The sequence below is a fragment of the Verrucomicrobiota bacterium genome, assembly GCA_016871495.1.
Classification (GTDB): domain Bacteria; phylum Verrucomicrobiota; class Verrucomicrobiia; order Limisphaerales; family VHDF01; genus VHDF01.
The window spans coordinates 1-57671 of sequence record VHDF01000019.1; the positions used below are offsets into that span (position 1 = coordinate 1).

The window sequence follows — 57671 nt, forward strand, 5'->3', positions numbered from 1 at the left end:
CCTCGAGCACCTCAGCCAGGCTGGAATGTCCGGCCTGAAACCGCTCGAGCAAGATTCGCAGTTCTTCGCGCGTCACGAGCGCCATCGTGTCAGGCGTCCCCCCTCGCGGTCACGCCGGAAAGTGCCGGGCGGGGTTTCCGGCAAGGATGCGGCATGGGTCGCACCGAGCAGTCGAGCCCCGATCAACAACACCCCTAGGCCTGGCAATTTCTTCATGGTGGCGGACCGAACTATGCCCCGCAAATTTCCGTGCGTCAAAAGCTGCCCGCGCCTAGTCTGCGCCCGTGCCTAAGGAATCCTTCGCCGGGCCCGGGGACCGTCCGCCCGCGCTGACGGTGGTCATTCCCGTCTTCAACGAGGAAGACAACATCGTGCCTTTGGCCCGGGAAGTTCTCCATGCTTTGGAGCCTACGGGTGTTTCATTCGAGATTCTGTTCGTGGACGACGCGAGCCGGGACGGCACGCCCAACGCCCTTCGCCAGGCGGGCGCGCTCGACGCGCGCGTGCGCTGGGTCCGCCATGCGGCGAATGCCGGTCAGAGCGCCGCGCTTTGGACAGGCCTCCGCGCCTCCTCGTCGCTTTGGGTGGCAACCTTGGATGGCGACGGCCAGAATGATCCGGCGGATTTGCCCGTCATGATGAAGCGGCTCGAGCCAGTGGACATGGTCTGCGGGCATCGGGTCACACGCCAGGATTCCTGGCTGCGCCGCTGCTCCAGCCGCATCGCCTTTGGCGCGCGCGCCTGGATCCTGGGTTCAAGTTTTCGCGATACAGGGTGTGCCTTGCGCGTTTTCAGGAGGTCATGCGTGGAGTCGCTGTTCCCCTTCAACGGCATTCATCGCTTCCTGCCCATCCTGGTCGCTCGAAGCGGCGGGCGGGTGGAAGAAGTGCCGGTCGGACATCGCCCGCGCGCCTTTGGAGTTTCGAAGTACGGAGTTTGGAATCGCCTCTGGCGCGGGCTTTTCGATTTGGCGGGCGTTGCATGGTATCTGAAACGACGCCTGCCGGAACAACCCCTCGACCCGGGTTAGTCTCGCCGCAAGGATTGAAGCTGCAGCGAAGCAAACGGGCCGCTCCGGTCCGGACGCCGCGCTCCTCCGCCGGACCGCGCCGTTCACGGCGCTTCCGCGTCGCCCAATCCCAACCCGCAGAATCCCACCCACCGTGCTGCCTGCCAACGGTGCCATCCTTCGCTCTCGCGCCAAAACAAACGCAACGAACGCGCCACCCGCGATTGCATACACACCCTGATGCGGCGTGAACGCCGCGCTCCGCAAAGCAAATTGTCCATGAACCGGATCACCATCGATCGAACCTTCGATCTATGAACCACGAGGTCATGCTCCGTTTCGTTGGCTTTGTCCTTCGCGCAAGAGGGACACGTTCGGAGCGCGGCTGTGCTGAAAGCCAGCCGCAGCGGGTGGTGGTTTCGACGCGGGAGGAACAATCGACGAGCCTATGCCAGCCAACGTTGCTGCGGCTGATCCTTCGGACACAGCCGCGCTCCTCCCGGACCGCGCCGTTCACGGCGCTTCCGCGTCGCCCAATCCCGACCCGCAGAATCCCACCCACCGCGCCGCCCGCCAAGGGAGCCATCGTTCTCCCTCGCACGAAACCAACCGCATCGAACGCGCCATGCCCGCTTGCACACACACCCTGATACGGCGTGAACGCCGCGCTCCGCCCCGGACCAACCTCAAAAGCGGTCTTCAACTCAAGACCGGTCCCTATTTCAGCGGACGCCGGCGGCCCGCGCTTTGATCCCAGGCCGGATCCAAGGCGGCGCGTTCCCATCCCTTGGGCAACGGACGTCCCAGGAATTCCCTGGGACCGGGGCGGACGCGGCTCATGAAGAAACTTCCGGGAAACTGCCGCAATCCGGAGCTGATTTCGACATCCGTAGGCAAGGGCTCCATCTCCACGCGAACCTCCTCGGCGTTGCGTCCGGCCCAAAGCTGGAACATGGGAAAGCCTTCCACGACCAAGCCACCTTCAAGCTTTCTCCATTTCGAGCGGCTCAAACTGTGCGCTCCATTTTCGATTGTCAGGACGAGCGCTCCGCCTTGAGGTTCCAGCGAGAGCATGATCGAAGTCACCGCTGATGTCACATGCCAGACCCATCAAACCGGCTGCAGGATCGGTTTGGGCGCGGAGTCTAAGCTTGGTTGAAGCCAGCGACATGGACACCGCGGCCAGGGTGGCAAGAGCGCATCGACGTTGCATAGGGCCGCCACTTTCCAGAACTGGTGGGAAATGTCGAGCCAGGCCCCGCGACATCAAAACCTCGTCGCACGCTGTCGTGGACCAAGATGATCGAGGATCACATCCGAATCAAAACTCTGGGCCTCCCCTTGCGGATCGAACGCGCCCATAGGATGGGGGTGTCGGGTGTGTGCAACTCGAGCATCAGGAGGGATCCCATACCAACCACCCGGGCAAGCCGCTCGAAAACGTGAGGATCAGTTTCGCGGAGTTGCTGCAGGGGGCTCGAAGCGAAAGACCGTTTCTCCGGTTCGCGCGTAGCCCAAGCGCTCCCTGGCCATCCGTTCGATGGTTCTCGGGTCTTTGCTGGCGGCCTCGATGGAAGACCTCAATCTCCGAGTCAACTCCTCTTCCTTCCGCAGTTCCCGGTCAATTTCCATGACCTTGGCGCGCAAACTTTGCTGCCGTTCGAACAACGGATAATACCACACCCCGACCCCAATGGCGCCCGCAATCACGAGGAGAAGGATGATCGCATGGGTCATCCTGTTCCAAATGCCAGGCTCAAAATTCATGCTGCGCAGGAAGGTCTCCGGCGTGGGGAACTAGGGCTGTGCATTCGCCGTGGCGTGTCTGGTCGCCGCTCGCTGCTTCCGGATTTCCTTCCGAATCTGATGCAATCCCCTGTAGCCCACGAGCTTCCGGTGCTTCTCGTCCCAGAGCCGAAAGGTCAGCGACTTCAAGCTCGAAAGCAAGGTGATGGGTTTGACCTGCTGGAACAAGGGGACGGATTCGTGACATCGCTCCAAATTGTAGTTCGGAATGCGGGGGCTCAGATGGTGAATGTGGTGGAAGCCGATATTCCCCGAGAACCACTGCAAGATCTTCGGAAGTTTGTAAAACGAGCTGCCCTGAAGGGCCGCCGCGGTGTAATCCCAATTCTCGGCCCTCTCCCAATACACATCCTCAAACTGATGCTGGACGTAGAACATCCAGATGCCGATGGCTCCCGCGGTCAAGGTCACGGTGATCTGGATCATCAGGTAATTGGCCCAACCGTAAATCAAGCCCAAAGCCAAAGCCAGGGCGGCTACCGCCAGATTGGTCAGCCACACGGAATGCCGCTCCCGATCCGGGGCATTGCGATTCGAGAATCGTTGATGAACGAGGAACAAAAACAGAGGCGCCAGCCCAAACAAAACGAGCGGATTTCGCGTAAAACGATACGCCATCTTCCGCCAGCGCGAAGATTCCATGTATTCCTGCACCGTCATCGTCCAGATGTCCCCGGTGCCTCTCCGATCCAAATCACCTGAAGTGGAATGATGGATGTTGTGCTCCCAACGCCAGTGAAAATAGGGCGTGAAGGTCAAGATTCCCAAGCATGACCCCAAGGCATCGTTTGCCTTGCGCGACTGAAAGAAGGAACCGTGGCCACAGTCATGGAAGAAGATGAAAATCCTCACCACTAACGCCCCCGCCAGCACCGCCAAAGGCAGTGCCAGCCAAGGAGATACCTGCACCGCAAAATACATCAACAACCACAGAAGGCCGTAAGGAACCGTCGTGTTCAGGACCTGCCACACGGCGCGGGGAATCGAGGACTTCTGAAACTTCACGACATCCTCTTTCCACCGGGTGGGAACCTGGCAAATGGTATTATTCATGATCAACAGTGCAAACCCGCATTCGGGCAACAAATCACACCCTCCCGCCCGCTCCACAAGCCTCAAAAGCCCTCGCAGAACAGTCGGTGCAGGCCGGACATCCAACCGCCGTAAACTCGCAGTTCGCTTCCGGCGGTGAATGGCATTTCGGAGAGCTTGGAGGAATTCCAGGCAGGATGCCAGCCCGAACGTTGAGGATGCTTGAAAATTTTCGGGCTCAATTCCGGGGCGTCGGCGGCAAGAAACGGCCGCTCTCAGGCCACGGAAACGAGATCGCGATCGCTTTGGGCAGCGCCCCACTCAAGGCGCACGGCCGTCGTCTCAAGCTCGACCGGGACTCTCTGGGCTACGCGATCAACCTCTGCCACTGATTGTCCCTCGCCTGACGCGCCGCTTTCAGAGCGCCACGGGCGACAAACTCCTTGTAATTGGCACCCGCAAGTTTGACTCCAGGCTCAGCATAACCTTCCTCGGCCAGCCGACGTTGAATTTCCTTGTCGAGAGATCGAATCCTGCTTCCGCCTCCCGTCAGCACAATGTTTTGCAACAGTTCCGCCACGCTGTCGGACGAAGCACGGCCAATCAAAACCTGCATCGATTCCAGAATTCGCTCCAGGAGCACCCCGCAAGCAAACTCAATTTGTTCGGTCACATCCAGTTTCCGCTTTTTTCCTCCCATCATGACCGTGGCCAGAGCCGGCGCCTCCGGCTTGCCCGCGAAAGAATGCTTCTCCTTCAACTCGCGCACCGCCATCGCCGAAAGCGAAAGATCCGGATAGGTTCTCTTGAGCGCTTCATACAACAGCGAGTCCACTTTGTCCCCTGCAAACGGAAAGCTGATCTGATCCTCACTCGTCGGGAAATAGCCCTGCACAAGGCAAATATCCGTCGTCCCCGCGCCGATATCCACAAACAGCGAATTCCGTACTGGATCCGCGTAGGTCGGATCCACCAATCGCCCTTCCTCCCGCCATCCCAGCGCCGCCAGGAAGGGTTCCGGCACCAGGATCACCCGATGGAAGAGCCCCTGCATGGCCTGGCGCACCCGTTCCCGGGCTTCTTCCCCGGCATTGGCCGGAATCCCGATCACCGCCCGAATCTCCACATTCCCTTCCACCCGGATCAACCCTCGCAAATGCCGCGCGAAATCCCGGGAAGCCTCCACGTCATGAATAATGCCATCCACCATCGGCTGCACCAACCGCAGATGCAGGCGGTGTTTCAACGCATCCTCCCCAAACAACACCTTCGCGTTCGCCGGCAGCAAGTCGTCCAGTAAACCCTCCCTCGCGTAACCCACCATGGTCGGAACCACGTGGTTCAACACCGGCTCGGTCATGCCGGCTGGACATCCAAACAGACAGGACTTGTTGGTGCCCCAATCCAGTCCCACCCAGAACGTGCAGGTCCTCGCCTCTTCCGGCATTTCAAGAATGGATACGGAGGATCCGCGGCGGATTTTCAAGTCGTCTTCCACGCTGTGGTGGCGTCCATTTTTGGCAGGAGGGGTCAGTGTCATCATAGGAATTGGGGGGTTGAGGTTGAAAGAAGGTTAAGCGGCGATAAGCCTGCGTTCGCCGCGCATCTCATCGCGTTCCGCGGAATTCAAGAAATCAATCATGCCTTCCACGTCGTCGAAGGGAATTCGCACAGGATCGTTCGGCTCGAAACTCGGTTCGGACTCGGCCGCCGCGATCGCAAAGGGAGTCAAGACCCCATTCGCCAGCGAACCTCGAATTTCTGCCACCAGCCGGTTGGAAAGTTCGGGGAGAATGTGCCGGGAGAACTGGCGCACCACGAGCGATTGTACCATCCATGCGTCGTCCACCCGCCTTTGCTCCTCCTTGAACATTTGTTCCAGTTTCGACCGCTTGACGCCCGGTTCCTGCCCGCTGAACTTCGTCCAGGTGGCAATACTTTGCCGCAAGTCTTGCTCCACGATGTGACGCGATTCCTGATGCTTGCCTTCGCGGTGCAAGACACACGCCTGCCGAAAGAGACTGACGACCCGCGACCAAGATTGATTCTCCAAAGTGGCTTCCATGAGTAAATCCGGAGTTGGCTGGTTCAGTGTCCGGACCTCAAGCACAGGCTGTGCCGGAAAATCAATCGTTGATGTTCAACGAGTTAGACGTGGTTACTTTCGGATCGTGGAGACCTATTTGCCGAGTCTCGGCAAATCATGCCCAGACCCCGGAGATCCTCCTGACGAAAGTGATCGTGTTCAAAGCCACGGTCCGGTAGTCTCCTCCACAAGCACTGATTGGTTATGACACAAACCCCTGTCAAAACACCCTTCTCCTTGCTCAGGACCCGCCGTCGATTCCTGCAAACGGCCTCCGTCGCCGCCTTCTCCGCGGCCTCTTGGAGCCGTGTTCGCGGAGCCAATGACCGAATCCGCGTCGGTTGTATTGGCGTCGGCCTGGTGGGACGCATCCACCTCCGGAATTTCCACGCCTCGCCAGGAGCCCAGGTTGCCGCCGTGTCCGAAGTGCACCAACCGCGTCTTGAAGCCGCCGCAGCGCTCGCGCCGGGATGCGCGCGTTATCCGGATTTCCGCCGATTACTCGACGATCGTTCGTTGGACGCCGTGATCATCAGCACCCCCGATCATTGGCATGCGCTCATGACCATGATGGCTTGCGCCGCGGGCAAAGACGTCTACGTGGAAAAGCCTTTGACGCTGTTCGTCCGCGAAGGCGAATGGATGAATCAAGTCGCCGGTCGCTTCAAGCGCGTCGTCCAAGTGGGCACACAACAACGTTCCGGGCCCCATTACCAGAAAGCCCGCGAGCTCGTTCGCTCCGGCCATCTCGGAAAGCTGGTCTCCGTTCAAATCAACTATTTTCGCAATGTCGCCCCCGGATTCGGCACCCCGGCGGACTCTTCCCCGCCCCCGGATCTTGATTGGGAACTGTTCCTCGGCCCGGCCCCCAAGCGCCCGTACAATCCCAACCGCGGCCTCTATCATTTTCGGTGGTTCTGGGATACCTCCGGCGGGCAAATGACCAACCTCGGCCAGCATTCCCTGGATGTGGTGCACTGGTTGGCCGGGGTCGACGGAGCCCGTGCAGTCACGAGTTCCGGCGGCCGCTTCTATCTCAAGGACAACTGTGAAGTGCCAGACACTCAGGACGCTTTGATCGAGTATCCGGACTTTCGCGCAGTCGTGCAATTCCGCGAATGCGCTGCTGGCGCTGGAGCCACCGGCATGGGCGGGGTCGAATTCCACGGCACCCGCGGCACCATGGTCCTGGGTCGGGACGGTTTTGAAATCACCGGTGATAAGAGGGAGAATCCCGTCAACATCGTCGCCCGCATCATTGGCGGACATCCCGTGGGAGGACCTCAGCCCGTTCCTGAGCCGGAGGGCGCGGCGACCCGCTGGACCGACCCTGTCCAAGACACCTCGGGCGATTGGAAAGATCAATACGTGCGGCACGCGCGTCATTTTCTCGATTGCATCCGTTCCCGCCAAACCCCCAACTCCGATTTGAAGAGCGGACACGAGATCGCGACCGTCTGTCACCTCGCCAACATTTCCCTCCGCACCGGACGAAAGATTCATTGGAACGCGAGCAAGCAGGACACCGTCGGCGATCGTGAAGCCTCCCGCATGCTTTTCCGGACGTACCGATCCCCGTGGGATCGCGAACTGCGCGCTCTTGGCATTCGGTTTTGACACCCCCACCGGACCCGCATCCATGCCGGCCCCCGTCATTCCCCATGCGCCGCGATCCGTGCGCCTTGGTCTTGGCATGCATTCCTTTGGCGAGCATTGGCGCGCCGCGAAAGACCGCCATCCCGCCGCTTCCTTTCACGACGCCCTCTCCTTCCTTCAGTATGCCCGGCGCGAAGGTGCGGACGGTGTTCAGGTAGCCTTGGGCTCACCCGATGCCAGTCTCGCCCGCGCCCTGCGCGCCGAACAGGACGAGCACGGCCTCTATCTTGAAGCGCAGACCCCGCTGCCCTTTTCAGAATCCGAGCTGCCCCGCTTTCGCCGCGATCTCGATTTCGCCGTGACGTGTGGAGCCCGAGTGGTTCGCACGGCCGCACTGAGTGGACGTCGCTACGAAACCTTTGCTTCGCTCGCGGACTACGAGCAATTCAAGGAGAGTTCCTGGCTGGCGCTTCAGCGGGCGGAACGGGAAGCGAAGAAAGCGGGGATTCTTCTCGCCATCGAGAACCACAAGGACTGGCTCGCGGACGAACTGGTTTCCTGGATATCCCAACTGGCCAGTGACCACGCCGGAGTTTGTGTGGATACCGGCAACAACATTGCCCTGCTGGAAGATCCCTACGAAGTCATCGATAAACTGGCGCCTTTTGCCACCTCCGTTCACCTCAAGGACATGGGGGTCAAAAAGAGCGGGGACGGATTCCTACTCTCCGAAGTTCCTCTGGGCGAGGGGACGCTGGATCTGGGCCGCGTGGCCGCGACTTTGTTGAAAGCCAATCCAAGACTGCGTTTGAATATCGAGATGATAACGCGGAATCCGCTTTCCGTGCCTTGCCTCCTCCCTCGCTACTGGGAGACCTTTCCCCGGCGTCCAGCCCGGGACTTGGCCCGTGCCCTCGGCGGGGTTGAACGTTGGCAGTCGAAGGAATCCCTGCCCTCGGTGGAAGGGCTTTCTTTCGAGGATCGGCTTCAATTTGAGGCTCGAAACGTTTCGCTTTGCCTCTCAAAAGGCCGCACCCTTTGGCGCGGCTAACTCGAATATCTCTGCCTTATGCTGCCTGGAATCAATCAATTCAAGTTGGACGGACGCGTCGCCCTCGTCACGGGGGGGTCCAAAGGTCTGGGTTTCGCCATGGCCTCAGGATTGGCTTCCGCGGGTGCCGATGTGATGATCGTGAGCCGCAATCTCTCCGAAGCCATGGCGGCCGCCAGCGAAATTCAACGCAACTATTCCCGGCGCGCTCTCGCGTTCGCCGCCGATGTCACTGACCCCGAGGAGGTCCGGGCCATGACGGACCGGACCCTCGAGGAAATGGGACGCCTGGATATCCTCATCAACAGCGCCGGCATCAATATTCGAGGCCCCATCGAGGACCTCACCCCCGAGCAATTCAACCAGGTCATGGCGGTCAATGTCACCGGCACCTGGCTCACCTGCCGGGAGGCGGTCCCTTATCTCAAACAATCACCGGCCGGCCGGATTATCAACATTTCCAGTGCTGTCGGACTGGTCGGACTGTCCGGAAGAACCCCCTACACCGCCAGCAAGGGCGCGGTCATTCAAATGACCCGGACGCTAGCTCTTGAACTCGCCGCCTCCGGTGTGACCGCCAACTCGATTTGTCCCGGACCCTTCTTGACGGACATGAACACCGCCATCGCCAATACCGAGGACGGCAAGCGTTTCGTGGTGGGCGCCACCGCGCTCAAGCGTTGGGCGCGTTTAGAAGAAATCCAGGGCGCCGCCATCTTCCTCGCCAGCGATGCCGCCAGCTACGTCACCGGCAGCGTTCTGACTGTGGACGGGGGGTGGACTGCGCAATAGGTGTTCTTAGATCCACCGGTCCATCCAATCTGCAAAGGACTCGCGTCGGCGCACGCGACGCAGCCCCGTCTCGTCGTGCCACCAAACGGGGGCCAGGCCGTGGGAAAATCGAGTTTCCCACGGCAAGTGATAAGCTCCCGCGTCCATCCAAACGAGCACGTCCCCCGGCCGCAAAGTTGCCGGGAGCGATTCTTGCCCCAATTTATCGAACGCCATGCAGGTGGGCCCGGAAACGATGGTTGGGAGAGTTCGCCCCGTCCGCCGTGGAAGACTCCACAAATCGTGCCTTTCCCAATTGGCCACCAGTGCGTGCAAGGTCTTGCCTCCATCGCAAAGGAGATGCCGCATGCCCCGGCGCTGCTTCCCATCCCGAATCGTCACGACCAGGACACCTGACCGCGCGGACGGAAACCGGCCGTGTTCCATCCACAATTCCTGCACCTGGGGAAACGCCCTCAACTCCTGATTCACCATCGAGGACCAGGATCGAAAATTGAACTTTCGGTCGAAGCGCCCGCCCTCGCGGGTATTGACGAAGGGCGGGGGAAATCCGCCCCCCAGGTCCACATAAACAGGACGCCATCCCAGTTCATCACAGAGCGCCGCCCCGCTTCGCAAGGCGTCCCGATACGCTTCGGGATTCGCGATGCTCGTTCGCAAATGAAAATGGATGCCTCCAAGCTCCAGGCCGTGCCGGCGCAGGAGCCGCGCCGCCCGACGCGCCTCGTCCAATCCCATCCCGAACTGGGTCGGCCAATCGGGCTGCTCCGGATCGTACTCCGGACCCAACAAGAGCCGCACCCCGACTCGCCAGCTCTGGCGCTTCGCTTGCGCTCCAAGCGCCTCAATTTCCCGAAGAGAATCGAAGTGAACCCGCTGCCCTTCCTCCGCCAGCGGACCCAGCCACCGGTGCTTCAAGGGACCGTTGACGAGGGTATGTTCCGTCTCGAATCCCGTCGCCCTCGCGAGGCGCAGTTCGAGTTCGCTGACAACTTCCGCGCCACCTCCCCAGGACTTCCACGCCTGCATGGCCTGCGGCAAGGGCTGGGTCTTACACGAGTACCAATGCCGCGCGGGAACGCTGAGGCGGCAGGAAAGGTTCTGCAACTCCGCCCATCCCTCGGCCAATGGCGCGCTCGAGAAGAGATAAAAAGGTGTGATCTCGGACTCCAGGACCTGGCGGATCAGAGGCCTCCAAAAGATCCGCCGTTGCTGGATATCGATGGAATCGCGTGACAAATTCATTCGGGTGCTGCGCGGACCAAGAGAACCTTCCGTTCGCACCTCAAATCAAGGTTCTTCGAAAAGAATGGCCACGCTCGGACACGCCCCGTACAATTCCGTTGCGATCGCTGCGGGGAGCGCGGAACGCCATGGGCTTTCACACCCGTTCCCGGGCGGGACCAGAACGTCGAGTGAAAACGCTTCAACTTTATCTGGTGCGGCAGGTGCTGGCGACACTCCTGCTCACCGTCGGCGTGTTCACCGGGGCCCTCCTCCTCGGCAACGTGCTCAAGGAAGTGCTGGCCATGCTCGTCAACGGCCAAGCCTCTCTGGCCGTTGTGGCCAAGGCCGTCGCTTTGCTGATTCCCTACGTGCTGGCCTACGCCCTGCCCATGGGCTTGTTGACGTCCATGCTCCTGGTCTTCGGGCGGCTCAGCGCGGATCAGGAACTCACCGCGGTCAAGGCCGGCGGCATCAGCCTGCTTAGCCTTGCCTCGCCTCTCATCCTCGGCGGTGCCGCGTTGAGCGTGCTGAGCGCGTGGGTAAACCTCGAACTCGCCCCAAAGTGCCGGGGCGCCTACAAGGACCTTTTCGAACAATTCGCGACCCGCAATCCAGGAGCCCTGATTCCGGAAGGACGCTTTGTTCGGGACATTCCCGGGCACCTCGTTTACGCCGGCAAGGTCCATGGCACCAATCTTTCCGACGTCCTTTTCTGCAAGTTCAAAGACGGTGAGAAGATACTCGATATCCGGGCGGAATCCGCCGTGATCCTTTACAATCCGGCGGCGCGCGAAGTTCGCTTCGAGTTCTCCAATGCCCAAGTCTTTCAGCGCATCGCCGACCTTCCCCAGCCGGATTCGGAAAATCCCGCCGACACCCACTCGACCCCGTCCACCGAGCCTCCGGCAGAAGGCGCGTTCACCGGCCCGCGCTGGCAGCCGGTCATGATCCCCGGCGTGTATGCCTCGGAGGAACCGATCCTGCTTCCCGAGAAATCAGGCCGAGGGCGGGAGCCCAAGATCAGCGAGCTTTCCTTCCAGGAGCTGATCCTCAAGCGGCGGGAACTCAGGCGGCTCGGCATTTCCGGGCTGACTCCGGTGGAAAAGAAGCTTCACTCTCAGATCGAAGTGCAAATGCACCGGCAAGCCGCTTACTCGTTCGCCTGTGTGGGCTTTACCCTCGTTGGGATCCCGCTGGGCATTCGCGTCCACCGGCGCGAAACGAGCGTCGGCGCCGCGCTCGCCGTCCTGCTCGTGCTGCTGTATTACGGACTCACCATCATCGGCCAATCGGTCCAGGATAAGAACGAACTGCTGGCCAAGGTGCTGCTCTGGACTCCCGACCTGCTTTTCCACTCCGCCGGAACTTTCATGCTCTGGCGTGCCAATCGCACGTCCTGAGCTCCCCCCTCTTTCCCAACGTATGCGATCAACACGGAAAACCTGGAACGAGAAGCTTCACCACAGCAAGGCGCACAAGGTGTGCCGCCTGGACCAAGCCTTTGCGGACCTTCCCGCCGGGTGCCAGATGCTGATTGCATCACCGCTGCTGGTGGATGCCTTTCTGCGCACCATCCCGCGCGGCAAATCGGTCAGCGTGCGCGAAATGCGAGCCTCCCTGGCGCGTGATCACAAGGCGGAGCACACGTGCCCGCTCACCACGGGCATTTTCCTCCGCATCGCGGCCGAAGCGGCCTGGGAACGCTTCCAAGCCGGAGAATCCCTCACCAAAGTCGCTCCCTTCTGGCGGGTCGTCGAACCCGGTTCCCCTCTCGCCAAGAAGCTCACCTGCGGCATGGAATTCATCAAACAGCAGCGGCGACTCGAAGGCATCGCCTGAATTCGAGCTTGTCCAATGGGCGCATGGGCAAATCGGCCACGGAATGGGCGATGCCCACGACGACGGAAGCCCGCTTTCAATCCCAAAGGGATGGTGTCCTCCAGCCCAAGGTTGCGAGGAACGAGCTATCCGGTGTATCCGCAAGTTGTCGGGGCGCGCCGTTCACGGCGCTTCCGCTCGGGCTAATCGGCCGCGGCGATCTCCTCCCGCTCCATGGCCCACCCTGGGTGGTGCCTTCGCCCTGGCAGCACCCTTGCCCGTTGAACTTGCCATACCCCTTTGAAGACACGCCTTGAAGCGGCGTGAACGCCGCGCCCCGGCGCTGCCGCGCGCATTACCGACAACCTGTGGATGCACGGCGAGCTACCTTGGTTCGCCGTTTAGAAATGAATTCAACAGCAACGCGTTTGTGGCTTTACGCCGCCAAACGGAAATAGGTTTTCGTCACAACCCCGTTGGGGTTGGTTTCCATTGGCGAACCGTGACCCAAGGTAGCTCGTTCCTCGCAACCTTGGGCTTCGGGACGGAATCCCGTTGGGATTCTTGAGGTGCTCGATATGTCTGTCCCTTAGTATTTTGTTACGTCACGCCTCAAGACCGCCTCGATGGCCGGCACCTGGACATCTTTAAAGCCCGCGATGAAAAACTTGATGCAGCACGACAACAACGCAAAATGAAACAACAACAATAAACCGCTCAGACTCCGTAACTCTCATACCCACATTTTCCAATTCACGCTGAACCAGGCCCAAGGCCCACTTTCCCCGCGAGGAACGAGTGGAGAGAGGAATGAGAAGAGAGGCAGCCCATCAAATCAGACCTCCTCTCCCCACCCCTCTCCTCCATCCGATGGAAGAGAGGGAGCTTGATGCAGCCTGGGCACGAAAAACTGAGGCGCCTTCGGGACTGGACAACACCCGGAGCCTGCGGCAAGTCTTTTGGGAACGATGCGGTCAGGAGCAGGCCGCCCAAGTTTCCCTTGGGAGCGCTCTTCGAGCTCGCCTTTCCGGGGCCGCCATTTCGGTTTGCGCCCGTAGCTCAGTTGGATAGAGCAACTGCCTTCTAAGCAGTAGGTCGCGCGTTCGATTCGCGCCGGGCGCGCCACGATCTCCATGCTCACCCTCGAACACCTCGCCAAACTCCTCCGCCGCCATCCTAACGCGCTCCACGCACCGGTCCGCAGTTTCTCAATCGGCCCGCGCTCCTTCGACTTCGACCGGCGCCCCGCGCTCATGGGAGTCATCAACCTCTCCCCCGACTCCTGGTACCGCGAAAGCGTTTGCCTTTCCGCCGAGGCGGCCATCCGCCGCGGACGCATTCTGTCCGCCCAGGGCGCCGATCTTATCGATCTCGGCGCCGAATCCACCCTGGCCCACGCCGCCCGCACGGACGAAGTCACGCAGATGGCCCGTTTGAGGAGCGTGATCGAAACGCTGGCCGCGGAGAAGATCCTGGTTTCGGTGGAAACTTACTCCATCGAAGTTGCCCGCCTGGCGCTTCAGGCCGGTGCGGCGGTGCTCAACTGGACCGGGAATGAAAGGGACGAAGACCTGTTCTCCCTCGCCGCCGGGTCGGGCGCCGCCGTCATCCTCTGCTTTGTCCAAGGCGCCAACCCGCGGGCGGTTGGAAATCTGAACCTCGTGTCCGATCCGGTGGGAGGGTTGCTTCGGCATTTTGAGCCGCGTGTCGACAAGGCCCGGTCCGCGGGGTTGCACCGGCTGTTCCTCGATCCCGGGCTCGGTTTTTACTACCGCAACTTGCAGGATAGCGTGGTGCGCATTCGCCACCAAATGCGGGTTTTCCTGGAGGCGTTTCGTCTCCGCGAATTGGGGTGCCCCCTTTGTCAGGCGCTGCCCCATGCGTTCGAGGTTTTTCAGGATGAAGTCCGCAGCGCGGAACCCTTTTTCGCCGTGCTGGCCGCGCTCGGTTCCACCCACTTGTTCCGCACCCACGAGATTCCCCGCACCCGTGCCGTGCTCGAAACCATGGGGCTCTATCTTCCGTCACAGGACGGACGAATCAAGGGCGCGGCTGCGGGAAAATCTGGTAGAGCAGGAAGTAAATCACGACGCCCGTGACCGAGACATACATCCAAATCGGCCAGGTGATGCGGGCGATCTTGCGGTGCTGGTCGAATCGCTCCTTCCATGCCTTCACCACGGTCACCAACACCAAAGGAACAATGACAATGGCGCCCACCAGATGGGTCAGAAGAATCGCCAGGTAGTAAGGTCGAAACCACGCGGGGTCGACGAACTTGGTGTGGGCCGCCCCGTGGACCCTCTGCATGCCGACGTGGTAGGTCACGTAACTCACGAGGAAGAGAGCGGACATCGTGAGCGCCCCGAGCATGCACCATCGATGCCGGACCCGGTCGCCTTTCTTGATGAACACGAATCCCGCGAGGAGGAAGACGCTCGCGAGCCCGTTCAGCAGGGCGTTGAGCGCGGGCATGTCCGTGAGTTGCATGGCATCCTATTCAAGGCGAGACCCGGACTCCTGGCGCAACCCCTCGATCAGGCGCATCAGACTCGATTCCGCCCCAGGCTCGAGTGTCTCCACGGTTCCTCGCACGTGTCCCTCACGATCCACCACGACCGAAATCGTGCTATGAATGAACAGATCCTCGGGACTCGACCGCTCGGATTCTTCCTTGTCCAGCGCGGTTAACCCCAGTCCTGCGATGGCGAGCTGGGACAGTTCCCGCTTCGTGCCCGTCAAAAACTCCCAGATGGAAGCGTGGGCGAAGGCTTTCTCGGCATAGCGGGAAAGGATCTCGGGCGTGTCGTATTCCGGATCGCTGGTCAGGCTGACGAGGCGCACGGATCCATCCTTCGGCAGACGGGATTGCAACTGCGTGAAGAACTGCGTCATGCGGGCACAGGGTCCTGGACACCGGGTGAAAATGATCTGCGCCACCCAGACACGTCCCTTCCAATGATCCAAATCCACCGCCGCGCCCAAGTGATTTGTGAGGGAAAACGAGGGGACCTGCTTGTAGACCGGCGGCGCCGCAGCCCGAGTTTCAAGCCCGTCCGCCGGCTTTCGTCGAGACATGACCGTCAAAAGAAAAATCACGACCGCCGCCAAGACCCCTCCGGTGGCCAGGATGACGAATGGAGACCTTCCTGACACGCTCACGGGGAGTAAGAGGTGATCATGACCAGCCTTCCAGGCCCGGAAGGGCGGAGGACTCACGGCCGAAGCCTATTCGAATCCGCCGGCGGCACCCGCCGAAGTCTTCGAATGTTCAGCCAGCCAGGCGTCAAACTTTTCCACGCTTACCACATCGAGAAATCCTTTCATCGAGTAGTGAGAGTTGCCGCACAATTGCGCGCAATTGATAAGATAACGCCCTTCTTTGGTGGGAACGAAATGGGTCGGAATGCTCATGCCGGGAATGGCGTCCTGCGTCACCCTCAACGGCAACACTTTGAAGGAGTGGATCACATCCATGGAGGTGATGTGTGCGATGACCGGCTTGTTCACGGGCACCGTGATCAGATTGATCGGAGGCACGACGTCGTCTTTGCCGTCAGGATCGTCCTTGACCAATCCGAGCGGATTGTCCGAGCTGACCAGGCGCTCGTCCTGCTTGCCGAACTTGCCGTCCTTGCCGGAATAACGCGAATTCCAGAGAAACTGCTGGGCCGTCACCCGAACCACCGTCGATTGACGCTCGTCCGGAAACTCGTCCGCCACCTTCGCCCACAGAGGCACCGCGAAACCAATCAGCAGGACCGCTTCCACCAGGGCGACGCCGACTTCCAGCCAGGTCGAAAAATGACTGCGCACTCCGACTGGATCAGCCTTGGGATTCCGGCTGCGGCGAAAACGGAAGAGCACGTAACAGAAGTAACCGGTCCAGCCGATGAACAGAACCAGCATGAGCCAGTGCACATAGATAATCAGCTTGTCCACGTCCTTGCCATGTTCGGAGGCCAGGATGGGCAGATGCAGCCATTTGCCGAGATCGATGAAGGAGAGCATGTTCAAGACTTGGATTCAGGAGTGTGTTCAGGCGACGGATTCGCTCGGAGGGCGGCGGCTTCGACTTCGGCTCCGCGGCGGGACAGAAAGACGAAAAAGGACGCGATCCCGGCCAGGACGCTCAGCACCACGACCAGCAAGACGGCAATTCCCCAGTTCATCCCCACCGCGAGCCTTGAGTCGGACTTGCCGAAGCAAGTGGCACAGGCCCAGAGGGCGGGGGATGCTGAAAGCCCCAGGCCCAGGCCGCAAAGCCATCCGCCGATTCGATGCCAGGATCTCATAAGTAACTAATGTGTTTCAGTTTCTTCAGCACGTACCGGCCATACACGAAAGTTCCGGCCGCGCAGCCCAGCGACACCGTGCCGCCGGCCAGCATCAACCATCCTCCCGCACCTTCCGCGTAACGGTAAAAAGCCCAACCCGCGCAGGTCACCCACATCACCACGACCGTGGAAACAAAGACGATATGAAGGGCTTTGAGGGACATGGCCGCAAGCGTTCTTGGAGGCTAAAAGACGGTGAACTTCGGCGCGTCGTTCATGGACCAGAGAGTCAGAACCATCATCCCTGCGAAAAAGAAGGCGGTCATCAGCAGGATGCCGTAGATCATCTTCTTCTCCCCGACCAAGTGCATGAAGTATCCGGCCACCAAGAACGCCTTCACCGACGCGATGAACAACGCCACCGCGACCGTCACGGCCACGCTGTCGAAGTGAACGGCGTACATCGCCACCGTGATCAGCGTTCCCACGAGCAGCGCCAGGAACACGCCGATGTACACCTTCAGATGCTTCTTGATGGCTTCCGGAGAATGAGAGTCGCCCATAACAGAAAGGAGGTTTTAAGACAAAATTACAGAAGATACAGCACGGGGAAGAGGAAGATCCAAACCAGATCGACGAAATGCCAAAACAAACCGGAGACCTCGACGCGATTCGCGTAACGCTCCGGATCCTTTTTCCACAAGGCCGCGCCCGGCCCCCAGATGTAGGCGATGACCAGTGCGCCCCCGATGACGTGCAAGGCGTGCAGCGCCGTCAGCGTGAAATAGATCGCGAAAAAGGTGCTATGGGCGGGAACAAACGCCGACAGCCGCTTGATGTTGGCGGTGTCGATTTTGACCGGTGGGGGATGCTTGACGAATCCCGGCGCCTTCGACTCTTCCGCCTGCTGCTTCGAAGGGACACGGTAATGAAAGGCGTCCGGGTGCAGCGTGATTTGGCTGAGGTTTTTCTGCTTCAGCGTGTGATGCGTCCAAAACATCGGGTTGCCCTCGAGATGCCCGGTCACGCTCTTGCCGTCCGTCGTCCAAACCTCGTAGTGCACGAATTTGTCGTGGTACTCGAATGCCTTGATGCAGACGAAGCCCAGCGCGCACAGAAGCGTGACGAGCTGGTATTTCCGGTAAGCCTTGAAATTCCCCATCTTCAACGAAGCCCACGCCAGGACCACGGTGATGCTCGAGGTGATGAGCACGGTGGTGTTGAACGTCCCGATTGGGATGTTCAGCAGACCGTGCGGCCAGGTGCCAGGATCCGCCCCGACCCGCAGGAGAATGTAAGAGGAGAAGAGGGCTCCGAAAAGCATGACTTCGGAAGCCAGAAAAAGCCAGATGCCCAGCTTGGCGTTGTACAAGCCCGTGTCCTCGCGGGCTTGGGAAGTATAGGGAATTTCCATGAAATTGAGGGATGCGATGATCGTTGCGGGAAGGCGGGCCTCAGGACTTCTGGTTCTGCATGATGAAATCCTTCGAGGCTCCCTCCACGCTGTAGTCATAGGGGCCGCGATAGACTTTCACGGGCTCGCTGAAATTGCCATGTGGAGGCGGCGTCGGCGTGGCCCATTCCAGGGTCGTTGCGTCCCAGGGATTGTCGTTCTCCACTTTCTTGCCTGATCTCAGGCTCGCAAAGAAATTGAAGATGAAAGGAATCTGCGCCAGCCCCAGCATCCAGGATCCGACCGAAATCCAGGAGTTCATTTCCACGTAAATGTCGGGCAACGCGATCACTCCCTCGTTGGCCTTCTGGCCGTAGGTCGCCCCGCCGTCCACCATGCGGCGACCGAGCCCCGCCATCCCTTGAGTGAACATGGGCATGAACACGACGTTCATGAACAAGAGCGAGAGGCCGAAATGAACCTTGCCCAGAAACTCGTTCATGTAACGCCCCGTGATCTTGGGGTACCAGTAATAAACACCGGCGAAGAGGCCGAAGATCGTGCCCGGCGCCACCACGTAATGGAAGTGCGCGATGACGTAATAGGTGTCGTGCAGGTGAATATCGCTGAAATTGAATCCCAAGGGCAAACCGGTCAGGCCGCCAATGCCGAACATGACCAGAAAAGCCAGCGAGAAGCACATCGGGGTGTTGAATCGAATGGAACCTCCCCATAAGGAGATAAAGAGACACGTCAAAATGATCACCGACGGGATCGAAATGATCATCGTCGTGGTCTGGAAGAAGGTGCTGATCTTCGTTCCCATCCCGGTGAGATACATGTGATGCGCCCACACGATGAAGGAGATGAATCCCACCGCGAGAACCGAATAGACGAGGGAACGGTAACCCCAGAGCGGGCGGCGGGTGTTGTTGGCGATGATCTCGGCCACAATGCCCATCGCCGGCAAAATCAGAACGTACACCTCGGGATGGCCCAGGAACCAAAATAAGTGCTGCCAAAGCAAGGGGCTGCCGCCGCCGCTGATGTCATAAGGCTTCCCTGAAATCATCAGGCCCGTGGGCAGGAAAAAGCTCGTCCCAAACACCTTGTCCATCAACTGCATCACGCCCGCCGCTTCGAGGGGAGGAAAGGCCAGCAGCAGAATGAACGCGGTGACGAACTGCGCCCAGGTGAAAAACGGCATGCGCATCCAGGTCATTCCCGGCGCTCTCAGCTGAATGATGGTCGCGACGAAATTCACCGCCCCCAACAACGACGACGTGATCAGCAGCACCATCCCGATGATCCAATAGGTCTGGCCTTGGGTCGGGATCACGGTCGCCAGCGGCGAGTAGGAGGTCCAGCCCGCTTGCGCCGCGCCGCCCGGGATGAAAAAGCTCACGAACATCACGATGCCACCGAGCAGGAAGCAATGGTAACTCGCCATGTTGACCCGGGGGAACGCCATGTCGGGGGCTCCGATCTGGAGCGGCACCACATAATTGCCGAACGCGGCAAAAGCCAGGGGCACGACCGCCAAGAACACCATGATGGTGCCATGCATGGCGCCAAAGGCATTGTAAAGATCGGGACTCATTTTCCCATCCTTGGCCGCGTCTCCCAAAAAATACTCGAGAATGGCTCCGAAAAAGGGAATCGCCTCGTCCGGCTTCGCCATTTGCCACCGCATGAGCATCATCAGGCTGAACCCAAAAAACATGAAGGCGAGGGCCGTCACGCCATACTGAATGCCAATCACCTTGTGATCGGTGGAAAAGACATAGCGTGTCCAGAAACTTTGGTGGCCATGGTCGTGGGCGTGCCCTTCGGCATGGTGCGAGTGTTTCTCGGTCGGATGCATGATCAATAGGCCTGAGTCGGGTCGGTTGAGCGCGAATCGCTCTTCGCGGCAATAAGTTTCACTGTCTTAGCGGCGCTGTTGCCGCACTGTCAATGCGAGACTGCCTCATTCTCACTTCACTTTATCGAAAACCATCAATCCCAGCAACAGCGGGAGATACAAAATGGAAACAAAAAACAACTGACGAGCCCGCTTCATCTCCATGCCCGCCGCAAACCGGATGGCCGAGATCAGGAAGATCCCGCCCAGCCCCACCGCTCCCACAAAATACCAGGCGCCAGAGAGCCCCAGCGCCACCGGAAACAGACTGATGAAGCACAGTCCGAGCGTGTGGCAAACCGCCTGCCGGCCCGTTCTCGATCCGTCCGTGTCCTCCACCGCCAGCATGCGAAATCCACCCCGGGCGTAATCCTCACGGTACAGCCAGGCGATGGCCAAAAAATGCGGCAATTGCCAAAAGAACAAAATGCCAAAAAGCGCCCAGCCACCCGGCGTGATTTCGTCCCGCACCGCCGTCCATCCCATCAACGGGGGCAAGGCGCCCGGAATCGCGCCGATCACCGTGTTCAACGTGGTGATACGCTTCAAAGGGGTATAAATGAAAAGGTAAGAGATCGAAGTCAGCGCTCCCAACAAAGAGGTCGTCCCATTAACGAAAAGAGCCAGGTAAACCACTCCGACCACGGAAAGCCCCGCTCCCGCCCAGGTGACAAAGGTGGCGGTCAGACGGCCCGATGGGAGCGGACGCGATTCCGTTCGCCGCATGCGGGCATCATCGTCTTTCTCCAAAAGCTGGTTCAACGCGGCGGCGCCACCCGCCAGCATCCCGGTGCCGAACAACACATGAAAAAGGAGGGCGTAATCGACGGGCCCCCGGAACGCGAGATAGGCGCCCACCAGCGTGGTCAGGAGGACCAGGGCGGTCAGTCGGGCCTTGAATAAGTCGGCAAACACCGCGCCCATCCCTTTTTCCAAGGGACGCGTTGTTTCCAAACTTTGCGCCGTCGCTTTCATCAATGGAACCGCAGCCTACGTCGTCGAGGCCTGGGCATGGCTCCAGACCGGTTCTTGAGGCCTCGCCCCGGAATTCGAGTTCTTGCGAGACTCCCGGTTCACCGCGAGCGCCATCGTGAACAGCACCGACCAAACCAGCGTCAGCGCTCCCACCACGACATGAGCGGTGGCGATGTCAGCGGCCTTGTTGCTCCAGACCGTCCAAGCACCCAGGCCCGCCTGCACCGAAACCAAAGCGGCCCCAGCCATGGACCAACGCCGCCAGGCGCAGGAAGCTTCTCGAAAAGCAAGGCCAACAACAACCACAACCAAGCCCACAATTGCAAGCGCCGTCAGTCGATGGATCATGTGCAGCAGAATCTGCCCACCCGTGATGGGGTGAAAATCCCGGACATCGACGCGGCTGTTGTTGATGAGTTCCAGGAATGCGGCATCGGTGGGAGGCCAAATCTTTCCATAGGCGAGTGGAAAATCCGGCACCGCCAGCCCCGCGTGCTGATGCCGCATGGATGCCCCCAACAATAATTGCGCGAAGATCACGATCGACAGCGTCAAGACCAAGCCGAACATTCGGGGATTCGTCGTTTCTCGAAGCGAAGCGTTCCGCCAAGCTTTCCATCGTCCGTTGAAAAGAACCGCGAGCACGGCGCTCAGGCAAAAGAACAGTTGGGCGAGCGCCGCATGCACGATGCCGAGACTGTCGATCATCATCACGACTCTGAGCCCCCCGAACAGGCCCTGGATAAGCACGAGCGCCAGGGCGGCCAGGGTCAGCCAGCGCAAGCTTCGAGGGGCCGCGTCGCATTGAGGCCACACGCGTCCCACGAAATAGGCCGCCACGCCGGTTGCGAGCAGGAAAATGACGTTGCCGAGGCTGATCGAACCCTTGAAGGCCGCCGCGGCTCCCAGCACCGCGCAAACGATGCCGAACCCGCGCAACCAGGGGCGACTCGCCTTCCCGTTCACCCAGAGTGCAAGCCACAAGGTCAGAAATCCAACCAAGGAGGCCCAGAGCCGGTGGGAATGTTCGTAAAGGATCCCGCCAACCCACTGGCTGACAGGAAAAGCGAACATGTTGTATCCATAGCTATTGGGCCAATCCGGCACCGCCATGCCGACCCCATGACTGGTCACCAATCCCCCGATGGCAATCAGAATCAAGGTCCCCAAGGCCAGAACCATGGAGAGCCGGCGCCAGCCGGGGGGGAATTCCGATGCGGAGTGCAAGGCCGGTTTTCGCTAAAGTTCTAAACGGAAACCGCTGCGGCCGAAGCCGCAGCGGCAACCTGGAAACGATTCGAAACGTGTCGAGTCTTCCTTACGGCTTGATGTCCAGGGTGAAATCCGCCTTCACGTTATCCGAAGCGACGGTGATTTCCTTGGTTTGATCAGCGCATTTGCGATGCACCACCGCCAGCGTGAACTTGCCGGGCGGAACGTTCTTGATCGTGAAGCTGCCGTCTTTTCCGGTCACGGCATAGAAAGAGTGATCGAGAATGCCAACATAGGCGAACATCCAGTTATGCACGTCACATTTGAAGCGCAGGAACACCTCGGGATGATCGAAGGTTTTGACGATGTCAGGACCCTTGGCGATTTGCGCCTGATTGGATTCCTTGTTCATCGACCCCGGACTGGGAGTGATGTGCACGTTGTGCAGAAGCGGATCGGAATTTTTGACGACCAGTTTTTGCTTCGTTTGCAATCCCATGACGTAGGGGATGTATTCGCAACCGACTTGATCCATGACGGCAGGCTGGGCGGGAGGGGCGAAGGTTTTCCCTTCCAAACCAGATTTCAAGTAGACGAACACGTCGCCGAGGGTGCCGCCGTCTCCGGTCACGAAGAACCGCGTGGTCGGCTTATTCGGGTTGGTCTTGCCGCACTGAGGATCCAGAGGCAACGGCCTTTCCGGAGGCGGTGTGCCCTTCAAAAGGATTTTCCCGGTGATATCCGCCGCATACCCGGCGTGGAGCGCAGCCGCCAGACCTGCGAGGATGCCAAGGCGGAGAGTCATTTTCATAGTCGAAGAATTGTCAGACACGTTCAAAGCTGAGTCAAATTATCAGCCGATATTTAGGGCAGCAAGCACTATGTGAAAGTTTTCACAAGCTCTTCTGTCCAGCATTTCGACGCCTGATTGGAGGAGACTATTCGTTGGAGAAGGAAGGCAGGGATCGGAGCGTTGCAACCATTTGCAAAGCCGTCATTGCCAATTCTTTACCTCGATTGAATCGAGGTGACAAGCATCGTGACTCAGCTTGGCTTGGGGTCTCGAAAAGATAAACTCCGTGAATGACCGCCTTACCCGTTTCTACCTGTAATTCGGCCAGAGCCGTAGTGACTCCACTGACAATGTGGTCGGCATGCTTCGTTTCCCCCTGCATCACGACTCCCAGACAAATCACCGCCTCCAAATCGAGATCGCTGGCACGAAGGAGTCTCGCCGCAGCGACCGGGATCTCGAATGCGCCTGGCACGCGAACCGTTCGCACCCGTTTCGCTTTCGATTTCTCCAGGATTCGTTCGGCCGCCCGCAGCATGCCGGAGACGTACTGATCGTTGTAGAGGGATCCAACAAGGCCAATCCTGGCGCCGCGAACGGCCCGAAAGTTCTGAGTCTTAAAGGGGCTCAACATACCGATTAAAGCCAATGTCCAAGCTTGCTTCGTTTTGTTGCTAAATATTTACGATTGTGTCGGTTAGGACTAATTCGAATGGGAACCTGCTCGACGATGGTCAATCCGTATCCTTGCAGGCCCACGAGCTTCTTAGGGTTGTTGGTCAGTAACTTGATGGACTTGACCCCTAAATCGCACAAGATCTGGGCTCCCAGTCCGTACTCGCGAAGATCCATGGGAAAACCCAGTTTGAGGTTCGCCTCCACGGTATCCATCCCGTTCTCTTGCAATTTGTAAGCCTTAATCTTTGGGGCCAATCCAATCCCGCGACCTTCCTGCCGCATATACACCACCACCCCTCGACCCGCCTCGGAAACTTGCCTCATGGCCTGCCATAATTGGGGTCCACAATCACACCGTTGAGACCCAAAAACATCCCCCGTCAGACATTCACTATGGACTCGGACAAGAACCGGTTCTTTCCCAGAAATATCGCCCTTAACCAGGGCTAAATGATGTTTTCCATCAGTTCGTGAAAGATAAAGATGGAGGTCAAATTCCCCATGCTCGGTGGGAAGGTTGATGGATTCGACCTTTTCGACCAATTTTTCGCTTTCCCTGCGAAATTTGATCAAGTCTTCGATTGAGCAAATACGCAGGCGATGGCGGTCAGCAAATTTGCGGAGTTCGGGCAGGCGCGCCATGGAGCCGTCGTCGCTCATGATCTCACAGATGACGCCGACGGGTCGAAACCCGGCCAATCGCGCAAGATCCACCGCCGCCTCGGTATGGCCCGCTCGCTGCAATACACCTCCTGGCTTGGCGCGAAGTGGAAAGACGTGCCCCGGCTGCACCAAATCTTCTGGAACCGCAGTGGGATTGGCCAGGACTTGAATGGTGCGAGCCCGATCCGCCGCGCTGATCCCTGTCGAAATGCCGCTTGCGGCATCCACACTGACTTGAAAATCGGTTTTAAAGGTCTCCCGGTTCTGAGTGACCATGCGTTCAATGCCGAGCTGGCGCAAGCGATCCTCCACGGTCGGAGCGCAAATCAATCCACGCCCGAATTTCGCCATGAAGTTAATGGAAGAAGCGGTGGCCTTTTCAGCAGCCATCACCAGGTCCCCCTCGTTCTCGCGATCTTCATCGTCCACAACGATCACCATCCTGCCGCGCCGCAGGTCCTGGACGACAGCTTCAATGGGGTCGAGCGGATGACGGGAAAGGCGTGCAGGCATGCTGGATGAATTGGGCGGGGGAGTGCGAGCCCGCGACCGAATTAATCACACACGACGGTACGGTTCAACCGCCGTCTCTGCACACCCCAAAAAACGTGCTGTGCATCCGCAAGTTGTGGATGCACCCAAACGTGGAGTTCGCGAGAATTCCGTTTTGCCTGTTCGAGTCCGGCGGTTTACATAAGGGGAGTCTCGTGCTCGTATTTCGAGCGCCACTTCGAAATCCATGAATGCTTTGCCCAGTCTTTGCCGGACGATCGCCACGCTGTTTTGCTGCCTTCCTTTACTAAGGACCCTCGCTGCTCCTGCCACCACCGCTTCAACCCCTGGCTTGATCAGATCCGAATCGATCGCTTCCCCTTTCCCGGTCCCTTTCAACCATGCATCAACTCTGGTGGAAACCAAGGAAGGGCTGCTCGCGGCCTGGGCGGGTGGACTTCAGGAACGAGCCACCGATGTCAGTATTTGGGTGTCGCGCTTTGAAAACAACGCTTGGTCCCGTCCCCAGGAAATCGCCGACGGACGCCAAATCGGACACGCCTGGCGTTATCCTTGTTGGAACCCGGTTCTTTTTCAATCCAAGTCCGGCCCGCTGACGCTGTACTACCGCGTCGGGCCGTCCCCTTCGGATTGGCGGACGCTTTACCTCACCTCGACCAACGGAGGGCTGACTTGGTCGGCGCCCAAATCCCTGGGCCGCGGGTTGGTGGGTCCGGTGCGCAACAAGCCCATTGAGCTTGAATCGGGAGTGTTGCTGGCGGGGGCGAGTCGCGAGGATTCCGGCTGGCGGGTGCATGTGGAGCGGTGGAAAAGTCCCAAGTCGTCCTGGAGCCCCACGCCTGAAATCAGCGGCGCGTTCGAGTTTGGCGCCATTCAACCCACGTTGCTCGCCCACCGTTCCGGACGCATCCAAATGCTTTGCCGCACCAAGTACGGCCGCGTGGTCGAATCATGGTCTGAAAACGAAGGCGTCAGCTGGAGCCGGCTCCGCCTCACTCCCTTGCCGAATCCTAATAGCGCGCTCGACGCGGTCATGCTGATCGAGGGTGCCGCTCTGCTCGTTTACAACCATTCGGCCACGGAGCGGAACGCCTTGAACATCGCTCTGTCGCAAGACGGAGCGACCTGGCAAGCCGCCCTGGTACTGGCGCGGGAACCCGGGCATGAATGCTCCTATCCCGCCGTGATCCAGACCAGTGACGGCTTGGTGCATGTCACCTACTCTTACGACCGGAAGGAGATTCGCCACGCCATTCTGGATCCCTGGCAGTGCAAGCTCCGGCCGATGCCCAATGGTGTCTGGCCGTGGTAAAAACCGATCTCGGATCGATCAAGGCTGGCGGGGAGGAGCAGGTCTGCGGCGTGCTGGATTTTCAGGGGGTGCGTTGGTCGATCCCTTGAAGGCCGAGCGCAACAGCCAATGCTTTCTCATGCCCTGCACGAATTCGTCCGCGTTCCGGACCGCGCTCGCGATGTCCGAGAGCAGGTTTGTATTGCTCCGGACCTGGACGTGCAGGTTGGAGGTGAGGCCGGAAAGTTGGTCGAGCGAAAGGAGGAGCGACGCGCTGAGGGTTCGCAATTCCGAGTCCGCGCTCGCCATGGTTTTTTCCGCCTGAGCCAGGACTTCGTTGGCATTGGTCAAGGCGCGATGGACTTCCGCCTGAACATTGGAGGGAATCAGCCATCGCCCCAGGGAACCCTCCGGGTCGCGTAATCGCGAGGTGATGGATTCGAGATGGCTCAGGGTCGGTTGGGCGGCGTCGGCTGTGGCTTCCAGTTTTCGCGTCAACTCGGTCAGGCGTTGGACTGCGAGTCGAGCATCATTGGTGAGGGCGAAAAGTCCGGGCAGTCCCGTTTCGACTTTGGACGCGACCTGGTCCAGGCGTTCTCCGAGCGCCGGTGATTCTTCCGGAAAGAGCGTGTAGCCTTTCGAATCGTGGGGATAGTCGATGTATTTCCCCTGGCCATCGGGAGAATACCAGTGGTTTTGGGTCCACACTTGCAGCACGCGGCCCTGCTTATCCTGTTTGAAACTGGCGTGGAGGTTCGTCGTTCCCGACGTTCCGCCCGGAACCAGCTCGAAGGATCGTTTCCCCAAAAAATCCGCGCTGAACACGCGCACTTTCGAATCGTTCCAAATGTAACCGATGTTCTCGCCTTGCACCACGAATTGCACGTAGACATTACCCACCGCACTAAACGGCTCCATGGCCTTGACCTCGGTGATTTCGCCGATCGGAAAACCGAACATCTTGACCGGATCCCCGACCTTGAATCCCTCCGCGTTCCTGAGGAAAGTGTGGCACTTGGCTTTGGGCAGGAACCAGCCTTTGCGAACCGCCGTGAAATAAAGGTAGTAGCCGAATCCTCCCGCCAGCAGCAGAAAGGCCAAAAAGACAAACAGCCCCACCGCACGTTCAACCCCGTGCATGCGCGTCCTCAGTTGGGGTGTCAAATCCCGATCAGGCATGGCCAATGCTCAAGCGCCGTTGTCCACCCTTCCCAGCCACTCTGGCAAGCCTGCGATGGTGGCCTGAAGCCGGACCTCCTCCGGGTTCACCTCTCTCCACTCGCCATCCTCGATCCAGGCCCAGCGATTGGCCCACTCCCGCAATGGGGCGGCTTCGGCACAGGCAACGACCATCGCCTGCGGTCCAAAGACCCGGGCCCAGTCGCCACGAACGAGCCGGTGCAGGCATTGCATCCACCAGCGACGGGACTGGGGGTCGAGGCCCGAGAGCGGATCGTCGAGCAACAGAACTTTGGGTCGAATCACCAAGGCGCGGGCCAGCGCCACGCGAAGGTGCAGGGAACGCTGCAATTCAGTCGGCCGCAGCGCACGCGCTTCCCAGAGCCCAAAATCTTGAAGCAAAGCTTCCAGAGCTCCCGCGTCCCACTGCGATTCCATGCCGTGATAGGCCAGTGCCGTGACGATGTTTTCCAGCACCGACATGTCTCGAAAAAGCCTCCCCGCCCGATCAAACACCAGTCCGGCGAAAGGTTCTCCTCCGGCCTTTTCCATGGGGGCGGGGATGAGAAGTCCCGACTTCATCGGAAGGAGTCCGGCCGCCGCCGCCAGGAGCGCCGATTTTCCAGAACCGGGAGAACCGCCGAGCAACCAGCAGTCGCCCGGATAGATTTCCCATTGCGATACCTTCAACCTGGAGCCCGGACGCTTCCCAGGTCCGGGGAAAACCGCCTGGTCGAACGTCAACAACGCCTTGATGGGTCCCGAATTCATCAGAGAAACACGTAGACCAGCAGGAATAAGGCGTCTCCGATCAAACACACCGCGATGCCCTGCACCACGGCGCGCGTGGTGGCTCCGGAAACCTCCTCCAGCTTGAGGGGACGCGCCAGCCCTTCATAGCAACTGGCCAGCGAAATCAAGCCGCCGAAGAAAAACGTCTTGATGCCCAGCAGGAAAAAATCTTCCCAACCCAGGGCGGCCATCAATTGACCGAAGTATTCCCGGGGACGCAGAGGCACATCCTGCAAAAAAGCGAAGAGGTATCCGCTGACCAGCGCGACGAGGACGAGATAAATGGTCAGACAGAAAATCGAAACGGCCAGGCCCATGACACGCGGCACCACCAGAAAATGAATGGGATCGATGCCGAGGGCCTCCAGAGCCTCGACTTCGCCCAGGGCTCTCAAGGTGCCCAACTCAATGACGGTCGAAGTTCCCACGCGGACCAGAACCAGCAGCGCCGCCGCCAAGGGGCCCAGTTCGCGCACGACGACGGCGGCCATGACCGTTCCCGCCAAATCCTGCGCCCCGATGCGGCTTAAAAGCGAGATGGTCTGGCCGATGATTACCAAACCCAAGGCCAATCCCACGAACGTGACCAAAGGCAGCAATCCCACACCGGCCTCGGCGATTTGTGCCCGAATGCGTGGGTGAATCACGGTCTTGGAGCGTCCGAGCTTGCGGGACATGACTCCGAGCGTGATCAGGGTAAACGCCAGCATCCCCCGCCAGCCTTCCAACGCGGCGAAAGAACCCCGGCCCAGTTTCCCAAAGAAAGAGCCAGAATCCTTTTCACCCACAGACATGTTGTCCAAACTCATTCCCTCGCTCCCGTCAATCCCTGGCGGCAATTCCAAACTCGAAGGGAAATCATCGTGCTGTTCCAGGAACACGCTCCAACCAGAGTCGCTCAGTCCGCCGGGTTCCCGGACGGAGGGTCATCCTTGGAGAGTTCCTTCAAGCTGGAAAGCGTCATCTCTTTGATCAATTCGAGAAAATCGGCCCGAGGAGCCCATCCCAATGTTTCTTTCGCCTTGCGCGCGTCGCCCACCAGCCAGAGCGGTTCGCCCTTTCGAAGAAATCTCGGATCCTGCCGCACGCGGGATTGCCAGTCGAGATCGACCGCCGCGAAAGCAGCCTGCACCACCTGGAGGACGGTGTGCGTTCGCCCCGTCGCAAATACGTAGTCCCCGGGCGTGTCCGCCTGCAAGGAGAGCCACATGCCTTGGACGTAATCCCGCGCGTCGCCCCAGTCGCGCTCGGCCTCGAGATCGCCCAGGGCCAGTTCCCGCTCGAGGCCGAGTTTGATGGCGGCCGCAGCCCGGCAGATCTTGCGCGTGACGAAATTCTCCCCGCGCCGGGGTGATTCGTGATTGTACATGATCCCATTGACCGCGAAGAGCCCGAAGCTGTGCCGGTAAATGGACACCATCTGGGTGGCGAACGCCTTGGCGCAACCGTACGGATTCACCGGCGCGAACGGCGTTTGCTCGTTCTGCGGGCTCGCGGCGGGACGCCCGAACACTTCGCTGGAGGACGCGTGAAACAGGCGCGGCGGGCTCGCAGCGTCCCGGATCATTTCGAGAAGTCGCAGCGTTCCCATGGCGGTCATTTCACAGGTGGACTCCGGAATCTCGAAGCTCAAGCCCACGTGGCTTTGCCCCGCCAAATGGTAGAGCTCATCCGGATTCGACCGTGCCAGGACGCGCCGGACCGTGGTGGGATCGTCCACGTCCGCGTAATGTAGGAAAAGCCGCTTTCCGTAAATCACGGGATCCGTGTAGAGATGTCTGAGGCGGGACCGTTCCAGGCTGCTGGTGCGGCGCACGAGTCCGTGGACTTCGTAGCCCTTGGCGAGGAGCCATTCGGCGAGATACGAGCCATCCTGCCCGGTGATGCCGGTGATGAGGGCTCGGCGCATCGCCATGGAAAGAAGCCGGCTAGCTGCGGACTTCGATGCGGCCCTCCTGGTGGTCGCGCAGGAGTTTGATGTCGGCGTCCACCATGAGCCGGGCGAGATCGTGGAAGCGCGTGCGTGGTTCCCAGCCCAGGCGGGCTTTGGCGCGTCCATAATCGCCGATGAGCAAATCGACTTCGGCCGGGCGATAGTAGCGCGGATCGATATCGACGTAGGCGCGCCAATCGAGACCCGCGTGGGAGAACGCGACTTCGAGAAATTCCCGGATGGAATGAGTCTCGTTCGTGGCGATGACGTAATCGTCGGGTGTTTCCTGCTGCAGCATCAGCCACATGGCTTCGACGTATTCCTTGGCGTAGCCCCAGTCCCGTTTCGCGTCCAGATTGCCGAGGTAGAGTTTTTTTTGCAGGCCGGCCTGGATGTGGGCGACGGCGCGCGTGATTTTGCGGGTGACGAAAGTTTCGCCCCGGCGCGGGGATTCATGGTTGAACAAGATCCCGTTGCTGGCGTGCATGCCGAACGATTCGCGGTAATTCACCGTGGCCCAAAACGCGAACACTTTGGCGCATCCGTAAGGACTGCGAGGGTAGAAAGGCGTGGTTTCCCGCTGAGGCACTTCCTGCACCTTGCCGAACATTTCGCTCGAGGAAGCTTGGTAGAAGCGCGCTTTGACTCCGGTTTCCCGCAACGCTTCGAGCAGCCTGAGCGCGCCCGTCGCCGTGACGTCGGCCGTGTATTCCGGGGTGTCGAAACTCACCCGCACGTGGCTTTGCGCCGCCAGATTGTAAACCTCCTCCGGATGAATCTGCCCGATGAGCCTGGCCAGGCCGCTGGCGTCCGCCAGATCACCGTAATGCAGAAACAAGCGCTTGTGAGGCGACTGCGGGTCCGAATAAATCGAGTTCAGACGTCCGGTGTTGAAGGTGCTGGCGCGGCGGATGATCCCATGCACCTCGTAGCCCTTCTCAAGCAAGAGTTCGGCGAGATAAGATCCATCCTGACCAGTGATGCCGGTGACGAGGGCCTTTTTGGGCATAAATGATTGACGCGCAGACCGTGGTGGAAAACCGGGTGCCCTGGCAAGTCCAGAAGCAGGTGATCCGCGACTCAATGAGTCATCGTGTACACGACGATGTTGATGCCCAAGGGATAGGCTTTCTTTTCCGAAAACTCCGTGAAATAGTAGGGATCCGTCGCTTCCTCTTCCCATCCATCGCCCAGGTCCGTGTTGTGACAGATCAGCATGACGACCCGCCCTTTGTCGTCCAGGATGCCCCGGTAATGCGGAGTCTGACCGTCCTCGACTTCCCAGGTGATGCCCGTGCCGCGGTTGCGCACCGCGAAACCCACATTCGGGATTTGCGGCTTCTCCTTCAACGTGAACACACAGTTGAAGATGGGGTGGCTCAAGGGCAGTTCCTGCGGTTCGCGGTCGGGAAAAATCTTCTTTACCGCCTCCTCGTAAAAGTGATCCCAGTGCGCCTCGCCCCAAAAATCGTCCACCATCAGAAATCCACCGGCCAACAGGTGCCGGCGTAGAATGGCAGCCTCGTCCTCATCCATGATGATGGCTGGCACGCCGCTCATCATCAGAAAGGGATGGTCGAACAAGGCGGGATCCGTGATCTCGATCACTTTGCCGTTGGGTTCCACCTGCATCGTCGTCAATTGATGCAGCCGCCAGGAGAGATTCAGGTCGGCGTCCGGGTAATCCGTCCACCACGCGTAGCTGCTGCTGTCGCGCATGGAACGGTATTTCACGCGGGCGAAGGTGAAGCAGGTCGCTTTGTAGTCCGCCGACAATTCCCATTGCGGAACATTGCCGCGATCGAGCTGGTCCAGAGCCGAGCGGCGGCGTCCGCCCCCCATGCGTTGCGCCATGACCGTTACGGCCAGCACAAAGACCAGGAAAACAGCCGTGGTTCTCAGCCTCGAACTCATGCAAAACATTGGTCTCGCGAGCCTCGCGGACTCGAGAGTGTGGTGGATGGCAGCCCGCGGCTTCAAGAACGGATCTCAGCAAGAATCTCGGATGGATGGAGAAACCAGGAATGGAACACACCGCGAACCACCCCAGCCAGGCGAAAACCATGGCCGGCTGCCTATTTCACTCACCCCCCATTGCCTTCGCCGCTCGGTGGCAATTCAATCTGGAAACGGCCATTGATCCGCGTCGATTGATCGTAAGATCTGGGCGACAAAGGCCTCTCTCAAGGGTCGTCTCTCCCACTGCGACCTTTCTCAGGCGATGGCCGTTCCGCCTGGAGATGAATCAGTGCGACGCCGGGCGTTTCCAGATCCAATTTCAGGCGAAGAGACCGCGAGGCCAGCCGGATCGCGGGCTCGGGACGGAATCCAGAACGGCCCTCGAGCTTTTCAATCCGAATCGAAGTTCGACCCTTCCACGGTGAACGAGCCATCTCCAGTTGGAATCGTTTGCGGCGGTCCGCGTAGTTGGCAACCAAGATCGTGGCGCCCAGGCCCTCGGAATCAACGCCGGATGCGATCGCGAGTTGACCCGGCACCGAACCGGCGGTCTGGCGTCGAGACGACGCCTCAAGCAGCATTCGAAATGCTTTCAAGGCGGCGTAATTGGCCTGGGGCACTCCGTGTTCGTTGAACAGGCCAAACCCTCCCAATTCCCCGTGAAAAAGTTGGGCAGGTAATTCCATTCGTTCAAATGACTTTCGGTGGCGGTGAATCCAAAGTCATCCAAAAGCCGTCGCAGGGCCCGGGCTTTCCTGGAATACTCGGAAGGATCCGCCGTGTAGCCGTGCCAGGAAAAGAAATCCAAGGGCAGCGATTGCTCCCGGCAAAAGGACAAAAATCGAATCACAAACGCGCTGGGCCGAAACACACCGTCCTTCCAATCCCCACTGTGCCCCACCGCGGGACCCCCGACCTTGAGATGAGGATAGCGCGTTTTAATCGCGCGCGCGGTGGCGCGGTAAAGCCGGAAGTAGTCCTCGTCCGTGCCAGTCCACATGGCTGGACGATTCTCCGGTTCGTTCCAGATTTCCCAATAGCGGATATTCCACCGGTGTCCACCGGCCCAGCCTTCGTTGTAGTGGCGGATGATGCCGAGACCGATGGCGGCCCATTGATCTGCATCCTTGGGCGGATGCACATGTTTCTTGGTCGGGTCATGCTCAATGCTCTCACCCAAGCGGTACACCATGTCCGCTCCCGTGCGCCTCACCGCCTCCAAATAGGCATCCGTGCGGGCGAAATCGTAATGGGCGGGAACCCGAGGGTCGGCCTCGAATCTCGGAAAAATCGTGTGGATATCCACGACGTCCGGATACGGCCAATGACAATCGTGCAGTCGGATGGAGGGAGGGCGCAGGTCGCGAATGGACTCGGTCAGGTCGATGAGTCCTCCCGGCGACAAGGGACCCTTGTTGAGTCCGTGCAAGGCGCGAAAGGTTCCAGCCGGGGAACCCAAATCCACGCGAAGTTCCTGCGCGGCGAGATCCGCGGTCAGGAAGAACGCGAGGGACAGCATTCCGCAGGCGAACAGGATCTTTTCAACGGCGGATGGCACGGATTTCACGGATGGACCGAGGATTGTTAGCATGGGGGTCGCTTCATTTGAAGTGTCGATCATCGGAAGAAAGTTCCAGCGCGTCCCAAGACCCATCCCGATGCGTGTGGACTCAAAATCAGCGGTCGAAAACTTCCTTGTCCGGTGATCAGGGCACCGACTTCCCGCTTTACAAGCGGCAGGCCCGACAGCACGTTCAACTTGATGAAAAAAATCCTCCTGGCGCTGGTGGTGTTGGCGGTCCTGGCGGTCGCCGGAGCGTTTTTGGCCGGCATTTTTTACTTCGGAGCGTTGATCAAGACCGGGGTGGAAGCGGTCGGCCCCGAAGTCACCAAAGTCGATGTCCAACTGGCGGGCGCAAACGTTTCCGCGCTGAGCGGCCAGGGCGAATTGAAAGGGCTGTTCATCGGCAACCCCCAGGGGTTCAAGACTCCCTCCGCCATCAAGGCGGAATCCACCGCGGTGTCCGTCGATGTGAGATCGCTTTGGTCGGACAGGATCGTGGTGAAATCCATCCGCCTTGAAGCGCCTGAAATCACCTTCGAGACGGATCTCAAGTCGAGCAACCTCGGCAAGCTGGTCGAAAATGTGCGGGCGTCGGTCAACGCTTTGACCGGCGGGGGCACGGGAGGGGGAACGTCCCAAGACGCGAGCGGCGGCTCCAGGAAAATTCAAGTCGATGCGTTTGTGTTGAAGGGCGCCAAAGTGAACGTCGCGGCCACGGTGCTCGGCGGGCAATCCCTTTCGCTAACCCTGCCCGATATCGAATTGAAAGGACTCGGATCCCAAGGGAATGGTTTGTCGGGCGCTGAATTCGTCAAGGAAGTGCTCACCGTGGTGAATCAGAAGACGGCGGAGGCGGCCATGGATGCCATTGCCCAATCGGGCAAAGCCGTGGTGGATACCGCTGTGAAACAGGCAAAAGACGCGCTGAAGAAGACCGGCGCCGAGGACGTGGGCAAAGCCGCCAAAGGCATTCTCGACAACTTCAAATCCAAGAAGTAGCCAGGGCTCAGCGGATCCATTTCACCGTTCGATCGTTGGCCGCGGCTGGGCCCGGTGTGGATCGCCCGTTCTGGACCCATCGTTGCAATTGCCGTTCGAGCGCGTTGGCCATTTCAGGATAGTCGGCGATTCGATTCCGGGATTCGCCCGGGTCGGACTCCAGATCGTAAAGCTGCTTCCGGGGCAATTGCTTTTCCGAGTCGGATCCGGGTTTTGGCTCGCTCCATCCCCCTGAACCGCCGCAGAGAAGCAGTTTCCAGCGTCCTTCCCGCACCCCGAACGATCCGTCGATGGAATGATGAATCAAATGGCCGCGCTTCGGTCCTTCCCGCTTCCCCCCGAGAAGGTCGGCAAAGCTGAAACTGTCCAAGGTCGAAGCGTGATCCCATTGGCCACCCACGAGATCGCGGAAGGTGGCGGAAAGATCCGTGAGGCACAGCGCTCGTTTGGAGCTCGAACCCGCCTTGACCCGCCCCGGCCATCTCGCGACAAACGGCACTCGATGGCCGCCTTCAAAGAGATCGGCCTTGTGTCCTCGAAACGGTCCCGAAGGTGAATGGCCCGTGCTCCTGAGCTTCGCCCAACCCGCGGCGGGCGAACATCCGTTGTCCGCGGTAAAGATGACCAAGGTCTCGTCCTCCATGCCGTTCCTTCTCAGCGCTTCCATCAGGCGTCCGATCGTGGCATCGGTCTGCAGGACGAAGTCGGCGTAGGGATTCAGGCCGGAGCGGCCTTTCCACTCGGGCGTGGGGAGAATCGGCGTGTGCGGGCTGGTTAAAGCAAGATAGAGAAAGAAAGGCGCGCGCGACACGGCGGCCCCGGCCTGACTGTCGATGAACTCCACCGCTTTTCTTTCCTGTCGCGGCAGAACTTCCTCGGCTTCGAAGCTCGAGGCTGCGGGTCCCTTGCGAATCCAGGTTTTGTCCACGCTCGGGATCTCCGACACACGATGATCAATGAGGTCCACATAGGGTGGCATATCGAGTGAAGCGCTGATGCCAAAGAAAGTGTGGAATCCAGCGGCAAGGGGTCCGCCCTCGAAAGGCTTTCGATAGTCCACTTTCCAACCGGTTGCGGCGGATTCGGATTGATCGAGGAACTGGGTGCCGGGATCTCGGGCCGGCCAGGAGAGGCCCAAGTGCCATTTTCCGATCATCGCGGTGCGATAGCCCTGGCTGGCGAGTGTGGACGCCAGGGTCGGCTGGCCGGGCGCCAGCAAGGGCGGGCTGAATCCAAGCAGCACGCCTTTCTCGAGCCGCGTTCTCCAAGCGTAGCGTCCGGTCAGGAGCCCGTAACGGGTCGGCGTGCAAACGCTCGAGGGAGAATGCGCGTCCAGGCAACGCAATCCCTCGCGGGCCAATCGATCCAGATGAGGCGTGGGAATTTTGGAATGCCGGTTGAAACACCCGACGTCGCCGTAGCCGAGATCGTCCGCCAGAATGAGAAGAATGTTGGGCCGTCGAGCCTTTGCATGTGCTGCCGTCTGGGCGGCAAAGGATCCGATGAAAAAGAAGAGCATCAGGCCGAGCCTCCACGCGAATGGGATCCGAAATGGGGATGGCCAGGCCGGGCGTCTCAACCGGGGACGAACGCGATGAGGGACGACCGGCAAGTCCATGGCAGCAATACTATTCCGGCAGCGGTTTGCCTTTGGTTTCCGGCGCCAACCAGATCACCGCCATGCCAAGGAGATACACCAGGGTGACGATGGCCCCGGCTTCCGCATAACTCCCGTTGAAACGCCGCACGAGTTCCCCCTGAAAGAGCGCGCCGCCCGCCGCGAAAATTCGGCCGAAGTTGTAGCACAATCCCTGTCCTGTCGCGCGCACGCGGGTGGGGAAGAGTTCGGGAAGATAAAGGGGAAACCAGCCGTAGAACGAGGCGGTGCATGCGCTGACCACGAACGCGCACGCCAGAAACGAGGACCCATAGGTGGAGATGGTGCGGAACATGAACGCGCACACGGCCAGCGAGGCCAGGCAAAGAAGGAAGTAAGCGGGGCGCCGTCCCAGTTTGGATCCCACGAACGGAGCAATGCTCGATCCCAGAATCGCGCCCAACGCCTGCAACATCTGGGTGTCCGCCTTGGCGGTGGGATTGGCAGCACCGGCCAATTGATCAGCCCACAATGGAATCCAGGTGACCGAGCCCCAGGTGCCGATGAGCGCGACGGAGGCAAACACGATGCCCAGCAAGGTGTGTCGGATCAACGCCGGCGAAAAAACCTCGGCGACCGGCGACGATGTTTCATGAGGTTTGACCGAGGCCTTCCATCGCTCGGATTCCGGAACGGTCAGGCGGATGAACAACACGAGCAGCGCCGGGAGCGCGCCGACGATGAACATCCACCGCCAGGAGTCCGGCGTCACCGGGAATTGTTTGGCGATGATGCCGGTCAGGAGGAATCCGCAATTGGCGGCGGCGCCGATCGCGCCGGCAAGGGCTGGACGCCATTTCTCGGGCCAGCATTCCATGACCAGGGCGACGCCGAGCGCCCATTCGCCGCCCATGCCCAGCGCGGCGAGAAAACGGACCACCGCCAAGTGCCAGGGCTCCTGGGCGAAGTATCCAAGCCCGGTAAACAGCGAATAGGCCAGAATGCTCAGCGACAGAGCGCGGACGCGTCCGATCTTGTCACCGAGCCAGCCGAAAACCACTCCACCCAGGGCCGCGCCGATCAAAAAGGCGGCGGTGATCTTGGCCATCCAGGGCCCCACCTGGGCGTCCCCGGCGTTGCCCAGCAGATTGAGCAGGGCAGGTCGGGCGATCACGGGGAAAAGGCCGATTTCGAATCCGTCGAACAGCCATCCCAAAAACGCGGCGACCAGAACCATCCATTGACTGCGGGTGAGCGTGGGGGAGGAGGCGGGTGTGGACATGGGAACAGGGCGAAGCTTGCCTTTCAACCGCGGGGAATCCAAGCCGGATTTCAGAGAACCTACGAAGCGTTCTCGCCTCTCCCCGTGGATCCGCAAGTGGTCGGGGGGCGCGGCGTTCACGCCGCTTCAAGGCGTGTCTTCGAAGGGGCAGGGAAAGTTCCACGGGCAAGGGTGCTGCCAGGGCGAAGGCATTCACCCAGGGCGGGCCATGGAACGGGAGGAGATCGCCGAGGCCGATGGGCGCGAGCGGAAGCGCCGTGAACGGCGCGCCCCGACAACTCGCGGAGGCACCGCGCCTTGCCCGGTTCATCCAGAGGTTGTCGGTGACCGGGTGTCGTGGTAACGCAGACAGCCCTGTCTGCTGTTTCGCAGGCTGCCCAGCCTGCGGGGCGACGAAGGGAACCAGGCGCGTGGAGATCATGAAAGGGCCTCGTTCTTCACCCGCCGGGCCGACGGGCCGTCGGCGATACGGCAGGCTGGGTAGCCTGCGCCACACGACAGACCACTTCGGGATGCACCGCGCCTCTCCGGCGCAACCCGAACTTGGTTTATCTTTTCGAGCCCGTGGGTTAGGCTTGCAGGTCTTCACTCCGAAGCGGGGTGGACTGTTGCATGGCGAAGGACTTCATCAAAATTGGCGGAGCGCGAGAACACAATCTCAAGAACCTCACCCTTTCGATTCCCCGCGACAAGCTGGTGGTTCTGACCGGCTTGAGCGGCTCGGGAAAATCGACTCTGGCTTTTGACACTCTCTTTGCCGAGGGCCAGCGCAAATATGTCGAGTCCCTTTCCGCCTACGCGCGCCAGTTCCTCGATCAACTGAAGAAGCCGGAGGTGGATTACATCGAGGGCTTGTCGCCCTCCATCGCCATCGAACAGCGCGGCGCGGCGGCGAATCCGCGATCCACCATCGCCACCACCACCGAAATCTACGACTACCTTCGCCTGCTGTTTGCCAGCATCGGACAGGCGCATTGTCCGGAAAGCGGACAGCCGATGTTCCAGCAGACGGGTTCGGACATCGTGGACGCGCTGCTCCAACTTCCGCCCCGCACGCGGCTCATGGTGCTGGCGCCGGTGGTGACGGGCCAGAAGGGCGAGTTTCGAGATGTCCTGGAGCGTCTCGCGCGCGAGGGTTTTGTCCGAGCCCGAATCGACGGGGTCGTCACTGAGATCGGGGGGGAGGTTCGGACGCGCCTTGATGCCAAAGCGACGCATACGATCGAGGCGGTGGTGGACCGGCTGGTGATCGATGACAAGATCCGTGTGCGGCTGGCGGATTCCGTGGAACTGGCGTTGCGATGGGGGGAGGGCCGCCTGGGCACGCTGCATCAAACGTCCGGCGTGGACGCGTCGGACACTTGGCACGAGCGTTCGTTTTCAAACCGGGCGGTGAGTCCGGTGACGGGCAAGACGTTTGAAAAGCCTGGCCCCAAACATTTCTCGTTCAATTCGCCCTTCGGCGCGTGTCCGGTGTGTCATGGACTCGGGCAGAAGCTGGTGTTCGAGCCGGACCTCATGGTGCCTGACCCGCACAAGTCGATCGAGCAAGGCGCAATCCTGCCGTGGAGGCGGGGCGGCAAGCGCATGATTGTTTATTACAAGGCCCTGTTGAAGGGGCTTGCCGAACACTACGGCGAGAGTCTCGAAGTTCCTTTCAAGGGACTGACCGAGGCCTTTCGCCATGTGCTCTTGTGGGGCAGTGGCGAGACGGAGATCCGATTTCAGTTCTGGCGTGCAGGCAAGTCGAGCGTGGTGCACAAATCGTTCGAAGGGGTTGTTCCGAATCTGGAGCGGCTCTACGTGGAGAGCGAAAGCGAATTCACGCGCAACCGTCTGAAGGCGTTCATGGCCCCGAGGCCTTGCGACGGGTGTGGAGGCCGCCGATTGCGGCCGGAAATGCTGGCGGTCACGCTGGGATCCGAGCGCGCACCCGAGCGGATCGTGCCCGGCCGCTCGATCATGGATGTTTGCGCCATGACCGTGGAGGAGGCGGCGCGCTTCTTTGCCGGTCTTTCACTCACGGAACTGCAAAGCAAGATCGCCTCGGAACCGCTCCACGAAATCGTGTCCCGTCTGAAATTCCTGCGCGAGGTTGGCCTGGGCTATCTCACCCTGGATCGAGAAAGCGGCACGTTGAGCGGAGGGGAGGCGCAACGGATTCGCCTCGCCACCCAGATCGGGGCCGGCCTGGTGGGGGTCCTCTACATCCTGGATGAACCCAGCATCGGATTGCATCAGCGGGACAATGACCGACTGCTGAAGACCCTGTTTCAACTGCGGGATCTGGGCAACAGCGTCATGGTGGTGGAGCATGACGAGGACACCATCCGGCACGCCGACTATGTGGTGGACCTCGGACCGGGCGCAGGCGTGCGAGGGGGGGAGATTGTCGCGGCGGGAACTCCGACCGAGATCATGGCCACGCGGGCGTCGCTGACGGGACAATACCTCTCCGGCGAACTGATGATTCCCGTGCCGCGCAAACGGGCCGCGCCCAGTGCCGAGAAGGGAACGTTGCGCGTCCGCGGCGCCTCGGAAAACAACCTCAAAAGCATCTCGGTCTCGATTCCCCTGGGGTTGATGACGTGCGTCACAGGCGTGAGCGGCTCCGGGAAGAGCACGCTGGTCGATGACATTGTGAGGAGGGCTTTGTTCCGGCATTTTCACGGCTCGAAGGAGCGTCCGGGGCGTCACGACTCCATCGAGGGGGCGGAGCATTTGGACAAGGTGGTGGTGATCGATCAAACTCCGATTGGGAGGACTCCGCGCAGCAATCCCGCCACCTACACCGGCATGTTCAATCATATCCGGGAGTTGTTTGCGAAGATTCCGGCCGCCAAAGTCCGGGGCTATGAAGCCAGCCGGTTCAGCTTCAACGTCAAGGGCGGGCGCTGCGAAAAATGCCAGGGGGACGGATCGCTGGAGATTGAGATGCATTTTCTGCCGCCGGTCTATGTCACCTGCGAGACTTGCCACGGGCGCCGCTACAACCGCGAGACGCTTGAAATCGCCTACAAGGGCCTGAATATCGCCGATGTGCTCATGCTGACCGTTGATGAAGCCGTCACGTTCTTCCGGGCCGTTCCTCAAATCTACGATCCTTGCTTAACCCTGTCGGAAGTCGGGTTGGGATATCTGGGGCTGGGCCAGTCGGCCACCACCTTGAGCGGCGGCGAGGCGCAACGTGTCAAGCTGGCGGCGGAGTTGAGCCGCAAGGCGACCGGCCGCACGCTGTACATTCTCGACGAACCGACCACCGGGCTGCATTTTCATGACGTGGCCAAATTGCTCGACGTGCTGGGTCGGCTCAAAGCCTCCGGCAACACTTTGCTCGTGATCGAACACAACCTCGACGTCATTAAGACCGCCGACTGGATCATCGACCTGGGTCCCGAAGGGGGCCACCTCGGCGGGGAAGTTGTGGCGCAAGGCACTCCCGAGCAGGTGTCCTCCTGCGAGCGGAGTCATACGGGCCGTTACCTGAAGCGGCTCCTGGAGCGAAACCTTCAACCCGCGCCGGCCGCTGCATGAAACGACTCGCCCCAAGGCCGGAGTTCTCGGGCGTTCCCGCCCTTGCCCATGGAGCTTGGAGGTGGATTCTGCTCGCTCTGGGGCTGGGCGTCCTGTGCGGGCCGGGGCAGGCCCAAGTGCTGCCCGAAGCGGAATTGTTCGATACGGCCGCGAGAGCCTTTCAGGACCGAAACTACGAGTACGCGGAGAAAACGTTTGGCGAATTCACCAAGCATTATCCCATGTCCACGCGCTGGTCCGAGGCCCTCGCTCGCCAGGGCCAGGCCCGGTTCGAATTGAAGCAATACACCGGCGTGGTCGAACTGCTCCAGGGAGGACTGTCCCTGGCCGGGCCAATCGCGGACGAGTACCATTACTGGATCGGGCAGGCGCAACTCTTGCGCGGGAATTTTTCGGAAGCCGCCTCGGCTTTCGCCAAGATTGTCCAGGGATTTCCCGGTTCGAGATGGCGTCTGGACGCGGCGTTTGGCGAATCGGTATCGCATTTTCGGCGCGGCGATCTGCGCAAGGCCGCGGACCTCATCACCACGCCCGGCAACGCGTTCCAACAACTGGCGGGCGGCAAAGCAGCGAGCGGCAGCGACGTCGTGTATCGCGGCTACCTGCTGGCGGCGGAAGCATTTCTGGGCACGTCCCGGGCGGAGTCGGCCCTGGAGGCGCTGTTGCGCATTGAGGCCGCCAAGGTCGTGCCCGAGCTCGCCTGGCAGCGGGAACACGCGGTGTTCCGGGCTCAACTCGCTTTGGCGCGCACCAACCTCGCCCTGCGCGCGGCCACGAACTTGGTGGAGACTTCGAAAAAGATCGCGGAGAAGTCCTACGCCGCCCGGTCCCACGCCGGGTGGGCCGCGCTCCTGGAAGCGACGGGGGATCTGGACGGCGCTTTTCTCGCGTTCACCAATAATCTGGCGCCCGGGCTCGTGGAAGAGCTTCGTCGGGACGCCTTGTTGCGCTTGACGTCGATCAAACGGAAGCAAGACCGCGAGGCGGAAATGGCTCAATACCTTGAATCGTTTCTGGGCCAAGCTCCGGACGACAAGCAGGCGGACCTGGCGAGAGTGCAATGGTCCGATCTCACGCTCGCGATGCACTGGCGATCCACGGAGGGAACGACCCTGCCATCCTCCAATGCCCCGGCGGCGGCCCTGGCAAAGGCGATTCCCTTGCTGGACAAAGTGGTGGCCGGTGGCACGAATGGTCCTTATCACGGCCAAGCCTTTTGGCTGCGAGGATGGTGCCGCTGGGTGCTTTCCGGGACCGGCACGGAAACGAATCTCACCCTGTCGGCGCTCGGAGACTTCGAGCAAGCCGCGAGCCTGCTCCCGGCGGGTGAAAACCAGGCGCTGGCTCGTTTCAAGGCGGGGGATTGCGCGCTGCTCCTGAGGCAGCACGCCCGAGCCGCCGGACATTACGCCGCGGTGGTGCAGGCTTGCGAGGGATCGCCCAAATTGAAGGAAGGGCTGATGCCGCAGGCTCTGTTTCAGCTCGCGGAGTCCTCGATCGGCGCCCGGGACCAGAACACCGCCATCCGCGCCATCGAACGTTTGTTCAGGGATTTTCCGGAGAAGGAATACGGCGGACGCGGCATGCTGCACGTCGGCCAGGCTCTGGCGAGAGAGGGGAAGCCGTCGGAGGGCCGCCGTTTGTTCGAACAGTTGGCGGAGGCCGCCCCGCAATCTCCGCTGATGCCGGAGGTGAAGCTGGCCATCGCTCGAACGCACGTGAAGGAATCGAACTGGAAGGAAGCCGCCGCGCACTACGATCGCTGGCTGGCGGCTTACACGAATCATGCCGCCGCCTCCGCAGTGTCGTTCGACCGGGCTTGGCTGACGGAACGCGCGGGTGACGACGTGAAGGCGGCCGTGTTTTTCGCCGAATTCGTCGAACGCTTCCCGCAGCACCCGGAGGCGCCACGCGCCTCATACTGGCTGGGCAACCACGAGTACAATCTGGGGGAGTTCGTCAAAGCAGAGACGCATTTCCAGAAGGCCGCCGGGGACACCAACGCGCCCTCCACTCTCCGATGGCAGGCGCGCCTGGCGGCGGGGCGGTCGGCGTTCGCGAGGTTGGGATACGACGAGGCCCGTGCGCATTTCGCAGCCATCGTCGATGATCCGAAGGCGAGCCCGGAGGAAGCGGCGGAAGCATTGTTCGCGCTGGGCGACACGTTTCGCGCCCAACCGGCCGCGGAAGCCGGGAAGCCGTTGGAACGGTTCGCGGAAGCCATCAAGGCGTTCAATCGAGTCGCCCAGGCCTTTCCCACCAACGTCCTGGCGCCCGTGGCGTGGGCTAAAATTGGCGATTGCCACGTGCAGCTCGCGTCGCTCGATCCGGCGCGATACGAGCAGGCGGCTCAAGCCTACACCAACGCACTCACTCATCCGCTGGCCGATCTCATGGCGCGCGGAGAAGCCGAATACGGCCTGGGTTTGGTACGCGAGAAAACCGGCCAGCTCGATCTCGCCCTGGAGCATTATTCCAACATTCTCTACGGAAAGAATCTGGGGCCGAACGAAGTTCCCGATCCGGTGACGCTTGAACAAGCGGGCTACGGCGCCGCGAGGGTGGCGGAACTGCAGAGAAAACCCGAGCTCGTCACCGGCATCTATCAGCGCTTGATCAAAGAACTGCCCGAAATCGCGGGCGCGCTCAAAGCCCGCATGGACAAGGCGATGGAACGAATCTCCGGAATTCCCAGAGCCGCGGCGGCCAATTAGTCAGCCCCCCGCGGAAGGGGACTGGGTCAGAGCCCAGGCGACCACGGACGATGCGGACCGCTCAAACGCCTGCGCCCCCGAAGGCCGTTTTCATTTCTGCCAACCAGCGGGGAACCGCCTGGAACGGGTCTTCTCTGGATTCATACTCCAACGCGACGAATCCCTGATAACGCGCGTCACGGAGGATCCTGGCCACGCGAGACAGGTCCGTCCGCTCCGCTTTCCCGCCGCGCGCGCGCAGTTCGCCTTTCAACTGAACATTCACCGCGTAAGGCGCCACCCGGGCGAGGTCGGCGTAGGGATCCGCCGTGTGGAAATTCCCCGTGTCCAGGTTCACACCAACCCAGGGAGATCGCGTGGCACGCACCATTTCGACCAAATCCTTCGCCTCGGCAACGATGCCGCCGTGGTTCTCAACTCCCAGCCAGATTCCCTTCCGGCCCGCGTAATCTCCAGCCTCCTCCAGCGCGGCGATGCAGTTTCGCTTCGCCTCGTCAGCCTTCAAGCCCTGGGGCACGGACCCGGCGAAGACGCGAATATGGGGTGCCCCCAGAATGGCGGCGTAATCCACCCACTGCTTCACCAACCGCATTTCCTCATCGCGCTTCGCACCCGGGCCGTGGGTGAACGTGTTGCCGACGGCGGTGCCGCTGATGACGATGCCCCGCAGAAACGCGTGCGCCTTGACCCGCAACAGGAAAGCGACGTCCACCTCTTTGGGAAAATAATAACTGGTGAGTTCCGCCCCCACACAGCCGTGCGCGGCGCAGAAATCGAGAAACTGGAACAAGTTCAACTGGCCCGCTTGCAGTTGATCACGGAACGAATACGCGGCGAGGCTCAGGAGCAGGCGGGGCGGTCCCTGCCGTTGAAAAGGCTCCACCGCATTCAGGGCTCCGCGCAGGGCCGGCGCCATCGCCACAGCGGACGTCCCCCAAGCCAGTCGATCGAGAAAACGCCGGCGGGAATGGTGGAGACCAATCGATCCGTCAACCGCCGAATCCAACTCGCGGGGACAACCTGTAGGGTGGTTCATGGGGGAAAACTGATGGAACCGCGGGAAAACGTCCAGTGCGCAACGGGCACCGGGAAGTATGCCCGCCGACGAGAACCATCGAACCCGATGCGTCATCCTCCGATGCAGCTCATGGTCCGCTCCGGTTGGACAAAATCCGGTTCGCCGATGTGATGGCGGTCCTCTTTCAACCCGGTAATCCGGGCCAATTCCGCGCCTAACTCAGGGTCCCCGTTGGCGCGCTCACCTCGCAGCCAGGGGCGCAGATCGTGTTCCCCAAGGGAAAAGAGGCAGGTTCGGATCTTGCCATCCGCGGTCAAACGCAGCCGGTTGCAATGCCCGCAGAAAGGTTCGCTCACCGGCGCGATCAACCCGATCTCCCCGCCCGACGCGCCCTGGAGTTGCCAGCGGCGCGCCGTTTCCGCGGGATGCGCGGGAGGAACAGGAATGAGCGTGAGGGCAGCGCTCAATCGGTCCAAGATCTCCCGCGCGGGCACGACCATCTCTTTCAGCCAGGCCCGGCTGGAGTCGAGCGGCATGAACTCGATGAAGCGCATGTGCAATCCTTGGCCGGCGGCGAAGCGTGCCAGGTCCTCCACCTCGTGGTCGTTCATGCCCCGGATGATCACCGCGTTCACCTTGACGGGTGAGTAGCCCTCCGTTTTCGCAACGGCGATGGCATCCAGCACCTCATGCAGTCCGTCCCGCCCGGTCAGTTTCCGAAAGTTGTCGCGATCCAGGGAATCCAGGCTGAAGCTCACCCGGGTCAAACCCGCTTCGCGGAGCGAACGCGCCTGGCTGGCGAAAAGAAAACCGTTCGTCGTCATCGCCAAATCCTCCACTCCGGAAAGCCCCGCCAGCCGCCGAATCAAATCCGGCAAATCACGGCGCAGCAGCGGCTCACCCCCGGTCACACGCAGCTTTTGAATCCCAAGCCGGACGGCACTCCGCGCCACCCGCTCGATCTCCTCGAAAGTCAGCAATTCGGACTTTGGCTTCCATGCCCGGGGAATCGGCCTCAGCGGATGCGGATTCTTCAACGGGTTGTACTTGGAACGATAGAAGTTGGCGGCCTCCTCCGTCTCGGGCAGGCAATAAAGGCAGCGGAAATTACAGCGATCCGTGACGCTGATGCGCAGGTCGCGCATGACCCGCCCGTAGCTGTCTTCGAGCCGCGTGGGCGGAACGGTCATGATCAAGGCCTGGGCGCCGGGGCCGTGGGCGGCACGACCGCGGGAGGATTCGCGGGGGCGGGCACCGGCGCCGACTTCGCGTTGGGCGAACGGATCTCGACGTTGAGATCCGCGCGATTGGTGGACGGGGTCGCAGGTTTGCGGAAGGCGTTGACCATGCGTTCACCCGCTTTCATCTGATGGCCGTAAAGGCCGCGCCGGATCCAATCGAGCCGTTGAGCGATCGCCAGTTCATCCTTCAACTTCCGCACTTGCTCCTTCAACACCGCCAAATCGTTGAACTGCCGCTCGAGCTCCGCCTTCTCCGCGCGCAATCGTTGGAGCTCCTTCAGCAGGAATGATTTTTCACCTTCGGCACCGGCCAGCTTGGTCTCGGTCTCCTTGATCTTGCCCTCGAGATCACCGATCGCGGACTTGAGCTGCTCGGCCTGCTTGTCGAGCGAGCTGTTCTGAGATTCAAGCTCCGCGATGCGGGCGTTGCGGCGCGCCACCTCGTGCTGCGTCAATTCGAGCGATTCCTTGGTCTGGCTCAGGGTGAGACTGAGGGACGCCAATTGATTCGAGATTTGCTGGGATTGAACCGCCAGTTGGCTGTTCTCGGCGGACTTGGATTCGATCTCCTGAACCTTCTTGACCAAGTTGGTTTCCAGAGCGGCGTTCACTTTCTCCTGTTCGGTCAACTTGGCGCTGGTTTTCGAGAGATCATTCGACAGCACGGTCAGGCTGGCCTCGCTCGATTGCAGCACCGAGACCGTTTCCTTCTTTTGCCGGAGCCAAAGCAGCGCCAGCACAACGATGGCCGCCAATTGAGCCAGAATTAATATTTTCAGCTTCATGTTGGATCAAGATGCTAGCCGCGATCGCGTTTGGCAAGCCGGGCGCTTCACCGTCACGCCTGGAATCGCCCCGCCGCGCGGCGGGTCAGGAGTTCGACGGCACGGCGAGGCCCGGGATTCAACCTCGCATCGCCGTCAATCCGGCAGGTCAGGGCTGATCTGAGGGTCCACATCGAAAAACCGAAGCGGCAAAGCGCGCTTCAACTCGCGCCAGATCATCAAGGCCAATTCCCGCGCGTGGTAATCCCCCCACATCGAGCTTTCGCCGTTGGGAACCTTCTGGCCTGGCGCGATGTAGTCCCAGCCGTTGGGACGGTGATACACCGAGTGCAGGATCAACCCCTGATGCCGCGGCGACCTCGAAAGATACGGATCGGAGAACAACGTCCGGGCCACCGTCCATCCCGCTTGGCGATACGTGCGCGACGCGGGGCGACGCCCCCTTCGGTCCAACAATCCGCCCAGCCTTAACAGCCCCTGCGCGGCGATGGCGGCAGCCGAGCTGTCGAAAGGTTCCCAGGGATTGGACGGATTGGACCGCTTCCCCGCGTAAGAACCCATCTTTGAAAGTTGCGGCGCACCATCGTCCCAGACCGGAATGCCATCGGCGCAGGCGAGGTCGAGATAACGACGCGCCGTGGCTTCAGCGCACTCCACGAAAAGCGCTCGGACCGCCTTGGCCGAAGCCTCGGGCAGTCCGGCCAATTCCGCCTCGATTGCTCCATCCGGCAAGGAGTCCAGAAACTCCGCCTGTTCCGCGAAACCCAGGATGGCCCAAGCCAGGCCCCGGGTCCAAGTGCTGAAAGGCGAGTAACCTTGCTGAGTGCTGGGACACCGATAGCGCCCGTCGTTGAGATTGAACAAGCTTTCGTGGGCCGTGCGTCCACGCACGTCGAAAGCATCCCGGCCCTTCCCGAAGTACAAGGCGTAAGTGGCCGTCGTGCGCGCATGTTCAATCATCCGCCTCAGCAGGGAAATCGAGCGGTCGTTCTCGCCCATCAACCGATGCCCAAGCTGGTGCGCCAACGCCAGCGATCGCAAGGACCGCATCGTATCGATGAACAGAGAGTGGGGACCATTGAAGGAGTAAATATAACCCTCGCCATTCGCGATCGTGGTCCAACGCGCGGCTTGAACCGCTCCGGACACCTTCAACGCCATTTCGTAAAACGCCTGTTCATGCTCGCAAAACGGGAGCCTTCCTTCACGCATCAGACGCCGCAAATGGCCGTAAGTGCTGACGTTATTGAATCCGTGATCATGCACGCCAACGTGGGAGACGTGCGGCGCCATCCGTTCGAACGTCCCGCGCCGTCCAATCTCAAGGAAACGCTCGTCTCCGGTCGCGTCGAACTGGATCAAGGCCGAGCCGTATTGAAAGCCCTGCGTCCACTCCGTCCATCCGCGCGTCGTGTAGCGCCCGCGCACCGTGAACACCGGCGTGCCACGCGAAGCATCCCAGCCTTTTTCCAGCGCCAGGATTTTGGCGGCGGACAGCTCGAAAAACGTTTCCAGGGAGGCGCGGAGGACGGAGGGCGTGAGCCGATAATCAATCGCGATGGGCATGACGAACTCTTCGAGAGGATCCCGCCGGATCGCAATCCCGAAATGCGAGAAGAAGGGCCGGGGCGCAGCGTTCACGCCGCTTCAGGGCGTGTCCTCAACGGGGCATGGCACTTTCAACGGGCAAGGGTCATCCCAGGGCGAAGGCATCCACCCAGGGGCGGGACATGGAGCGGGAGGAGATCGCCGCGGCGGATGGGCACGAGCGGAAGCGCCGTGAACGGCGCGCCCCGAAAAGCTGTGGATGCACAGCCGGCGTTCCGGTGCATCCACAGTTTGTCGGTGACCGGGTTGTCTTGGTCACGCCGACAGCCCTGTCTGCTGTTTCGCAGGCTGGGCAGCCTGCGCCACCCAATAGACCACTTCGGGCTGCACCCCCGGCATCGCCGTGTATCCCGATGTTGTTGGTAGGGCGGGCCTGTCCCAGCCCGCCGCCCACGGGATGCAAAACATCATGCTCCGGCGGCGCGCCGGGACGGACGCGCCCTACCTGCATCACCGGCAACATCGGGCTGCACCCCCGGCATTTGGGAAACCTCATTTTCGCGTTCTCTTTTGCCCCCCGATCGCTCATAATGCCTGAATCCATGCCAACCGCCCCGGCCATTCGAATTCGCGATCGAAGAACGCCGAGCCTGACCGGGGCGGGCCGGGTCGTCCTCTTCGTCGTTCTTGCTCTCGCCTCCCTTTCCCTGACCGCTGCCGCACGCTCGAGTTCCGGCCCCGCCTTGCTGCAACAGTATTGCTTCGACTGCCACGCGGATGGCGCCCGCAAAGGCGAGGTCGAGCTGGACGCGTGGCTCAAAGCCTCCCCAAGCGCTGAATCCGCCGCCCACTGGCAAAAGGCCTGGAAAATCACGCGTCACGAGTTCATGCCGCCCGCCGGCCGGGCCCAGCCAAGCCCCGAGGAACGCGAGTCCATCGTCCGCTGGATCGCCTCTGAAAAGCTGGGAGTCGATTTTGAACGGCCCGATCCCGGACGTGTCACGCTGCGTCGTTTGAACCGCCTCGAATACGAGTTCTCCATCCAGGACCTCTTCGGCGCCGACCTCGCGTCCGAGTCGAGTTTCAGCAGCGACGTCTCCAACGCCAGCACCACGCGGCAGCGGTTGCGCGACCGTCTGCCGCCGGATGAAACGGCGCACGGTTTCGATAACATCGGGGATTTCCTGACTCTGCCTCCCGCCCTGCTGGACCGCTATTTCGAGATCGCCGAGGATGTCGTTTCCCGCGTGGTTTCCCTCGACGGTCCGCGCCCGCCCGAGCAAAAATTCCAGCCGGGCGACTTTGCCAAGGCGGCGAGTTCCACCGAAAAAGTCCATGCCCAAACGCTCTCCGTCGAGACGCATCACGCCGGCTCGTACCGCGTTGAAATTCAATTCACCGTCGGAGGCTGGCAGGAGTATGGTGGCGCTTACGATATGGCGGTCCGGATGAGCGAGACGGTGTTGGGCCAGGATCGCATCGACATCGGCGGATACAAGACCCACCGTTACGCCACCAACCTCCATCTATCCGCCGGCCGCCACACCATCCTTTTGTCCACCGAACCCAAGGTTCCGGATTTCAAAGGTGCGCTGAAGGCCCTCGCACTGCGGCCCGCGGCGAGGCTGGTCGGACCGCTCGAGCAACGCCACCTCACCTACCCCGAGCCTCATCAGCGGGTGTTCTTCAAGGGCGAGCCTCCCCGGGAAACACGGAAACGCCGGGCCTACGCGCGAGACATTCTTGAGCGTGCCGCTTCGCGCGCCTTTCGGCGGCCTGTGGAAACCGCCACGCTCGATGGCTTGGTTTCCGTCGCCCTCCAGGAACCTCATTTCGAAAGAGGCATCGCGCATGGCCTCATCGCCATTCTCACGTCACCGCAATTCCTCTTCCGATCCGAGACCCAACCGCGACCCAATGATCCTTCGACCGTGCATGCGCTGGACGACTACGCCCTGGCCTCGCGGCTTTCGTATTTGCTCTGGCTGAGCGTGCCGGATGACGAACTCACTCGCCTGGCCGCTCAGGGACGGCTCCGTCCGCAACTCCGGGCTCAGGTGAAGCGCATGCTGGCGGATGCCAAGGCCGAGCGGTTCTTCGAGGATTTCCCGGGTCAATGGCTGCGCACGCGCAACGTGCTGATGACTCCGGTCTCCATGAGAGCCGGTGCCAAGCTGGACCCCGTCCGTGCCTCCATGAAGCGCGAGACGGAATTGCTCTTCGAGCACATTGCCCGGCGCGATCTCGATCTGATCGAATTGCTCACCGCCCGTTACACGTTTCTCGACAAGCCCCTGGCCGATTACTACGGCATTCCGGGCGTGCCTGAGCAGGGATTCCATCGTGTCGAGCTCGCTCCGGAATCTCGACGGGGCGGCCTGCTGACTCAGGGCAGTTTTCTCGTCTCCAGTTCGAATCCGAATCGAACATCGCCGGTCAAGCGAGGGCTCTTCGTCCTGGAAAACTTGCTGGCGCTCGAACCTCCTCCTCCACCGCCCAACGTGCCTGCGCTCGAGGACGTCAATCTGGGTGATACGTCCAAGATCTCCGGCCGGGAACGGCTGGCGTTGCATCGGGCGGACAAGTCCTGCGCCTCTTGCCACGCCCATTTCGATCCCCTGGGCGTCGCCTTGGAAAATTTCGATGTGCTGGGCCAGTGGCGCGACCGGGATGAGGGCCTCCCGATCGAGGCGCGAGAGAACACCCTCTCGGGCGAAACGTTGACCGGTGTCGCCGATGTGCGCACGTTTCTGACTGGTCAGAAACGCCGCTTCTATCGCGGGGTTTCCGAGAAATTGCTCACCTATGCGCTCGGACGCGGACTCGACCCGGCCGATGCGGTCACGGTGGACCGGCTGGCGGTCGATCTCGACGCCAACGGCGGCACCTTCTCCACGCTGCTGATGGGTGTCGTCGAAAGTCCCGCCTTTCAAATGCGCCGCGGTGACGATGGCGGCACCCGCTCGGCCACGCGCGGTTTTGTCCCGTCTCCACCGCCCCCTGAAAAACGAAGGCCTCCCAAACGATCATGAAAACCCGGTTTCCTCGACGCGCTTTTCTCCACGGCCTCGGCGCCTGTCTGGCCTTGCCGACATTTGAATCCTTGGTCGCGGCGGGCTCCCCGGCTGCCACGCTTGCAACGACACCGGGCGGGATGCCCCTGCGCCTGGGCTTCATCGCATTCGCCAATGGCTCCAACTACGAGCGCTGGGTGCCCAAGGGCGAGGGACGTGGTTACGAAATGAACGAGACGTTCGCTCCGATGAAGGAGTTGAGAGACAAGTTTCAGATCCTCACCCATCTGGCTCATGACACGGCCAACAACTGGGGCGACGGGCCCGGGGATCACGCTCGCGCCGGCGCCTCCTTCCTCACGGGCTGCCACGCTTGGAAAACACTCGGGTCGCGTCTGCACTTGGGGATCTCCGTGGATCAAGTCGCCGCGCGGCAGGTGGGGCATTTAACCCGCATCGATTCGCTTCAACTGGGCGTCGAGGGCACGCGGCTCTACGGCGCTTGTGACACCGGCTATCCCTGCGCTTACCAATACAATATTTCCTGGGCTTCAGAAACACTGCCTCTTTCACCCGAGCCCAATCCGCGAGCGGTTTTCGAGCGGTTGTTTGGCGCCGGGTCGGGCGAAGAGCGCAAAGCGCGGCTTCGCGAAAGGCTCGAACGCCGGAAGAGCATTCTCGATTTCGTGCTCGCCGATGCCCGGCGCCTGCACGGTCGATTGGGCCGCGGCGATCAGGGGAAGCTCGCCGAGTATCTCGAGGGTGTCCGGCGCATCGAAACCCAAATTGAGAAGATCGAACAATTTCCCCTTCCGAATCCGGACCGGGAACAGCCCGCCGGCATCCCCGCACGCCATGAGGAGCACGTGGATTTGATGTACGATCTGATGGCGCTGGCGTTCCAGACCGATTCCACGCGAGTCATCAGTTATTGCGTCGCTCCCGAAGGGAGCAACCGTCCGTTCCTTGAACTTGGCATTGCCGAGGGCTATCATTTCTTGACCCATCACGCCGGAAACCGCGAAAAGATCCTCAAGGTAGCCAAGATCGAACGGTGGTATATGGAGCGGTTTGCCCGATTCCTCCGCACGCTCGACGGGATGAAGGATGCCGACGGTCGATCCGTCCTCGACAATTCGATGATCGTCTACGGCTGCGCCATCGGGGACGGCAACCGCCACAATCACGATGAACTGCCCGTGGTGCTGGCGGGAAGTGGAGGCGGCCAACTGCGTCCCGGCCGCCATGTCGCCACCCGCGAATTCACGCCCATGACCAATCTCTACACCGCCATGCTGGCCCGCGCCCGGGTGCAAGCCGAGCGGGTGGGCGACAGCACCGGCACCCTGGAAGACATCTGAGCCGGGCTCCCAACCTGATTGTCCATGAACCGGATCAGCATGCTATGAATGTTGCCCTACGCGCCTTCCTTGGAGGATCCTCCTTCCTCTGCGCTCTCTCGGCGGTCCAGGCCCTGGAACGTCCAGGAGTCGAATTCAAAATCTATCAATTTCCGCCGGACCAAATTCCGCGCATCGACGGGGACGCGCGCGATTGGGAGATGGTGCCGAAGGAATACCACATCGGCATCGATCAACTTTCCGATACCGTGGGCGGCAAAGGCACGCGATTCGACCGGACCGATCTTGATGTGACCGTGCGGGTCGGCTGGGTCAAAGGACTTTCCCAGCTCTATTTCCTCTACGAGGCCTCGGATGATTTCTGGGATTTTGCCAAGACCGATCTGCACAACGACATCTTCGAGCTGGTCATCGATGGAGACCTTTCCGGCGGGCCCTTCATCAAGCACATGCATCCGGTGCTGAAGGACGATCACGCCAAGGCGCACTTTTCGTTCCACGGCGTGCATGCCCAAAACTACCACATCTTCACGCCCTGGGAGGGCAAGGAATGGACCATGGTTTGGGGCTGTCAGCCGTGGATCAAAGACCTCCCTTACGCCAACGCCGCGCAGAAACACAACCTGCGTCCCGGACAAAGCGGAAAACTGGTGCTCGAGTTTTGGGTCACTCCTTTCGACTACGCCCCAGCCGACGGGCCTGAACGCGCCGTGGTTTCCAAACTGGCGGAAAACGCCATCATCGGCATGTCGTGGTCCATCCTGGATTACGACGACGAAAAGGCGGAGCGGTTCAAGTCCTTCTGGAACCTGTCCCACAAGACGACGATGTACGGCAACGCGTCGGATCTTTGCGCGTTTCGCCTCATGCCGCTGGAGGCGCGGTGGAGAAAACCCATCGACGCTCAATGGCAGTTCCAAGTCATGGACGCTTCGAAAAGGAAGGTGGCCTTCCTCGATGAATCCACCGGGAACATCACCGGATGGAAATGGGACTTCGGCGACGGGAAGACTTCGACGGATCGCCATCCGATCCACGTGTATGAGAAAGGCGGGGAGTTTACCGTGACCCTCTGGGTGGAAGGGCCTGAAGGCAATTCGCGCCGGGCCAAAGTCTGGGATTTGTTCCTGGAGTAAAAAAAGGCGGCCCTTTCGGGCCGCCTGGTAACGGAGATTCGAGGCGGTATGTAAAGAATTCGGTCAGGCTTGTTTTGCCTGGGAATTCGCAGCATCGATGTGAACCGCTTTGTAACCACCAATCGCTTTGAAATAAAGCATGATGCCAAGGTAGATCGCGGCCATGATGGCGGGAATGACTGAATCGGCCACGAGTGTGCGACGATCGCCCGAGATACTGGCGTCATGAACCTTCTTTTCGTCAGGGGATAGACGCTCCGAGGCTTTCGAAACGTCCCCTCCGCTCTTCTCGATCGCCTCGCGTTCTTTGGCAAGTTTCGTGGTGATCTCACCGAACTTCTTGCCATCCAGACCATAAATCTCATCAAAGGTTAGAAACTTGCTGGGGGTCTCCGCCTTGTAGGTATTGAAAACTGCGGCATCCGCCTTCTTCAAGTCCTCGCCCGTGAAACGATCTTTGGCATAACCCAGGCCTGGCGACCCAATCATGCCCGCCGAAAGCATCCCGATGCCGCCCATGATACTGATAGCGACGGCACCTGTGCGTGGGAATCGATCCGAAGCCACCGCCAGCATCGTCGGCCAGAAAAACGTCTTGCCCACGGCATAAATACTAAGCGCCAACAAAGCGACCCCGAACGAGGTCATTCTGCTGGCCAGATTAAGCCCAACACAAGCCAGCACGGCGCAGACAAGGAGCAGTCCAATGGGCGATAATCCAAGACGCTTCTCGATGAAGTCGGCACAGAAGCGCAAGCTGAACATGATCGCCGAGGTCCACATAAACAAGTACTTGCCTTGCTCCGAAGTAAACAAGTTCCCCGTGATATTCTGAATCCAACCGTCGGTCCCAAGCTCCACGGCACCCACCAATGCGTGGGTAATGAACAACACGAACAACAGCATGGAGCCGAAGGAGAATCTCGTGATGATCGCGACGACGATCAACATCGCCCCGGAGAGGCCGTAGGCCACACCGGCCGGCAGCTTGAGCGCGTTCTGGCAGAAAAGCGTGAGCAGGTAACACACGATCAACGTGCCGATGAGTCCCACATCCTTAAACATCTCGCCCATGCTCAACCCCTTTTCCGAGGCTTCAGATTTGGGCATATGCTGGCCCAGGAACATGATGCCGTAAATCAAAGTGGGGATCAGATAGAGCGAGAGCTGCAGCTGCCAACTCAATTTCATCTTGTCGTCAAGCACCCAACCCAGGGCGCTGCCGATGACCAAACCCGCCGGCCAGCTGGCGTGGAGAATATTGAGATAATGGGTTCGTTTGTTTGGAAACAGAGTGGCTACCAAAGGATTGGCAACAGCTTCCAGAGTGCCGTTCGCATAGGCGAAAAGGAACATACCCCAGTAAAGTGCGTTGTAGGCGCCGGGACCCGATGCGGTGAAAGTGACCACCGCAGACAGGACATGGAGCGCGAAGGCGAGAATCACCAGCTTGCCGTATCCAAGTTTGTCGCAAATCACACCGCCGACGATGATCCCGAAACAGAACCCGGAAAAACCAGCGCCGTTGATGGCCCCCAACTGGGTCGCGTTAAAACCATACTCACTTCCCCAATTGTCGATAATGCCGCCACGAATAGCAAAACCGACGCCGGCGGCGAGAATCGCCATGAATCCTGCCCATAGCAGCCGCATCGCGTTGGGTGAGGCGACATTCTGATTCGAGTTGCTCATAAACTTTATGGTGTTGAGACGAGTGCCCCTTGAGGGGTGGGTTGGTTCGGATTTCGCGGATTAAATGGTAAACGCGGGCAGCTTCACGATCGCTCCGCCTTTCAAGGCCGATTGATGGGCGCACAGCCCGACACAGGTCCAGTTGGCGGACTGCTTCGCATTCGGGAACGGATCGCGGCCCTCGGCCAGAGCCATGGCAAACTCATGGGCCAGGTGCGGGTGGCTTCCGCCGTGACCGCTGCCCTGGGTAAAACTCAAGTGGGTCTTCTTCTTCGAGTCGTACACTCCCTGGGTCGTGTATTTCGCGATGCCCTTCGGAAGGCGCTTGGCGAAATCAGGGCACTTCACCGGGCTCGGAATCTTGGGCTCCGGCCGCTTGGCGGTATGGAGCACGAGCGGCTCGTGTTCGACGAGGGGCCATTCCACGGACTTTTTCGAACCGTAAACGTCAATGCTTTCTCGGTATTGCCTCGCGGTGTCGAACAAGGACCGGATGATCCGGGCGCTCACGTCCGAACCTCGGAATTTAATGTGCGCGGTCTCGATCGCGAAAGGAGAGCCGTATTCCTTGGCCAGTTCCTTGCGAATGGTTCCCGAACCGAAACAGCTCACGCATTCGGCGGGCTGCCCGATCAGGCCGGCCACCGGACCCACGCAATGGGTCGCGTACCACATGGGAGGCAGCCCCGGCCAGTAACTCGGCCATCCGTCCATGTCCTGCTGATGGCTGGCTTGCACGAACTGCAGTTTTCCCAGATCGCCCTGGTCGAGCAGTTCCTTCATGAAGAGGTACTCGCGGCTGTAGACCACGGTTTCCATCATCATGTATTTCAAACCCGTGCTCGCCGCCAGTGCCGTGATCTTCCGGCAATCCTCGATGTTGGTGGCCATCGGCACGGTGCATGCCACGTGCTTGCCCGCTTTCAACGCCGCGATGGACATCCAGGCATGATCCGGAATCGGGGAGTTGATATGCACCGCGTCCACCGAGGGGTCCTTCAGCAACGCTTTAAAATCGTCGAAACGCCGCTCGACGCCAAAATAATCACCGACCGCGTCGAGCTTCTCCCGATTGCGCTGGCAGATGGCATAGCAATCGGTGTGGGGGTGCTTCTGCCAAATGGGGATGAACTCCACACCAAAGCCTAGACCGACGATGGCGATGTTAAATCGTTGTTGGCTCATGAATGTAAAACGTCGTTGCCCGGCCCCCATCGGATCAAGGCACGGCAATCCCGGTTTGGGGGAGGCGGCGCGGCAATGCGCGAATGACAAACGGTCCCCCCCGGGACTGTCAACGGAAAAGTGCCTTGCCGTGAACCCGAAGGTGCATCCAGAGGCTGTCGGTGACCGGGTTGTTGTGGTAACGCAGGCTGCCCAGCCTGCGGGGCGACGAAGAGAACCAGGCGCGTGGAGAGCAGGGAAGGGCCTCCTTCTTCACCCGCCGGGCGGACGGACCGTCGGCGATACGGCAGGCTGGGCAGCCTGCGGCACATGACAGAACGGCTTCGGGATGCACGGTGAACACGACGGTGCATCCAGAGGCCAATCCCGATACGTGTTCATCCAAAATCAGCGGTCTAAAACTTCCGGATCCGGGGAGGAGGGAGGCGCGCCGCTCCTGGCGGAGGCGCCGCGGGATCTGCTAAACTTGAAGAGGCGCTTGCCTTCAACGCGCTGGAGTTTCAATCTTCGCCCCTTCGTATGGAAAACATCGCCATCATCGGCACCGGCTGCGCGGGGTTGACGGCCGCGCTTTACACAGCTCGGGCAAACTTGAATCCAGTTGTGTATGCCGGCCTGATGCCAGGTGGCTTGCTGACGACCACCAGCATCGTGGAGAATTTTCCAGGCTTTCCCGAGGGCATCGACGGCTTCGAGCTGATGAGCCGGATGCAACGCCAGGCTGAACGGTTCGGCGCCCGCATCCAGTACGGCACCGTCGAAGCGGTGGAATTGGGACGCCAACCTTTCGTCCTGACCGTCGATGGCGAGCGGGTCGAAGCGAAGTCGCTCATCATTGCCAGCGGCGCCGGTCATCGTCATCTGGGATTGGAGAGCGAACGTCTGCTCGAGAAGAAGGGCGTGACCTATTGCGCGACGTGTGATGGCGCCCTCCCGATGTTCCGCCATCAACCGCTCGTGGTGGTGGGTGGAGGCGATTCCGCCTGCGAGGAAGCGACATACCTGACGCGTTTCGCCTCCGT

50 protein-coding genes and 1 tRNA gene (1 of these 51 running past the window's edge) are annotated in these 57671 nt (G+C 60.5%); 16 read left to right on the forward strand and 35 right to left on the reverse strand.

Going from position 1 to position 57671, the window contains the following annotated elements; translation table 11 throughout:
• Positions 1-284 precede the first annotated feature (284 nt).
• A complete protein-coding gene (locus FJ404_06215; protein ID MBM3822465.1) occupies positions 285-1031 on the forward strand; it encodes a glycosyltransferase family 2 protein in 747 nt (248 codons plus the stop codon).
• A gap of 696 nt (positions 1032-1727) precedes the next feature.
• On the opposite strand, the gene FJ404_06220 is transcribed toward FJ404_06215, so the two are convergent.
• From FJ404_06220 to FJ404_06240, 5 genes are all read right to left on the reverse strand, one after another.
• Positions 1728-2084, reverse strand: a complete 357-nt coding sequence (locus FJ404_06220; GenBank protein ID MBM3822466.1) for a hypothetical protein — start codon at positions 2082-2084, stop codon at positions 1728-1730.
• 375 nt (positions 2085-2459) lie between these two features.
• On the reverse strand, positions 2460-2777 hold the full coding sequence (locus FJ404_06225; protein ID MBM3822467.1) for a septum formation initiator family protein: 318 nt from the start codon (positions 2775-2777) through the stop codon (positions 2460-2462).
• A 30-nt stretch (positions 2778-2807) separates the two neighbouring features.
• Positions 2808-3869 carry a fatty acid desaturase gene (locus FJ404_06230; GenBank protein MBM3822468.1) on the reverse strand — a complete coding sequence of 354 codons (1062 nt, stop codon included), beginning with the start codon at positions 3867-3869 and terminating at the stop codon, positions 2808-2810.
• Positions 3870-4215: 346 nt separating this feature from the next.
• Positions 4216-5391, reverse strand: a complete 1176-nt coding sequence (locus FJ404_06235) for a hypothetical protein (protein MBM3822469.1) — start codon at positions 5389-5391, stop codon at positions 4216-4218.
• A 30-nt stretch (positions 5392-5421) separates the two neighbouring features.
• A complete protein-coding gene (locus FJ404_06240; GenBank protein MBM3822470.1) occupies positions 5422-5913 on the reverse strand; it encodes a hypothetical protein in 492 nt (163 codons plus the stop codon).
• 225 nt (positions 5914-6138) lie between these two features.
• On the opposite strand from FJ404_06240, the gene FJ404_06245 reads away from it, so the two are divergent.
• Genes FJ404_06245 through FJ404_06255 form a run of 3 tightly spaced genes read left to right on the forward strand, consistent with a single transcriptional unit; the run spans position 6139 to position 9373 of the window.
• Positions 6139-7551, forward strand: coding sequence for a Gfo/Idh/MocA family oxidoreductase (locus FJ404_06245; GenBank protein ID MBM3822471.1), 1413 nt, complete (start codon positions 6139-6141; stop codon positions 7549-7551).
• Positions 7552-7573: 22 nt separating this feature from the next.
• Positions 7574-8581, forward strand: coding sequence for a sugar phosphate isomerase/epimerase (locus tag FJ404_06250; GenBank protein ID MBM3822472.1), 1008 nt, complete (start codon positions 7574-7576; stop codon positions 8579-8581).
• An 18-nt stretch (positions 8582-8599) separates the two neighbouring features.
• Positions 8600-9373 (forward strand): 3-oxoacyl-ACP reductase FabG, encoded by a 774-nt coding sequence (locus FJ404_06255; GenBank protein MBM3822473.1) that lies wholly within the window; start codon positions 8600-8602, stop codon positions 9371-9373.
• Between the two features lie 6 nt (positions 9374-9379).
• On the opposite strand, the gene FJ404_06260 is transcribed toward FJ404_06255, so the two are convergent.
• A complete protein-coding gene (locus FJ404_06260) occupies positions 9380-10618 on the reverse strand; it encodes a hypothetical protein (GenBank protein ID MBM3822474.1) in 1239 nt (412 codons plus the stop codon).
• Positions 10619-10746: 128 nt separating this feature from the next.
• Here FJ404_06260 and FJ404_06265 point away from each other — a divergent pair, with 128 nt between their 5' ends.
• The 4 genes from FJ404_06265 (at position 10747) to FJ404_06280 (ending at position 14517) form a co-directional block, all read left to right on the forward strand.
• Positions 10747-12000 carry a YjgP/YjgQ family permease gene (locus tag FJ404_06265; protein ID MBM3822475.1) on the forward strand — a complete coding sequence of 418 codons (1254 nt, stop codon included), beginning with the start codon at positions 10747-10749 and terminating at the stop codon, positions 11998-12000.
• A 22-nt stretch (positions 12001-12022) separates the two neighbouring features.
• A complete protein-coding gene (locus tag FJ404_06270; GenBank protein ID MBM3822476.1) occupies positions 12023-12439 on the forward strand; it encodes a hypothetical protein in 417 nt (138 codons plus the stop codon).
• 1027 nt (positions 12440-13466) lie between these two features.
• Positions 13467-13543, forward strand: a tRNA-Arg gene (locus tag FJ404_06275).
• Positions 13544-13551: 8 nt separating this feature from the next.
• Complete coding sequence (locus tag FJ404_06280) at positions 13552-14517, forward strand: dihydropteroate synthase (GenBank protein ID MBM3822477.1); 966 nt, start codon at positions 13552-13554, stop codon at positions 14515-14517.
• Here the strand turns inward: FJ404_06280 and FJ404_06285 are convergent.
• From FJ404_06285 to FJ404_06345, 13 genes are all read right to left on the reverse strand, one after another.
• Positions 14459-14908 (reverse strand): DUF420 domain-containing protein, encoded by a 450-nt coding sequence (locus FJ404_06285; protein ID MBM3822478.1) that lies wholly within the window; start codon positions 14906-14908, stop codon positions 14459-14461. The two genes, FJ404_06280 and FJ404_06285, sit on opposite strands and share 59 nt — an antisense overlap.
• A gap of 6 nt (positions 14909-14914) precedes the next feature.
• A complete protein-coding gene (locus FJ404_06290; GenBank protein MBM3822479.1) occupies positions 14915-15580 on the reverse strand; it encodes an SCO family protein in 666 nt (221 codons plus the stop codon).
• A gap of 66 nt (positions 15581-15646) precedes the next feature.
• A complete protein-coding gene (locus tag FJ404_06295) occupies positions 15647-16429 on the reverse strand; it encodes a cytochrome c oxidase subunit II (protein ID MBM3822480.1) in 783 nt (260 codons plus the stop codon).
• Between the two features lie 2 nt (positions 16430-16431).
• Positions 16432-16713 carry a hypothetical protein gene (locus tag FJ404_06300; protein MBM3822481.1) on the reverse strand — a complete coding sequence of 94 codons (282 nt, stop codon included), beginning with the start codon at positions 16711-16713 and terminating at the stop codon, positions 16432-16434.
• A complete protein-coding gene (locus FJ404_06305; GenBank protein ID MBM3822482.1) occupies positions 16710-16919 on the reverse strand; it encodes a hypothetical protein in 210 nt (69 codons plus the stop codon). The genes FJ404_06300 and FJ404_06305 overlap by 4 nt, the downstream gene beginning before the upstream one ends.
• Before the next feature lie 21 nt (positions 16920-16940).
• On the reverse strand, positions 16941-17258 hold the full coding sequence (locus FJ404_06310; protein ID MBM3822483.1) for a caa(3)-type oxidase subunit IV: 318 nt from the start codon (positions 17256-17258) through the stop codon (positions 16941-16943).
• A gap of 26 nt (positions 17259-17284) precedes the next feature.
• Positions 17285-18109 carry a heme-copper oxidase subunit III gene (locus tag FJ404_06315; GenBank protein MBM3822484.1) on the reverse strand — a complete coding sequence of 275 codons (825 nt, stop codon included), beginning with the start codon at positions 18107-18109 and terminating at the stop codon, positions 17285-17287.
• A gap of 40 nt (positions 18110-18149) precedes the next feature.
• On the reverse strand, positions 18150-19952 hold the full coding sequence (locus FJ404_06320) for a cytochrome C oxidase subunit I (GenBank protein MBM3822485.1): 1803 nt from the start codon (positions 19950-19952) through the stop codon (positions 18150-18152).
• Between the two features lie 111 nt (positions 19953-20063).
• Positions 20064-20966: a protoheme IX farnesyltransferase gene (gene cyoE, locus FJ404_06325; protein ID MBM3822486.1), complete on the reverse strand. Its 903-nt coding sequence runs from the start codon at positions 20964-20966 to the stop codon at positions 20064-20066.
• A 15-nt stretch (positions 20967-20981) separates the two neighbouring features.
• Positions 20982-22193, reverse strand: a complete 1212-nt coding sequence (locus FJ404_06330; protein MBM3822487.1) for a hypothetical protein — start codon at positions 22191-22193, stop codon at positions 20982-20984.
• Between the two features lie 91 nt (positions 22194-22284).
• Complete coding sequence (locus FJ404_06335; protein MBM3822488.1) at positions 22285-22989, reverse strand: hypothetical protein; 705 nt, start codon at positions 22987-22989, stop codon at positions 22285-22287.
• Positions 22990-23116: 127 nt separating this feature from the next.
• Positions 23117-23605 carry a 6,7-dimethyl-8-ribityllumazine synthase gene (ribH, locus tag FJ404_06340; GenBank protein MBM3822489.1) on the reverse strand — a complete coding sequence of 163 codons (489 nt, stop codon included), beginning with the start codon at positions 23603-23605 and terminating at the stop codon, positions 23117-23119.
• Positions 23606-23610: 5 nt separating this feature from the next.
• On the reverse strand, positions 23611-24825 hold the full coding sequence (locus FJ404_06345) for a bifunctional 3,4-dihydroxy-2-butanone-4-phosphate synthase/GTP cyclohydrolase II (protein MBM3822490.1): 1215 nt from the start codon (positions 24823-24825) through the stop codon (positions 23611-23613).
• A gap of 226 nt (positions 24826-25051) precedes the next feature.
• On the opposite strand from FJ404_06345, the gene FJ404_06350 reads away from it, so the two are divergent.
• Positions 25052-26137, forward strand: a complete 1086-nt coding sequence (locus tag FJ404_06350) for a sialidase (GenBank protein MBM3822491.1) — start codon at positions 25052-25054, stop codon at positions 26135-26137.
• An 18-nt stretch (positions 26138-26155) separates the two neighbouring features.
• On the opposite strand, the gene FJ404_06355 is transcribed toward FJ404_06350, so the two are convergent.
• From FJ404_06355 to FJ404_06390, 8 genes are all read right to left on the reverse strand, one after another.
• Positions 26156-27295 (reverse strand): MCE family protein, encoded by a 1140-nt coding sequence (locus tag FJ404_06355; GenBank protein ID MBM3822492.1) that lies wholly within the window; start codon positions 27293-27295, stop codon positions 26156-26158.
• Positions 27296-27304: 9 nt separating this feature from the next.
• Positions 27305-28066, reverse strand: a complete 762-nt coding sequence (locus FJ404_06360) for an ATP-binding cassette domain-containing protein (protein MBM3822493.1) — start codon at positions 28064-28066, stop codon at positions 27305-27307.
• On the reverse strand, positions 28066-28968 hold the full coding sequence (locus FJ404_06365) for an ABC transporter permease (protein MBM3822494.1): 903 nt from the start codon (positions 28966-28968) through the stop codon (positions 28066-28068). Before FJ404_06365 ends, FJ404_06360 begins: the two co-directional genes overlap by 1 nt.
• Positions 28969-28985: 17 nt before the next feature.
• On the reverse strand, positions 28986-29996 hold the full coding sequence (locus tag FJ404_06370) for a GDP-mannose 4,6-dehydratase (protein ID MBM3822495.1): 1011 nt from the start codon (positions 29994-29996) through the stop codon (positions 28986-28988).
• A gap of 19 nt (positions 29997-30015) precedes the next feature.
• On the reverse strand, positions 30016-31029 hold the full coding sequence (gene gmd / locus FJ404_06375) for a GDP-mannose 4,6-dehydratase (protein ID MBM3822496.1): 1014 nt from the start codon (positions 31027-31029) through the stop codon (positions 30016-30018).
• Positions 31030-31100: 71 nt separating this feature from the next.
• Positions 31101-31934, reverse strand: a complete 834-nt coding sequence (locus FJ404_06380) for a DUF4159 domain-containing protein (GenBank protein MBM3822497.1) — start codon at positions 31932-31934, stop codon at positions 31101-31103.
• 269 nt (positions 31935-32203) lie between these two features.
• Positions 32204-32665, reverse strand: coding sequence for a hypothetical protein (locus FJ404_06385; protein ID MBM3822498.1), 462 nt, complete (start codon positions 32663-32665; stop codon positions 32204-32206).
• Entirely contained in the window at positions 32572-33633 is a 1062-nt protein-coding gene (locus tag FJ404_06390; GenBank protein ID MBM3822499.1) for a hypothetical protein, read from the reverse strand. Before FJ404_06390 ends, FJ404_06385 begins: the two co-directional genes overlap by 94 nt.
• A 108-nt stretch (positions 33634-33741) precedes the next feature.
• Between FJ404_06390 and FJ404_06395 the strand changes: the two genes are divergently transcribed.
• Positions 33742-34542, forward strand: coding sequence for a hypothetical protein (locus FJ404_06395; protein ID MBM3822500.1), 801 nt, complete (start codon positions 33742-33744; stop codon positions 34540-34542).
• Between the two features lie 7 nt (positions 34543-34549).
• Here the strand turns inward: FJ404_06395 and FJ404_06400 are convergent, their stop codons facing one another.
• A complete protein-coding gene (locus tag FJ404_06400; protein ID MBM3822501.1) occupies positions 34550-36061 on the reverse strand; it encodes an arylsulfatase in 1512 nt (503 codons plus the stop codon).
• A gap of 109 nt (positions 36062-36170) precedes the next feature.
• Complete coding sequence (locus FJ404_06405) at positions 36171-37421, reverse strand: MFS transporter (protein MBM3822502.1); 1251 nt, start codon at positions 37419-37421, stop codon at positions 36171-36173.
• A 612-nt stretch (positions 37422-38033) separates the two neighbouring features.
• Between FJ404_06405 and uvrA the strand changes: the two genes are divergently transcribed.
• Both uvrA and FJ404_06415 read left to right on the forward strand, forming a co-directional pair.
• Entirely contained in the window at positions 38034-40955 is a 2922-nt protein-coding gene (gene uvrA / locus FJ404_06410; GenBank protein ID MBM3822503.1) for an excinuclease ABC subunit UvrA, read from the forward strand.
• Positions 40952-43669: a tetratricopeptide repeat protein gene (locus FJ404_06415; protein ID MBM3822504.1), complete on the forward strand. Its 2718-nt coding sequence runs from the start codon at positions 40952-40954 to the stop codon at positions 43667-43669. The genes uvrA and FJ404_06415 overlap by 4 nt, the downstream gene beginning before the upstream one ends.
• A gap of 61 nt (positions 43670-43730) precedes the next feature.
• Here FJ404_06415 and FJ404_06420 read toward each other — a convergent pair whose 3' ends face one another.
• The 4 genes from FJ404_06420 to FJ404_06435 form a co-directional block, all read right to left on the reverse strand.
• A complete protein-coding gene (locus FJ404_06420) occupies positions 43731-44801 on the reverse strand; it encodes a sugar phosphate isomerase/epimerase (protein MBM3822505.1) in 1071 nt (356 codons plus the stop codon).
• Positions 44798-45877, reverse strand: coding sequence for a GTP 3',8-cyclase MoaA (moaA, locus tag FJ404_06425; GenBank protein MBM3822506.1), 1080 nt, complete (start codon positions 45875-45877; stop codon positions 44798-44800). Before moaA ends, FJ404_06420 begins: the two co-directional genes overlap by 4 nt.
• 2 nt (positions 45878-45879) lie before the next feature.
• Positions 45880-46713, reverse strand: a complete 834-nt coding sequence (locus FJ404_06430) for a hypothetical protein (protein ID MBM3822507.1) — start codon at positions 46711-46713, stop codon at positions 45880-45882.
• Between the two features lie 135 nt (positions 46714-46848).
• Entirely contained in the window at positions 46849-48279 is a 1431-nt protein-coding gene (locus tag FJ404_06435) for a glycosyl hydrolase (protein ID MBM3822508.1), read from the reverse strand.
• 104 nt (positions 48280-48383) lie between these two features.
• Between FJ404_06435 and FJ404_06440 the strand changes: the two genes are divergently transcribed.
• From FJ404_06440 to FJ404_06450, 3 genes are read left to right on the forward strand one after another with little or no spacing between them, the layout of a single operon-like run.
• Positions 48384-51293 (forward strand): DUF1592 domain-containing protein, encoded by a 2910-nt coding sequence (locus tag FJ404_06440; protein ID MBM3822509.1) that lies wholly within the window; start codon positions 48384-48386, stop codon positions 51291-51293.
• Positions 51290-52636: a DUF1552 domain-containing protein gene (locus FJ404_06445; GenBank protein ID MBM3822510.1), complete on the forward strand. Its 1347-nt coding sequence runs from the start codon at positions 51290-51292 to the stop codon at positions 52634-52636. The genes FJ404_06440 and FJ404_06445 overlap by 4 nt, the downstream gene beginning before the upstream one ends.
• Before the next feature lie 44 nt (positions 52637-52680).
• A complete protein-coding gene (locus FJ404_06450) occupies positions 52681-53772 on the forward strand; it encodes a PKD domain-containing protein (protein ID MBM3822511.1) in 1092 nt (363 codons plus the stop codon).
• 63 nt (positions 53773-53835) lie between these two features.
• Here the strand turns inward: FJ404_06450 and FJ404_06455 are convergent, their stop codons facing one another.
• Together FJ404_06455 and FJ404_06460 are read right to left on the reverse strand one after the other, a co-directional pair.
• Complete coding sequence (locus tag FJ404_06455) at positions 53836-55464, reverse strand: MFS transporter (GenBank protein ID MBM3822512.1); 1629 nt, start codon at positions 55462-55464, stop codon at positions 53836-53838.
• Positions 55465-55524: 60 nt separating this feature from the next.
• Entirely contained in the window at positions 55525-56649 is a 1125-nt protein-coding gene (locus FJ404_06460) for a Gfo/Idh/MocA family oxidoreductase (protein ID MBM3822513.1), read from the reverse strand.
• A gap of 519 nt (positions 56650-57168) precedes the next feature.
• On the opposite strand from FJ404_06460, the gene trxB reads away from it, so the two are divergent.
• Positions 57169-57671, forward strand: the 5' portion of a protein-coding gene (trxB, locus tag FJ404_06465) for a thioredoxin-disulfide reductase (GenBank protein MBM3822514.1). 424 nt of this gene lie beyond the right edge of the window; the window shows 503 of its 927 coding nt (coding positions 1-503); the start codon lies at positions 57169-57171; its stop codon lies off the right edge, out of view.

What these genes read in the sequence shown, in the direction of transcription:
- FJ404_06400 (MBM3822501.1), bottom strand. Translation starts at nt 36,061, where the DNA reads ATGCTCTTCTTTTTCATCGGATCCTTTGCCGCCCAGACGGCAGCACAT.
- FJ404_06430 (MBM3822507.1), bottom strand. Translation starts at nt 46,713, where the DNA reads ATGAAGCTGAAAATATTAATTCTGGCTCAATTGGCGGCCATCGTTGTG.
- FJ404_06245 (MBM3822471.1), top strand. Translation starts at nt 6,139, where the DNA reads ATGACACAAACCCCTGTCAAAACACCCTTCTCCTTGCTCAGGACCCGC.
- FJ404_06350 (MBM3822491.1), top strand. Translation starts at nt 25,052, where the DNA reads ATGAATGCTTTGCCCAGTCTTTGCCGGACGATCGCCACGCTGTTTTGC.
- FJ404_06285 (MBM3822478.1), bottom strand. Translation starts at nt 14,908, where the DNA reads ATGCAACTCACGGACATGCCCGCGCTCAACGCCCTGCTGAACGGGCTC.
- FJ404_06450 (MBM3822511.1), top strand. Translation starts at nt 52,681, where the DNA reads ATGAATGTTGCCCTACGCGCCTTCCTTGGAGGATCCTCCTTCCTCTGC.
- FJ404_06220 (MBM3822466.1), bottom strand. Translation starts at nt 2,084, where the DNA reads ATGCTCTCGCTGGAACCTCAAGGCGGAGCGCTCGTCCTGACAATCGAA.
- FJ404_06320 (MBM3822485.1), bottom strand. Translation starts at nt 19,952, where the DNA reads ATGCATCCGACCGAGAAACACTCGCACCATGCCGAAGGGCACGCCCAC.
- FJ404_06395 (MBM3822500.1), top strand. Translation starts at nt 33,742, where the DNA reads ATGAAAAAAATCCTCCTGGCGCTGGTGGTGTTGGCGGTCCTGGCGGTC.
- gmd (MBM3822496.1), bottom strand. Translation starts at nt 31,029, where the DNA reads ATGCCCAAAAAGGCCCTCGTCACCGGCATCACTGGTCAGGATGGATCT.
- FJ404_06240 (MBM3822470.1), bottom strand. Translation starts at nt 5,913, where the DNA reads ATGGAAGCCACTTTGGAGAATCAATCTTGGTCGCGGGTCGTCAGTCTC.
- FJ404_06355 (MBM3822492.1), bottom strand. Translation starts at nt 27,295, where the DNA reads ATGCCTGATCGGGATTTGACACCCCAACTGAGGACGCGCATGCACGGG.
- moaA (MBM3822506.1), bottom strand. Translation starts at nt 45,877, where the DNA reads ATGACCGTTCCGCCCACGCGGCTCGAAGACAGCTACGGGCGGGTCATG.
- FJ404_06260 (MBM3822474.1), bottom strand. Translation starts at nt 10,618, where the DNA reads ATGAATTTGTCACGCGATTCCATCGATATCCAGCAACGGCGGATCTTT.
- FJ404_06265 (MBM3822475.1), top strand. Translation starts at nt 10,747, where the DNA reads ATGGGCTTTCACACCCGTTCCCGGGCGGGACCAGAACGTCGAGTGAAA.
- FJ404_06315 (MBM3822484.1), bottom strand. Translation starts at nt 18,109, where the DNA reads ATGGAAATTCCCTATACTTCCCAAGCCCGCGAGGACACGGGCTTGTAC.
- FJ404_06250 (MBM3822472.1), top strand. Translation starts at nt 7,574, where the DNA reads ATGCCGGCCCCCGTCATTCCCCATGCGCCGCGATCCGTGCGCCTTGGT.
- FJ404_06405 (MBM3822502.1), bottom strand. Translation starts at nt 37,421, where the DNA reads ATGTCCACACCCGCCTCCTCCCCCACGCTCACCCGCAGTCAATGGATG.
- FJ404_06345 (MBM3822490.1), bottom strand. Translation starts at nt 24,825, where the DNA reads ATGCCTGCACGCCTTTCCCGTCATCCGCTCGACCCCATTGAAGCTGTC.
- FJ404_06440 (MBM3822509.1), top strand. Translation starts at nt 48,384, where the DNA reads ATGGCACTTTCAACGGGCAAGGGTCATCCCAGGGCGAAGGCATCCACC.
- FJ404_06305 (MBM3822482.1), bottom strand. Translation starts at nt 16,919, where the DNA reads ATGTCCCTCAAAGCCCTTCATATCGTCTTTGTTTCCACGGTCGTGGTG.
- FJ404_06460 (MBM3822513.1), bottom strand. Translation starts at nt 56,649, where the DNA reads ATGAGCCAACAACGATTTAACATCGCCATCGTCGGTCTAGGCTTTGGT.
- FJ404_06270 (MBM3822476.1), top strand. Translation starts at nt 12,023, where the DNA reads ATGCGATCAACACGGAAAACCTGGAACGAGAAGCTTCACCACAGCAAG.
- FJ404_06435 (MBM3822508.1), bottom strand. Translation starts at nt 48,279, where the DNA reads ATGCCCATCGCGATTGATTATCGGCTCACGCCCTCCGTCCTCCGCGCC.
- FJ404_06280 (MBM3822477.1), top strand. Translation starts at nt 13,552, where the DNA reads ATGCTCACCCTCGAACACCTCGCCAAACTCCTCCGCCGCCATCCTAAC.
- ribH (MBM3822489.1), bottom strand. Translation starts at nt 23,605, where the DNA reads ATGTTGAGCCCCTTTAAGACTCAGAACTTTCGGGCCGTTCGCGGCGCC.
- FJ404_06415 (MBM3822504.1), top strand. Translation starts at nt 40,952, where the DNA reads ATGAAACGACTCGCCCCAAGGCCGGAGTTCTCGGGCGTTCCCGCCCTT.
- FJ404_06225 (MBM3822467.1), bottom strand. Translation starts at nt 2,777, where the DNA reads ATGAATTTTGAGCCTGGCATTTGGAACAGGATGACCCATGCGATCATC.
- FJ404_06390 (MBM3822499.1), bottom strand. Translation starts at nt 33,633, where the DNA reads ATGGGTCTTGGGACGCGCTGGAACTTTCTTCCGATGATCGACACTTCA.
- FJ404_06310 (MBM3822483.1), bottom strand. Translation starts at nt 17,258, where the DNA reads ATGGGCGACTCTCATTCTCCGGAAGCCATCAAGAAGCATCTGAAGGTG.
- FJ404_06235 (MBM3822469.1), bottom strand. Translation starts at nt 5,391, where the DNA reads ATGATGACACTGACCCCTCCTGCCAAAAATGGACGCCACCACAGCGTG.
- FJ404_06230 (MBM3822468.1), bottom strand. Translation starts at nt 3,869, where the DNA reads ATGAATAATACCATTTGCCAGGTTCCCACCCGGTGGAAAGAGGATGTC.
- FJ404_06255 (MBM3822473.1), top strand. Translation starts at nt 8,600, where the DNA reads ATGCTGCCTGGAATCAATCAATTCAAGTTGGACGGACGCGTCGCCCTC.
- FJ404_06370 (MBM3822495.1), bottom strand. Translation starts at nt 29,996, where the DNA reads ATGCGCCGAGCCCTCATCACCGGCATCACCGGGCAGGATGGCTCGTAT.
- FJ404_06380 (MBM3822497.1), bottom strand. Translation starts at nt 31,934, where the DNA reads ATGAGTTCGAGGCTGAGAACCACGGCTGTTTTCCTGGTCTTTGTGCTG.
- FJ404_06445 (MBM3822510.1), top strand. Translation starts at nt 51,290, where the DNA reads ATGAAAACCCGGTTTCCTCGACGCGCTTTTCTCCACGGCCTCGGCGCC.
- FJ404_06360 (MBM3822493.1), bottom strand. Translation starts at nt 28,066, where the DNA reads ATGAATTCGGGACCCATCAAGGCGTTGTTGACGTTCGACCAGGCGGTT.
- FJ404_06295 (MBM3822480.1), bottom strand. Translation starts at nt 16,429, where the DNA reads ATGCTCTCCTTCATCGATCTCGGCAAATGGCTGCATCTGCCCATCCTG.
- cyoE (MBM3822486.1), bottom strand. Translation starts at nt 20,966, where the DNA reads ATGAAAGCGACGGCGCAAAGTTTGGAAACAACGCGTCCCTTGGAAAAA.
- FJ404_06455 (MBM3822512.1), bottom strand. Translation starts at nt 55,464, where the DNA reads ATGAGCAACTCGAATCAGAATGTCGCCTCACCCAACGCGATGCGGCTG.
- FJ404_06300 (MBM3822481.1), bottom strand. Translation starts at nt 16,713, where the DNA reads ATGAGATCCTGGCATCGAATCGGCGGATGGCTTTGCGGCCTGGGCCTG.
- uvrA (MBM3822503.1), top strand. Translation starts at nt 38,034, where the DNA reads ATGGCGAAGGACTTCATCAAAATTGGCGGAGCGCGAGAACACAATCTC.
- FJ404_06420 (MBM3822505.1), bottom strand. Translation starts at nt 44,801, where the DNA reads ATGACGCATCGGGTTCGATGGTTCTCGTCGGCGGGCATACTTCCCGGT.
- FJ404_06385 (MBM3822498.1), bottom strand. Translation starts at nt 32,665, where the DNA reads ATGGAATTACCTGCCCAACTTTTTCACGGGGAATTGGGAGGGTTTGGC.
- FJ404_06335 (MBM3822488.1), bottom strand. Translation starts at nt 22,989, where the DNA reads ATGAAAATGACTCTCCGCCTTGGCATCCTCGCAGGTCTGGCGGCTGCG.